This is a genomic window from Salipiger sp. D13 (assembly GCF_003703915.1).
GTDB lineage: Bacteria > Pseudomonadota > Alphaproteobacteria > Rhodobacterales > Rhodobacteraceae > Salipiger > Salipiger profundus.
Map to the genome: position 1 here is coordinate 284,272 of NZ_ML112590.1, position 54,668 is coordinate 338,939.

The following is a 54,668-nucleotide window of genomic DNA, read 5'->3' on the forward strand; positions in this document are numbered from 1 at the left end:
TCGCATCGGGCAAGCTCGACCGCGCGGGTCTCGACCGCGCGATGCGGCTGCTCGAGCGCAGCGGCGGGCGCAACCTGCCCGACGTGCTCACCCGGCTCGGGCTCGTGCAGGAGCGCGACCTCGCGGCGGAACTTGCCGGCCTGCTCGGGCTGCGACAGGTCTCCGTCGCCGACCTTCCCACGGATCCGCTGGGGCTCGAGCACATGAGCGCGCGTTTCCTGCGCGCGCGACGGATGCTGCCGATGGCCGAGACCGACGCAGGCTACCTCGTGGCCATGGCCGACCCGCTCGACCGGTTCGCGATCGAGGCCTTCGAACTGGCCGCCGGGCGCCCGGTGACCGTGGCGGTCGCCGAGCCCGCGCTGATCGAGAACGCCATCGACCGGCTCTATGCCGCGCCGCAGGATGTGGCCAACGGCACCGCCCCCGATGCCGAGACCGCCGAGGTCGACGTCGAGCGGCTCAAGGATCTCGCCAGCGAGGCGCCGGTGGTCCAGTTGGTGAACGGGCTGATCGCGCGCGCGGTCGAGGCGCGCGCCTCGGACATCCACATCGAGCCGCACGAGCACACACTGCGCGTGCGCTACCGTATCGACGGGGTTCTGCAGGAAGAGGCCCGCCTGCCCGACCGCCAGCGCGCCGCCGTGGTGTCGCGGCTCAAGATCATGGCCCGGCTCGACATCGCCGAGCACCGGTTGCCGCAGGACGGTCGCATCAAGACCGTGGTGCGCGGCAAGTCCATCGACATCCGGGTCTCGACCCTGCCCGTCATGCACGGCGAGTCGATGGTGCTGCGCCTGCTCGACCGCGACGCGGTGGCGCTCGACTTCGACGCGCTCGGGGTTCAGGCGCCGGCGCGCGGCATGCTCGACACCATCCTGACGGCGCCGCACGGCATCTTCGTGGTCACCGGCCCCACCGGCAGCGGCAAGACCACCACGCTCTACGCCGCGCTCAGTGCGATCAACAGCGAAGGGCGCAAGCTCGTCACCGTCGAGGACCCGGTGGAATACCAGCTCGAGGGCGTGAACCAGGTGCAGGTGAAACCCTCGGTCGGGCTGACCTTCGCCGCGGTGCTGCGCTCGATCCTGCGGCAGGATCCGGACATCATCATGGTGGGCGAGATCCGCGACGCCGAGACCGCCCGCATCGCGGCGCAGGCGGCGCTGACCGGCCACCTCGTGCTGTCGACGCTGCACACCAACGACGCCGCGAGCGCCATCACCCGCTTTCTCGAAATGGGCGTCGAGGACTACCTGCTGACCTCGACGCTCGAGGGGCTGGCCGCGCAGCGGCTGGTGCGCCGGCTCTGTCCGCACTGCCGCGCGCCCTACACCGCGCTGCCGGAGATCGTCGAGCAGTTCGGGCTCGACCGGTACACACCCGACGCCGGTCGCGACGGCATCACCCTCTATCGCGCCTGCGGCTGCGAGGCCTGTCGCGGCAAGGGCTACCTCGGTCGCACCATGCTGGTCGAGGTGCTGCCGATGACCGACCCGATCCGCAGCCTGATCCTGCGCCACGCCGAGGCGCAGGAGCTGCACCAGGCCGCCGTTGCCGAGGGCATGCGCACCATGTTCGAGGACGGTCTCGCCAAGGTCGTGCAGGGCGTGACGACCCTCGAGGAAGTCATGCGCACGACGCGGGAGGGCTAGGCCATGGCGCGGTTCCAGTACAAGGCACTGGTGCGGGGCGGCGAGGTGGTCGTGGGCCAGGTCGACAGCGACAGCCGCGCCGGCGCCATCGGGGTGCTGCGTGGCCAGGGCATGGTGCCGCTGCAGGTCCAACCGGGGCGTGAGGCTGCCGCGCGCCGCACGCTCTTCGGCGGGTTGTTCCGCCGGCGCCGCGTCTCGGACAAGGACCTGATGCTGTTCACCCGCGAGTTCGCCATCCTGCTCGGTGCCGGGCTGCCGGTGGACCGGGCGCTGTCGATGCTCGACCGCATCCTCGACGACGGGCCCTTGCGCGGCGTTGCCGGCGGGCTGCTCGAGGCGATCCGGGGCGGCAGCCCGCTCGCGCAGGCGATGGAGGCACGGCCCACGATCTTTCCCGCCTTCTACATCGGCATGATCCGCGCCGGCGAGTCCGGTGGCGTCATGGTCGACGTGCTCACCCGGCTCGGCACCATGCTCGAGCGGCGCGAGGCGCTGAAGGCCAGCGTCCGCTCGGCGCTCACCTACCCGATGCTGGTGCTCGCGCTGACCGGCCTCTCGCTCGTGGTGCTGCTGGTCTACGTGGTGCCCGAGTTCCAGCCGATGTTCGAGGAAAGCGGCATCGAACCACCGCTCTCGACCCGTATCGTCTTTGCCGCCTCCGAGACCGTGAGCCGCTGGGGCTGGCTGCTGGCGGCGGGCCTGCTGGTCCTGCTGCTGGCGCTCCGGGGCATCGGCCTCGGCGAGCGCAACCGGCGCCGGCTCGATGGCTGGATGCTGCGGGCGCCGGTGATCGGCGGGCTGCTGCGGCGGATCGAGACCGCCCGCTTCTGCCGCAGTCTCGGCACGCTGCGGGCCAATGGCGTCGTGCTGATCGAGGCCATCGGCGTTGCCGCCGGCACCCTGTCGAACCGCGCCGTGGCCGAGGCCGCGCGCCGGCTCGCGGGGCCGCTTGCGCGCGGCGAGGGGCTGGCCAGGCCGATGCGCCGCAGCGGGTTGTTCCCGCCGCTGGCGCTGCAGCTGATCGAGGTTGGCGAGGAAAGCGGCGAGCTGCACCCGATGCTGCTGCAGGTCGCCGACATCTACGACACCGAGGTCGAGCGCGCGCTGCAACGCGCGCTGGCCCTGCTCGCGCCGGGGGTGACCATCCTGCTCGGCGCGGTGATTGCCTTCATCGTGGGCTCGATGCTGGGGGCCATCCTCGGCTCCTACGATCTCGCGATGTGACCACCGGAGGACAAGACGATGACAGACACGGCTCTTACGCCCCGCAGCACCACGCCCCGCAAGGGCGAGCGCGGCATGACGCTGGTCGAGCTGCTGGTGGTGCTGCTCATCCTGTCGCTGATCGCGGCCTTCGCAGTGCCGCAGGCGATCAAGTACCTCGGCGGCGCACGGGCCGACGCGGCCGGGGTGCAGGTGAACCGGCTGACCTCGATCCTCGATCTCTACGCGCTGGACGTCGGGCACTACCCCTCGACCGACGAGGGGCTCGCAGCCCTGATGGAGGCGCCACGCGGCGGGGCGGCGGGCTGGAACGGCCCCTACCTGCGCAAGGCCGACGCGCTGACCGACCCCTGGGGGCGCGCCTACGAGTATCGCGCGCCGGGGGACCACGGCCCCTTCGACCTCTGGAGCCTCGGCGCGGACGGTGCCGAGGGCGGCGATGGAGAGAACGCGGATGTCACGAGCTGGTAACGGCAGATGCGTCGGGACCGGCACGGCCGGTGGCTTCACGCTGGTCGAGCTGCTGGTCGTGATGACGGTGATGGCGGCGGTGGCGGCACTGGCCACGCCGATGCTCGACCGCGTCGCGCCACGGCTCGAACTGCGCGCGGCAGCGCAGGATCTCGGGACCGCGCTGCGTGCGGCCCGCAGCGCCGCCCTGCGCGACAACCGCGAGACGGTGGTGCTGATCGATGTCGAGCGGCGGCTCTTCCGCACCGGCAGCGCCGGTCCGGCCAGCTTCCTGCCCGAGGGCACGGCACTCACCCTGCTCACTGCCACGCGCGAGCGGCTCGACGAAGCACGGGGTCGCGTGCGGTTCTACCCCGACGGCACCTCGACCGGCGGCGAGGTCCGGCTCCGGCGCGGGTCCGCGGATTACACGGTCGGGATCGACTGGTTCGACGGCACGGTGAGGGTCCATGACACGGAGAGCTGACAGCGGGTTCACCCTGATCGAGGTGCTGGTCGCCTTCGCCATCCTCGCGGTGACGCTGACAAGCGTTTCCGGCGCGCTTTCGAGTGGCATGATGCAGGAACGCGCCGCGGACCGGGCCACCGCGCGGGTGCTTGAGGCGCGCTCGATCCTCGACCGCATCGGCGCCGACCTGTCCCTGCGCGAGCCGCTCTGGACCGGGACGCTCGCCACCGGCGAGCCGTGGTCGGCAACGGTGCGCCCGCTCTCGGAGACCGGCGACACGCCCTTTGCCGCCTATGACGTGGTGCTCACGGTCGCGGGCGGCAACGGCCCGGCGCTGACGCTGCGCACGCTGAAGCTCGGAGGCTGGCATGGACGCTGACCGCCACGATGCCGGTTTCACGCTGGTCGAGTTGCTGGTGGCACTGACGCTGCTGGCGCTGCTCGGCACGCTGATGCTCGGCGGCTTCCAGTTCGGCGCGCGCAGCTGGGAGCGCGTGGCCGAGGTTTCGGACCATCGCGACCGGGTGGCGCTCACGCAGTCCTTCCTGCGGCGCAGGCTGGGCGACCTCTCGGCACCGGCCGGGCTCTACCGGGACGCGGACACCGCCGCGCTGCCGCTGCAGGGCGAGGCCCACGCGATGCGCTTCGTCTCCGAGTGGCAGGCAGGCCCGGCGGTCTCGGGTCTTTACCTGTTCCGACTGTGGCACGACGCCGAGGGTGCCGAGGTCCGGCTTGGCTGGCAGCAGGTGAGCGGCAGCGCCACGGCCACCGGCGGCGAGGCCGCACAGGGCGAGCGCGTGCTGCTCGAGGGCGTGAGCGGGCTCGACATCGGCTATTACGGTGCGCGGCCCGATGCCTCGCAGCGCGGCTGGTCCGACCGCTGGGAGAGCCGCGAAGGGGCGCTGTCGCTGGTGACCCTCGAGGTCGCCTTTACCGACCCGCAGCGGCTGTGGCCGCCCTTCGCCGTGGCGCCGGGCATGTGAGGCCGGGGAAAGGAGTGTGAACGAGATGTCGACCCTTCAGACCATCGGCCAGGGCTTCCTGTCGTGGTGGGGCCGCGAGTTGCGCGGCTGCCTCCCGACGCGCGTCGCGACCGTGCTGTTCGGAACCACGGACACGCTCGAACTGGCGCTCTCCGGCAACGACGTGGCGGTCGGCCTGCGCGGGGCCGACGGCCTGCGTCCGCTCGGCCATGTGGAATACGACCCCGAAGATCCGCGCGCCGCCACCGCGGGGCTTCGGAACCTGCTCGGCCGGCGCACCATGCGGCGGGTGACCCTGCGCCTGCCCCGTGCCCGCGCGCTGGAGACCGAGGTCGATCTGCCGGTCGAGGCCGCCGACAACCTGCACGAGGCGCTGGCCTTCGAACTCGACGCCTTCACGCCGTTTCCCGCCGGAGAGGCCGCCTTTGACTACGCCGTCACCGACAGCGATGCCGATCTCGAAAGGCTGCGGGTGCGGCTGCTGGTTGCCCGCCGAGAGGACGTGACCGAGGCCATGCAGCGCGCCCGGTCGCTGGAGCTTCGGCCCGACCGTGTCACCGGCCCCGCCGACTCGGACAGCGCGCCCGACGGGTTCAACCTGCTCGCCGAGGCCGAGCGACCGCACCCGAGCCGGATCGTGCCGCGCGCCACCGCCGCGCTGACGATGACGGCCCTCGCGCTCGCCGCCGTCACGCTGGTCATGTGGATCGACCGGCAGACCGACGAGATCGCCCGGCTGGACGCGCGCGCCACCGCGCTGCGCACCGAGGCCGGCGCGGCCAATGCCCTGCGCGACCGCGCCGAGCGGCTCGCCGCCCTCGCCACCGAAGTGGCCACGAGGAAGCAGCGCGAGCCGATGACCATTGCCGTGCTCGACGAGCTGTCCCGGGTGCTGCCCGAAACCGACTGGCTGACCGGCTGGTCGATCCGCGACGACCGGCTCGAGCTCTCTGGCTACTCCGCCGACCCCTCGGCCATGCTGCGGCGCGTCGAAGGCTCGGACCTTCTGGACGGGGCGAGGTTCACCTCGCCGCTGACCATGGACCGACAGCAGGGCAAGGAACGTTTCAGCCTGGAGGCGACAGTGGTCGCCGCGCCGGTGTCGCAATGAAACACGCCTCGCCGCTCCTGAGCCGTCTTCTCGCACTTGCCCTGCTTGCCGGGGCGATCGCCGTGCTGGCCCTCGTGATCGTCCTGCCGGTGATGGCCAAGGTCCGCGACACCCGCGATCAACTTGCCCACTCGCGCGACATGGTTCAGCGCCTGAGTTTGCGCAGCCCCGACCGGCTGGTCTACGAGGAACGGATCGCGGCGCTTGCCGACCGGATCGCGGACAGCGACCTCTACATCCGCGGCGAAACCGGCCCCCTCGCCGCTGCCGCCGTGCAGCAGCACGTGAAGGAGACCGTCGCCGGCCATGGTGGCGGCCTGCGCAGCGTGCAGAGCCTCGAAACCGTCGAGGAGGACGGGCTCACCCGCATCGGCGTGAAGGTGGTGCTGAACACCGCGCATGACGATTTCGTCGAGGTGCTCCACGCGCTCGAGACCGGCAAGCCCTATCTCTTCGTGGACCGGCTCGACATCTCGACCGCCGCCGGCGGACGGGCGGCGGCGCGCGACGGCGCCGAGCTGGCGCTCGCGGTCGAGCTCGAGGTCCACGGCTACCTGTCGCCGGAGGTGTCGCCATGATGATCGCGCTGCGCAGTCTCGTGCCCTTGGTGCTGGCGTTGCTTGCGACCGGCGCCGCCGGCTGGACCCTTCACCGCGAGATGACCCGCGTGCCGCAGGAATGGCAGGCCGTGGTCCGCAGGCAGGCCGCCGAGGATGCCGACCGGCTTGCCGCCCTGCCCGCGCAGCCCCTGCCGCCGCTCGCCCGGTTCACCGCGGTGCGCGACAAGCCGCTGTTCTCGCCGCTGCGCCGCCCGCCCGGCGCCACCGTCGAAGAGGTCGCCGCGCCGGAGGACTCGCCCCGCAGCGCACCGGCCCCGACGCGTCCGCTGCGCGCCACCCTGCGTGGCATCGTGGGCGTGGGCGAGGCGCGCAAGGCGATCCTGCAGGCAGGTCCCGGCGGCCCGGTCTACATCGCTCCCGGCGAGGAGTTGGACGGCTGGACGCTGATGGAAATCCATCCGAACGCGGTCGACTTCGCGCGCGACGGCCGGAGGACGACGCTCACGCTCTCATACAAGCCGTGAACAAGGTGCATCTGAAATCCATCATAAGATGTAATTCGAAAATTCGCCGGCCGTGGCGTTGACTTCCGCGAGAATGGACAGGTGCCCCACGGTCATGTTACCGTTCTTGAATAGGTCCGACGTGCCGGAGAGCGCGCGGCACCGAGAGGCAGTCGAGTAGAACACATGCACATCAGCCAAGCGTGGGCGGTATTTGCGCGCAGGTCGCTGCGTACCGCGATGATCTGGAGTCTCGCGGGGGTGGCCCTCATCGGCTGCTCCGAGGTCCAGGAGAAATACGGCTTCCGGACCCTGGGTGTGCCGCGACCTGTCTCCGTGTCGGAGCCGGACAACCCGCAGGCCGGGCTGCGCTCGGTCGGGTTCGCCCGCATGGGCGCGCAGGGCCGCGACGCGCTCACCCGCGATGTCTACGACTACGGCGGCGGCAGCCGGACCTGGGGCGGCGGGCCGATGCTGCGGGTCGACACCGACGCCGCCGGCCGCAACATGACGCTGAACTTCGTCGAAGCCAGCATCCGCGAGGTCGTCGACGCAGTGCTCGGAGAGACGCTCGAGGTGCCCTATGTCTTCGACGAGCGCGTCAGCGGCACCGTGACCGCCCGCACCACCGATGCGATCCCGCGTGCGACCGTGATCCCGATGCTCGAGAACATTCTCGCGCTGCACGGCGCCGCCATGATCGAGGACCAGGGCGTCTACCACATCGTGCCGCGCGATGCGGTCAGGAATCTGCCCAAGACCGTGGTCACGCCGGGCAGCCACCCGATCGGACGCGGCGCGGGGGTTTATGTCATCCCGCTGTCGCATGCCTCGGCTGCCTCGGTCTCGGAGGTGGTCACCGGCCAGGTCGGCGAAGGCAGCCAGCTTGCCGTCGACACCACCCGCAACATCATGATCTTCACCGGTCCCGAAACCGAGGCGCGGGCGATCATGGAGCTTGCCTCGGTGCTCGATGTGGACGTGCTCGCGGACAAGTCCTTTGCCCTCTTCCCGGTGCAGCGCGCCAGTGCCGAGAGCATCGTGGGCGAGCTTCAGACCATGTTCGAAAGCGAAGGAGAGGCCGTGCGCTTCCTGCCCGTCAACCGGCTGAACGCGGTGCTGGTGGTCTCGCGGCAGCGGTCGACGCTGGCCCGTGTCGGGCGCTGGGTCGACCGGCTCGACAAGGCCGACACCCGCGCCGGGATGCAGACCTTCGTCTATTACGCCAAGAACAGCCGCGCGGTCGAGCTGGCCTCGGTGCTGTCGCAGGCCTTCGGCGCGACCACCGTCAGCAGTGCCGGCGCCGACGCAGGCCGCGTGGCCCCGGGACTGGAGCCTGCGTTGCTGCAGACCTCGGCAAGTGTCGAGGGCAACGAGGCGGCCACCGCCGAAATCGTCGCCGAAGCGGCCCCCGCGCTCGCCGCGGCAGAGGCGCGCGGGTCGGGCGGCACCTCGACCTCGGGCATCCGCGTCGTGGCCGACGACCGCCACAACGCGCTGGTCATCATGGCCACCTCCGAGCAGATCCGGCTGGTGCGCGACGTGCTCGACCGGATCGACGTGATGCCGCTGCAGGTTCTGATCGAGGCGACCATCGCCGAGGTCACGCTGAACGACGACCTGAAATACGGGGTCCAGTGGGCGCTGTCGCAGGGCAACTACAACATCAACTGGGCCAACACCGCGACCGGCGCCATCGGCGCGGCCTATCCCGGTTCGAACCTCAGCTACCGCAACCCCGACGCGCAGGCGGTGCTGAGCGCCCTGTCGGAGATCACCGAGGTGCAGGTGGTCTCGTCGCCGCAGCTGATGGTGCTCGACAACCAGTCGGCACGGCTGCAGATCGGTGACCAGGTGCCGGTGCTGACCCAGAGCGCGACCTCGACCAACAACGCCGACGCGGTGGTTGTGAACTCGGTTCAATACGTCGACACCGGCGTGATCTTCGAGGTCACCCCGCGCGTCAACGCCAGCGGGCTCGTCACGCTCGACATCCTTCAGGAAGTCAGCGACCCGTCGGGCACCTCGGCCTCGACGATCCAGTCGCCGACCATCCAGCAGCGCCGCATCCAGAGCACCGTCGCGGTGCAGAGCGGCGCCACGGTGGGGCTCGGCGGGTTGATCCGAGACCGGTCCTCGCGCGGGGAAAGTGGCGTGCCGGTGCTCAAGGACGTGCCGGGGCTCGGCAACCTGTTCAAGACCAACTCGCGCAGCGGCGACCGGACCGAGCTTCTGGTGCTCATCACGCCGCGGGTGATCCGCAATCCCGCGCAGGCCTGGGAAGTGGCACAGGAGTTGCGGCAGCGCGTGCGGTTGCTGCGCTGAGCGTCACGACAGCCCCAGCGGTCCGTAGAGCCAGGTGAGCCAGAGACCGGCGGCAAGGAACGGCCCAAAGCCCAACGGCTCGTGCGGCGCCCTGCCCCGTCCGACGGCCACGGCGGCAATCGCCCAGAGCAGCCCGCCCACGGCCCCGATCAGCAGCACCGAGGCAAGCCCCTGCCAGCCGACCCAGGCGCCGGCGGCAGCAAAGAGCTTGGCATCGCCGAGCCCCAGCCCCTCGCGACCGCGCAGCCGCCGGTAGAGCGTCGCTACCAGCCAGAGGACGAGGAAGCCCGCGACCGCGCCGACAAGGTGATCCGCAAGCTGCATCTGCGGCGTGAAAGCGGCAAGCACCAGCCCCGCGAGCATCAGCGGCAGTGTCAGGACATCGGGCAGGATCAGGTGGCGGAGGTCGATCTCGGCGAGCGCCAGAAGCACCCATCCCAGGCCCGCCGTGGCAGCGGCAAGCGGCCACGGCACGACGACCAGCGCCCATGCCGCCACGAGCGAGGCGGCAAGCTCGATCATCGGGTAGAAGAGCGACAACCGCGCCCCGCAATGGCGGCACCGCCGTCGCGACAGCAGCCAGCTCACCACCGGCAGCAGCTCCAGCGGCCCCAGCGCGTGTCCGCAGGCATCGCAGTGCGACCGTCCCATCACCACCGGCCGGCCCACGGGCAGACGCTCGACAAGCACGCCGAGGAAGCTGCCCACGAAGGGAGCTGCGACAAGCAGGAAGATTGAGCCGCCCATGTCCATGGAGTATCCTCGGGTCGCACACCGGGCAAGAGACCTGCCCGGTCCATCGGGCATCGAGGATCATGGCCGGGACAGACCACAGGCACCGCTTCTGGCGCCCGACGCGCGCGGGCCAGCGCGGGCTTGCGCTTGTCATGGTGCTCTGGACCGCGGTGATCCTCGCGCTGGTCGCGGGCAGCGTCACGCGTCTTTCACGCGGCGACCTGCAGCTGGTTCGCAACGTCACCGACGCGACTCATGCCGAGCTTGCGGCCGACGCAGGGCTTCGCCGCGCGCTCTACGAAATCGCCGCCGCGCCCGGAACGTGGCGCACCGACGGCGGGATCTACGGCTGGCGCTTCGGAGACGCCGAGTTGCGCGTCGAGGTCTCGGACGAGCTTGGACGCATCGATATCAACCAGGCATCGGAGGCGTTGCTCGCAGGCCTCTTCGACGCCGCCGGCGCGGCCGACCCCGAGCGTATTGCCGCCGCCACGACCGCCTACCGCGAGGCGCGCCGGACCGAGGCCGCCCGCGTCGGCGGCACGGGGCTGCGTCCGGCCTCCGCTTTTTCCGGCGTGGGCGACCTCGGCAACGTGCCGGGCATCGCGCCCGAGCTTCTGGAGCAGATCGCACCGGTGGTTACGGTCTACACCGGACGCGCGAGACCCGTGCTCGCATCGGCGCCACCGCTGGTCCGCCTTGCGATGGATGCCACCGCCTCCACCCTGCAGACACCATTTTCCGCTCCCGGCAGAGCCATGTCGCAACTGACCGAAACGCCTGCGCTGCTCGTGACGCCCCCCGGCGCCCCGGTGCGCGGCTCGGGTCTCTACCGCATCCACGCCGAGGCGCTTGCGTCCGGCGGCGCGCATTTCACCCGTGAGGCCGTGGTCGCCCTGAAGAGCCGCGCAGCCCCCGTTCCCTTCGAAGTAAGGCTCTGGCGCCCCGGCCCCCGCCGGCTGTTCGACTTGCCCAAGTAAGACGTGCCAACCCGGGGCGTCCAGTCTTGGCAGGCAGAGCTCCCGCGAGCCGGCCCACTGCAGACGAGACGACGAAGCTGTAACCGAGCGTCGGATGCCAACAACATGAAAGCGCCTCAACGTGGCTGGACGCGTTTCGGCGCAAGGTCCGCCCGGTTTCGCGCGCAGAGCCGATCCATGATCGATCAATTCCGAACCACCACGGCACACCGTAAAACGGTCCGGACCTCAGGCCAACGTTAGCGAGGAAAATGGCGGAGACGAAGGGATTCGAACCCTCGAGACCCTTCCGGGCCTACTCCCTTAGCAGGGGAGCGCCTTCGACCACTCGGCCACGTCTCCGCCGGCGTGTCTATGCGGTCAGCCGGAGAGTGACAAGCACTTTTCTTCAGGAATTTTCGACGCCGTGCAGGGCGGTCGGATGCACCGCTCTCGAGGGGTGTGAAGATGCGCGCTCAGGCGCTGGAGCGAAGCGCCCCCAGGGTCTCGTGGTCTTCCGCCGGCCGCAGCCTCGGGCCCCGCACGAACCGGTCGCCCCGACCGGCTGCGGCCACGCGGCCGTCGGGCGCGGGCCTCCCCCGAAAAGTTGAGCTCCGAAGCCCGCCGGGACCGGCCCGACACGGCAAGCGTTGCCCGAAGGCACCGGCTCGGCGGCAAGCGGGTAGCCCGGCTTGCCCCCCTGCACCACTTTGCCTATGCAGAGCCAAACACGGGGGTCTTCATGCGCATTCTCATCACCAACGACGACGGGATCAACGCGCCCGGGCTCGCCGTTCTGGAGACCATCGCCGCAGAGATCGCCGGCCCGGATGGCGAGGTCTGGACCGTCGCCCCCGCCTTCGAGCAGTCAGGGGTCGCGCATTGCATCAGCTACACCCACCCGATGATGATCGTCGAGATGGGCCCCCGCCGCTGGGCGGCCGAGGGCAGCCCCGCCGATTGCGTGCTCGCGGGCGTGCATGACGTGATGAAGGACGCGCGCCCGGACCTCGTGCTGTCGGGTGTGAACCGCGGAAACAACTCGGCCGAGAACGTGCTCTACTCGGGCACGCTCGGCGGCGCGCTCGAGGGCTCGCTGCAGGGTCTGCCGGCGATCGCGCTGTCGCAGTATCTCGGACCCGCCACGCGCGATCTCGAGAACCCCTTCGAGGCCGCCGCCACGCATGGCGCGGCGGTCATCCGGCAGATTCTCGCCGCGCCCGCCGCGCAGGTTCAGGACTACCCGATGTTCTGGAACGTGAACTTCCCGCCCTGCAGCGCCGATGCCGTGAAGGGCGTGCGCCTCACCAGGCAGGGCAAGCGGCACGGCACATCGTTCTCGACCGAGCCGCACCTGTCGCCCTCGGGGCGCCGCTTCCTGTGGATCCGGGGCGGCGACCAGCGGGCCGCGGCGACGCCCGACAGCGATGCCGACGCCAACCTCGGGGGCTATGTCTCGGTCACACCGATGCGGGCGGATTTCACTGCGCATGACGCCTTCGACGGGCTGAAGGACGCCTTCGCATGAGTTTCGACGCCGAGGCCAAGATGCAGTTCGTCTTCGCGCTGCGCTCGCAGGGGGTGACCGAGCAAAGCGTGCTGCAGGCGATGGAAAAGATCGACCGGGGTGCCTTTGTCACCGGCTATTTCACCGAGCGCGCCTACGAGGACATGCCGCTGCCGATCCCCTGCGGCCAGACCATTTCGCAGCCGTCGGTCGTCGGGCTGATGACCCAGGCGCTGCAACTGTCGGGGCGCGAGAAGGTGCTCGAGGTCGGCACGGGCTCCGGCTACCAGGCGGCGATCCTCAGCCAGCTCGCGCGCAGGGTCTACACGGTCGACCGGCATCGGCGGCTCGTGGCCGAGGCGCGGCGGGTGTTCGACACGCTCGACCTCTCCAACATCACCGCCTTTACCGCCGACGGCAGCTTCGGACTGCCGGACCAGGCGCCGTTCGACCGCATTCTCGTCACGGCAGCCGCCGAAGATCCGCCCGGCCCGCTCTTGGCCCAGCTGCGCATCGGCGGTATCATGGTCCTGCCGGTGGGGCAGTCCGACGCCGTCCAGCGCCTGATCCGCGTAACGCGGACCGAACAGGGCTACGACTACGACGAGCTGCGCCCCGTGCGCTTCGTACCGCTGGTTGAGGGGCTGGCCAAGGACAGCTGACCTCTCCGGCGTTTTGACATGACTAGACGTGACGCCCCGGGACAAGGGGCGCATCCGAGGACATCGAGATGGACAGCATTTTTCGCCCCCTTCCCCTTCGTCTCGGCGCCCCCCTGGCGTTGGTCGCAGCTCTCGGTGCCTGCTCGGGGCCGATCGACTATGACATGCGCGGCCGCATGGGCGGCCCGGTCGACACCAGCGAGGCCGCGCTCTCGGCGATGGGGGACCGGCCGCAGCCCGACAATCGCGGCGTGATCTCCTATCCGAACTACCAGGTTGCCGTGGCCCGTCGTAACGACACGATCAGCGACGTCGCCGGCCGCGTCGGCCTGCCGGCGGGCGAGCTGGCGCGCTACAACGGCGTGCAGCCCTCCGACACGCTGCGCGACGGCGAGATCGTCGCCCTGCCCCGCCGGGTGTCCGAGCCGTCGCCCGCGACGGGCGCCACGACCACCGGTCCGATCCGGCCCGCCGCCGACGTCGACATCACCACGCTCGCAAGCAATGCCATCGACAGCGCACCGGCGACGCAGACGCAGCGGTCGAACCAGCCCGCCGCGCAGGCCGGGGTCGAACCGGTCCGCCACAAGGTGGCCCGGGGCGAGACCGCCTATACCATCGCGCGGCTCTACAACGTCACCCCGCGTTCGCTGGCCGAATGGAACGGCCTCGACAGCGGCTACACCCTGCGCGAGGGCCAGTATCTCCTGATCCCGGTGGTCGAGCAGACCGCCAGCGCGCCGCGCAGCACCCCGGAACCGACGACGGCCCCCGGCGCGGGCTCGCCGACGCCGCAACCGCCCTCGGCCTCGCAGCCGCTGCCCAGCAACCAGCCCTCGGTCGCCGAAACTGCGGCAAAGGCCGAGCAGGAGGTCGCGGCAAAACCCGTTGCCGAAATCGGTCAGGAGGAGGCCGCTCAGGAAAGCAGCGCCAACGCGTCGATGTCGATGCCGGTAAGCGGCAGCATCATCCGCGAGTACAGCAAGGGCAGGAACGACGGCATCGACATCTCGGCGCCGGCAGGCACCGCGGTGAAGGCGGCGGCCAGCGGCAAGGTCGCGGCGATCACCACCAACACCGAGAACGTGCAGATCGTGGTCATCCGCCACCCTGACGACGTGCTGTCGATCTACACCCACGTCGACAACCTGAGCGTGCAGAAGGGCGACGCGGTCAGCCGCGGCCAGAGCATCGGCAAGGTCCGCGCGGGCGACCCGAGCTTCCTGCACTTCGAGGTCCGCAAGGGCTTCGACAGCGTCGATCCGATGACATTCCTGCGGTGATCGCAGAACGCCGTCGGGCGGCTCCGGGTCAAGGAGCGTGCCCGACAGGCGCGACCGCCGGAGGCGGCGCCGCAAGGCGTCCTTGAGGCGGAGCGGCCCGCCCCCACACTCGAAAAGGCGCCTCGAGGGCAGACCTGCCCCTCAGGCGCCTCTTTGCAGTTTTCAAACCAGATTGGACAAGCCGACCCTCTCCATGCCGGGACGCGCGCGCCTCCGGGTGCGGGGTCGGGTGGGCGGGAGCGCCCGGAGGCGCGCGCCTCTCAGCCCGCCAGGCCCAGCGAGACGCCCTTGCGACCAGCGAGATCGGTGAAGAACTGCCAGGCCACCCGGCCCGAGCGCGCCCCACGCGTCGCCTGCCACTCGATCGCCTCGGCCCGCAACTCGTCCTCGGCGACCGCGACGCCGTAGGCGGCGCAATAGCCCCGGATCATGTCGAGATACTCGTCCTGCGAACAGGGGTGGAACCCCAGCCACAGGCCGAAGCGGTCCGAAAGCGAGACCTTTTCCTCGGTCGATTCCGACGGGTTGATCGCCGAGCCGCGCTCGTTCTCGATCATGTCCCGCGGCATCAGGTGCCGCCGGTTCGAGGTGGCGTAGAACAGCACGTTGTCCGGCCGGCCCTCGATGCCGCCATCGAGCACCGCCTTGAGGCTCTTGTAATGCTGGTCGTCATGGCTGAACGACAGGTCGTCGCAGAACAGCACGAAGCGTTTGTCCGAGCGCCTCAGCAGGTTCAGCAGCCGCGACACGGAGCCAAGATCCTCGCGCTGCAGCTCGACAAGCTTCAGGTCATCGCCCTTCGCCCGGATCTCGGCGCAGACCGCCTTGACCAGGCTCGACTTGCCCATCCCCCGCGCCCCCCAGAGCAGCGCGTTGTTGGCCGGCAGGCCGCGCGCGAACTGGGCGGTGTTCTGGAACAGCGTGTCACGAGTGCGGTCGATGCCCAGCAGCAGCTCGAGCGGCACGCGGTTGACCTGCGCCACCGGCTCCAGCCGGTCCGGATCGACGTGCCAGACAAAGGCCTCGGCCGCGTCGAAGTCGGGGGCCGCGAGCGGCGCTGGAGCCATACGCTCCAGCGCCGCCGCGATACGTTTCAGGGTCGGTTTGCTCACTTGGACCGGTCCTCGTCATCTTCCGGTTCGTCGTCGTCCTCGTCGAACTCCTTGAACATCGGATCGTTCTCGGTGTCCGGCTCGTCCTCGAACCAGAGGCCCTGCTCGCGCAGCTCGGCCTCGCGCTTGCGTTCGACCATGCGCACCAGGAAGATCGACACCTCGTAGAGCCCGTAGACCACCACGAAGAGAATGCCCTGCGTGGTCACGTCCGGCGGCGTCACCAGCGCAGCGAGCACCAGGATCGCCACCACGGCGTACTTGCGCACCGATCCGAGCCCCTCGGCCGAGACCAGCCCGGCCTTGCCCATAAGCGTCAGCAGCACCGGCAGCTGGAAGCACAGCCCGAAGGCGATGATAAACTTCAGCGTGATGTCGAGGCTCTCGTTCACCTTGCCGAAGAAGGTGATCTTGATGCCCTCGACAGTTTCGGGAACCATCGCCGGTTCCGAGGTCGCGGGCACGCCCGACACGCCGTCGGCCACCCGGTCGGCCGCGGTCGAGACGAGGTTCGCGAAGATCGACGAGACGTCCGCGAAGCCGAGGAAGAAGGCCATCGCCAGCGGGGTCACCACGAAATGCGCGAAGCTCGCGCCCAGCAGGAACATCACCGGAGAGGCCACGAGGAAGGGCAGGAAGGCGCCCTTCTCGGACTTGTAGAGCCCCGGCGCCACGAAGCGCCAGAGCTGGTAGGAAATCACCGGGAAGGCCAGCGCGAAGCCGAACACCATCGAGATGCGGAACAGCGTGAACAGGTATTCCTGCGGGCTGGTGTATTGCATCGTCGGCGACGGGTCGCCCAAGGTGCGCAGGGTTTCCTCGATCGGTCCCAGCAGGAACTGCAGGATCGGCTCCGCCACGGTAAAGGCCAGCACGATCCCGATGATGAAGGCGATCACCGAGCGGATGAGCCGCGTTCGCAGCTCCGCAAGATGCTCGATCAGCGGCGCCGAGCTGTCCTCGATCTCGTCATGGTCTGCCTGGCTCATGCCTCACCATCTTTTTTCAGCGACTCTTCCAGTTCGGCCGCCTTGGCCGCCGATTCCTCGGCCCGCTTCGCGGCGGCCTCGGCCTCGCGCCGCTGCCGGTCCGCAGCGCTGCGTGCGGCGCTCGCCTCGATCCGGCGCTTCGCCGCTTCGCGCTCGGGATCGGGCGCCGCGGCTTCCTTCGCGCCGGGATCTTCCTTGAGCCCGGCGGTCTTCGACGGCGGCCTCGGGTCGGTCATGCCCCGCGCCGCATCCTTCACGCTGTCCATCGCCGAACCCATCGGGTTCGTCGCGCTCTTGAAGGTCTTCGCAACGTCGCGCACGCCGCTCTCGTCCGCGGCGTCGTTCATCGCGCGCGAGAATTCGCGCGCCATGCCGCGGGCCTTGCCCATGAACCGGCCGAGGTTGCGGAACAGCACCGGCAGGTCCTTGGGGCCGACGACGATCAGCGCGACGATGCCGATGACCAGAAGCTCGGACCATCCAAGATCCAGCATCCGGGCTTACACCTTGTCTTTTTCGTCTTCCGCGGGCGTCACGTCACGGGCGCCCTCGGCCTTGTCGTCCTCGAGCTCCTTGGAGCCCTCGCTCACGCCCTTCTTGAAGGCGGTGATGCCCTTGCCGACCTCACCCATGAGGTTGGAAATCTTGCCGCGGCCGAACAGAACCAGCACCACGACGGCGATCAGCAGAAGGCCGGGAAGGCCGATGTTGTTGAGCATGTTGTCTTCTCCTCTCGCGGGCAGCTCTGCGATGCCCTGTCCAGATCCTGTCCTGATCCCTAGGCCCTCGCGCGCGCCCCGAAAAGCGCGAAAGCCACGCGAGACCCGCGCAAGACCCGCTTTCCCACCCGCTCTTTGACACTATTCTGTCAGGAGCGCAGACTGCGCACCGTGCCCCCTGTCACGGACCGACTCGCGATGAAGAAATCCGACCGCCTCGCCGGCCTCATGCAGCGCCTCAAGGACGGGCGCCTCCATACCGCCGAGGCGCTCGCAGACGCGTTCGGTGTCTCGGTGCGCACCATCTACCGCGACATGGACACGCTCGCCGCCTCCGGCATTCCGATCGACGGGACGCGGGGGCAAGGTTACCGCGCGCGCGAAAGCCTCACCCTGCCGCCGCTGAACCTCACCGAAACCGAGCTCGAGGTGCTCCACCTCGGCCTCGCCGCCGTCGGTGCGGGCTCGGCCGAGCTGCCCGAACTGGCCGAAGCGGCGCGCAGCCTGTCGCAGAAGATCGACGCCGTGCTGCCCGAGGACGGCGCCGCCCCCGGCGCCTTCGGTTTCGCCAGCTACCCGTTCGAGGGCGCGGCGCAGGGCTTTCGCCACATGCCCGCGGTGCGCGCCGCCATCCGGGCCCGCCAGAAGCTGCGCCTCACCCTTGCTGATCGGCCGGCTCCGCAGGACATCCGGCCGCTGCACCTCGATTACTGGGGCCGGATCTGGATCTGCATCGCCTGGAACGAGACCTCGGGCGGCTTCGAGAGCCTCCGCCTCGACCGGATCGAGACGCTCACCCCCCTGCCCGGCCTCTTCGTCGATGAGCCCGGAAAGCGGCTCTCGGACTACCGCGCCACGCAGCCCGACCGCTGACCGCCGCCCGGGCCTTCTTCTGGCAGGAAATATCCCGGGGGAGTCCGCGGCACGCGGACGGGGGCAGCGCCCCCAAAGCAGCGCCCATTCAACGAAAAACCCCGGAGGCTCGAAAGCACTCCGGGGCACACGGGAAAACGGGTCAAACGATCACTCATTAAAGGCTCACCGCCGGGTCGGGCGGTTCACGGACGAGGGTCTTACTCGGCCTTCATGGCCTCGAGCGAGATCTCGACCTCGACCTCGTCGCTCACGTAGGGCGCGTAGGCGCCGACGTTGTAATCCGACCGCAGCAGGGTCGTGGTCGCGTTGAAACCGAGCCAGGGCTTGCCTTCCATCGGGTGCTCGCCGGCCTGCATCAGCGTCGTGTCGAGAACGACTTCCTTGGTCACGCCGTTGAGGGTCAGTTCGCCGGTGATCTCGGCGGTCTTCTCGCCGGTCACTTCGATCGAGGTCGAGGTGAAGGTCACCATGTCATCGTCGCTGGCACCGAAGAAATCGTCGCTCATGAAGTGCTCGAAGCGCGGCTCCCAGCCGGTGATCATCGAGTTCACCGGGAAGGACACTTCCACCGAGGACGCCGCCGGCTCTTCCGCGTCATATTCGATGGTGCCTTCGAAACCCGAGTACATGCCGTAGCCGGTCGAGTAGCCGAGGTGGTTGTAGCTGAACACGATCTGGCTGTGGCCGGAGTCGAGCGTGTAGGTCTCGGAGGCGGCTGCGGCGGCAAGCGGTGTTGCGGCGATCAGGCCGGCGAGAACGATGGATTTCATGCAAGGGCTCCGTTCGATTTGGATGCGTTGTTTCGATGATCCAAACATGGGGCATTGCCGCGTTGCCGCAATTCGCGTCAGATCCACAGACCCTGTTGAAAATCGAACAGATACCTGTGCGCGGCGTTCAGGCGTCCCGGTAAGGTCCGACCCGCCGCCCCCATCCACCGACCAGCGCGCAGATCCCGAGCGCGGACAGGAAACCGGAAAGCCCGAGCTTCATCACCACGAGCTCGCCCGCGGCAGTCGCGCCCGGTGCGAGCCACAAAGCGAGCGACGCGACCAGCAGCCCCGCCCCGAGGATCACGAGCGCGAGACGTCCCACCAAGGGAAGCGTCTCCTCGGAAATGATGGACGGGCACGGAATTTCGGTGGTTTCGGCGGTCATGGCGGCCTCCTCCTCCTCAGGTCTTGTTAAGTTCTTGTTCACCATTTTCGCGAAACCGGGCAGGATCTTGGCGCTCAGGCGAAAAATCGCGGGCAGAACGGCGAATGCACGACGCTGCACCTCGACGCTTGATCCTGTCGCTCAGAGGTGTATAGGGGCGCATCCCTCCGCGAGATACGTGAACCGCGCAGTCTCTCGTGGGCAGGAGCGGAGAGGACGCCTGCCCTATGAAATGCGCCTTTGATAGAAATGGAGCACACATGCCGCTTTACGAGCATGTCTTTATCGCGCGTCAGGACCTGTCCAACGCGCAGGCCGAGGGCCTCGTCGAACATTTCAGCACCGTGCTTTCGGACAACGGCGGCAGCGTCGTCAACTCCGAGTACTGGGGCGTCAAGACGATGGCCTACAAGATCAACAAGAACCGCAAGGGTCACTACGCCTTCCTCCGCACGGACGCACCCGCGACCGCCGTGCAGGAGATGGAGCGTCTGATGCGCCTGCACGACGACGTCATGCGCGTTCTGACCATCAAGGTTGACGAGCACGATGACGGCCCGTCGATCCAGATGCAGAAGCGTGACGAGCGCGACAACCGTCGCGGCCGCAACTGATCACCTGAGGAAGAGGACGTAACCCATGGCTGCAAAACCGTTTTTCCGCCGCCGCAAGGTCTGCCCCTTCTCGGGCGACAATGCACCCAAGATCGACTACAAGGACACCAAGCTGCTGCAGCGCTACATCTCTGAGCGCGGCAAGATCGTGCCGTCGCGCATCACCGCAGTGTCCTCCAAGAAGCAGCGTGAGCTGGCCCGTGCGATCAAGCGCGCCCGGTTCCTCGCTCTCCTGCCCTACGTCGTGAAATAAGGAGGCCCGACCCATGCAAGTTATCCTTCTGGAACGCGTGGCCAAGCTCGGCCAGATGGGCGACGTCGTCGACGTTCGTCCCGGCTATGCCCGCAACTACCTGCTGCTGCAGGGCAAGGCGCTGACCGCCTCGAAAGAGAACGTCGAGCAGTTCGAAGCCCAGAAAGCCCAGCTCGAAGCGCGCAACCTCGAGACCCGCAAGGAAGCCGAGGCGCTCGCCGAGAAGCTCGAGGGCGAGCAGTTCGTCGTGATTCGCCAGGCCTCCGACGGCGGCAACCTCTACGGCTCCGTCACCACCCGTGACGCCGCCGAGACCGCATCGGAAGCCGGCTTCTCGGTGGACCGCAAGCAGGTCATCATCCGTCAGCCCATCAAGGAGCTGGGCCTTCACGAGGTCGAGGTGCACCTGCACCCCGAGGTGATGGTCACCATCGAGCTCAACGTCGCGCGTTCGCCCGAAGAGGCCGAGCTGCAGGCGTCGGGCAAGTCGATCCAGGAACTCGCTGCCGAGGAAGAAGCCCAGGCGGAATTCGAGATCTCCGAGCTCTTCGACGACATCGGTGGCGCAACCTCCGAAGATTCCGACCTTGTCGAGACCCCCGAGGGTCAGGCCGAGGAAGAGCGCGAAAGCTGAGCCCTCGCTCACATCGCCAGAAACAAGAGAACCGCGCCGGTCTTCGGCGCGGTTTTTTTGTACCTCGTGAGCGCGTCTCGCATCGACGTGCCCACGACCTGCCGTGACGGGATTCAGCCCTGCTGCGCAGATTTATACTTTTCCTAAAGCCGGTTCGATCTAAGTTAGGCTCATTGACCAAAAAATTTTCACAACCTTCTGTTTTTGCTGACCATTCCGCCGTGATTAGATAAAGACGATAGTAATGAGGACGACGAATGACTTCGGAAGAACGCATCTCCAGAAAGATGCGCACACTCCGCCACGAGATGGGACTAACCCAGGCGGACCTGGCCAAACGGGTCGGGGCACATCCCCAGCAGATCTATCGATATGAAACCGGAACCGGTCGCGTTCCTGCGGCGCATCTCGCCGCCATCGCGCAGGTGTTCTCGGTTCCGATGGAGACATTCTTCGACGATCCGGAGAGGCCGAAACACGCCTGCGCCGAGACGAGAGACCCGGCCCTTCAACAGGATGTCCGGACCGTTGCCGCGCTCGTGCGCGGTCTCATGCCGGACCGCCGGCGCGCAGTGATCGACCTGCTGCGGTCGATGTCCGAGGACAGCCTCAAGACCGATTGATCATCAGTCTCTCAGACACAAATAGGGCCGCCTCCGGATCAGGAGACGGCCCTTTTCTTGTCACTGGCGGCGCAACACGCGCGCCGGCCGAAGGCTTACTCGTCGTCGAGTTCCTCGACGGCGGTCTGCAGCTCTTCCTTCGAGACTTCCTTCTCGGTCACCTGCGCCTGCTCGGCGATGTGGTCGATGACCTTGTCCTCGAAGATCGGCGCGCGCAGCTGCTGCTGCATCTGCTGGTTCTGGCGCACGAAGTCGAAGAAGGCGCGCTCCTGGCCCGGATACTGGCGAGCCTGGTTCATGATCGCCTGGGTCATCTCGGCATCGGTGACCTCGACTTCAGCCTTCTGGCCGATCTCGGCGAGCAGCAGGCCAAGGCGCACGCGGCGCTCGGCGAGCTTGACGTGCTCGTCGGTCGGCTCGATCTCGCCGTGATCGTGACCGTGATCTTCCGGGTGCTCTTCGTGGTAGAGCTGGTGGGCGATCTGCTTGGCTTCCGCGTCCACGAGGCTCGGCGGCAGGTCGAAGCTCACGAGCGCGTCGAGCTTGTCGAGCATCTCGCGCTTCATCACCTGGCGCGCGGCGCCGGCATATTCGGCTTCCAGGCGCTCACGGATCTGGCCCTTCAGCGCCTCGAGATCCTCGGCACCGAACTTCTTGGCCATCTCGTCGTCGATCTCGGCGGCGACGGGCTCCTTGACGGCCTTCACGGTCACGTCGAAGACGGCTGCCTTGCCGGCGAGGTTCTCTGCGCCGTATTCCTCGGGGAAGGAAACCTCGACGGCCTTCTCGTCACCGGCCTTCACGCCGACGAGCTGCTCTTCGAAGCCCGGGATGAAGGAGTTCGAGCCCAGCACCAGCGGGTAGTCTTCGGCAGCACCGCCCTCGAAGGGCTCGCCGTCGACCTTGCCGACGAAATCGATGACGACCTGATCGCCGTCGACGGCTTCCGCGCCCTCGTCGCGGTCCTTGTAGTCCTGCGCGGTCTCGGCGAGCGAGGCGAGAGCCTCGTCGACGGCCCCATCATCGGCCTTGGCCACGAGCTTCTCGACCTCGATGGCCGACATGTCGACCTCGGGCACCTCGGGGAGCTTCTCGTAGGACATCTCGACATTGACGTCGTCGCCCTCTTTCCAGTCCTCGTTCTTCATCTCGATCTTGGGCTGGAGCGCCGGACGGTCGCCGCTGTCCTCGAAATGCTTCGACATCGCCTCGTCGACGGCTTCCTGCATGGATTCGCCGATCAGGCGCTGGCCGAACTGCTTCTTGAGCAGCGGCATCGGCACCTTGCCCTTGCGGAAGCCCTTCATCTCGATCTCGGGCTGCGCTTCCTTGAGCTTGGCGTTGACCTTCGCGTCCAGCTCCTCGGCGGTGAGGATAAGCTCGTAGGCGCGCTTGAGCCCTTCGTTCAGCGTCTCGGTGACCTGCATACCATCTTCCTTGGTTCTCTTGCGGCCGCTTTTGCAGTGCCGCCTTTCCTCTGTCGAATTTGCGGTCTTCTATGCGTCCGCGCCCTTGTGTGCAAGGCGCATTTGCCCGCCGCGGCGCGGCATCGGCGGGTCGTCTCGCGCACCGCCGAAACAACCGCTTGTCAGCCACGCGCGGCTGAAGTAATCACGGGTTCAAGGCGGGTGTAGCTCAATGGTAGAGCAGAAGCTTCCCAAGCTTACGACGAGGGTTCGATTCCCTTCACCCGCTCCAATACCCCCCACAATACTTTGTTATTCCCTCAGAGCATGTCTGATGCAGCAGTGCGCTAGCCGGGCTGGAAGTGAACCGCGCCAAATTTTCCGGAGACTCCGCCTCCCGAGTAAGGTTGAGCCTCATGAGCGAGACAACGGGCAAGTTTTCCCCCTGAGGTCCGCGAGCGCGCGGTGCGTAAAAGGCAGTGAGGGAAACGTACCGGAGCTCCGTCGCATCACAGCCCCCTCGAGCGAGGATCAAAAAGCCTCGGGCGCGGATCGTCCGGACGCCTGAGGTTACCCAGAATTGACAATCGCAACCGGTCCGAACCGGCATGCTGACTGTGGCCACTCGCTTCTTGTGAGAATATCCAGCTGTGTTTCCCTCATCCGCAGGGGCGCGTCTTCGAGAGTAAAGGTCACGCACCAAGGCGCGTCAGGATGACGAGGGCAGGCACACGGCCATTCGGCGAGCCAATTACGGCCCGCCGTTTGTATTTGGACTCTCGAAGCCGGGAACACCCAACTCATATGCGTAGGTAAACCGACGAAAATTGCCATTTCCGCCATGGTGCGCAAGGAAGTCGCGCTGCCCCACGCGTCGCGCTCATGACAGTCCTCAAAGCGTCAGACCGGCCGTGCTTGCCCTGCGCCGCCTCGGGAAATTTCGAAGCGGCCTTCTGGTGGAGCTCGCCCGGCCGGTCTGGCCGGGGGCGATCAGGCGAACCGGATCCCGTGCGCTTCGAGCGGCAGCGCCGACAGAGACGCATCCGGCATCAGCGCGGCAATGGCGTTCGCCAGTGCCGGACCGGACGGCGGGACCGCCGGCTCGCCAACGCCGGTCGGAGCCTCCTCCGAGGGCACGATGACCACGTCGATCTCGCCTATGTCGGACACCCGCAGCGGCTCGTAGTCGGGGAAGTTGCGCTGCTCCACAGCGCCATCCGCAAAGGTGATCGCGTCGCGCATGACATGGCCGAGCCCGTAGCCGATGCCGCTTTCCATCTGGGCCCTGATGATGTCGGGGTTCACCGCCACGCCGCAATCCACCGCGCAGGTGACTTTCTCAATCCGGATGGCGCCGTTTGCTTGCGAAACCTCGACGACCTCGGCCACATAAGAATTGAAGGACTTGTGTACTGCAACACCGCGCGCCCGGCCTTCCGGGGCCGGCGTATCCCAGCCGGAGGCCTCTGCCGCCGCCTTCAGAACGCCTGACAAGCGCTTTTGGTCCGCACCGTCACCGGCCAGATGCCTGAGGCGGAAGGCGACCGGGTCCGCACCAACGGCGCGGGCGGCCTTGTCCATCATGGTTTCCATCGCGTAGGCGGTGTGGCTGTGTCCGACCGACCGCCACCAGAGGACCTTGGACAGCGGTTCTTCATCCGTCAGACCGACGAACATGTCGCCAACGGCATAGCCGGTATCGCGGACCCCTTCGACCGATAGCGCATCGACACCGCCTTGCGCGAGCGCCTCTTCGAACGGTGTTCCCTTGATGATCGACTGGCCGGCCAACTGGTGATCCCATCCGACGATCCGGCCTTCGGCGTCCAGGCCGACCTGCACCCGGTGCGCAAAGGCAGGACGGTAGTAGCCGCCGGTAATGTCATCCTCGCGCGAATGGACCAGCTTGACCGGCCTGTCCCCGCCGCTCAGCTGGAACGCTTCGGCGGCCTCGACCTGGTAATCGGCATCCGTGTTGGCGCGGCGACCGAAGGATCCTCCGGCATAGTAGGTCTTGATCGCAACCTTTGCGGGATCGAGCCCGAGCGTCGCCGCCACCAGCGCCTGAGCCTGGGTGGGGAACTGGCATCCGTCGTGCAGCACAACGCCCCCTTTGCCATCCGGCTCGACCGTGCAGTTGATCGGCTCCATCGGCGCATGGGCCAGCGAAGGAAAGAAATACTCGCCTTCGACCATATTCGCAGCGCCGTCGATTGTCGCGGCGACTTCATGGCGGGGCTTGTCGGCTCGAGCCTCGAATTCCGGTGTCGTCCGGACCTTGTTCAGCATGTCCGCGCGAATTGCGTCCTGGCTGCGGCCGTCGGTGCCGGAGAAATCCCATTCGGTGGTGATTGCCGCACGCGCCTGAAACGCTGCCCAGGTATCCTCGGCCAAGACCACGACCCCGTTTCCGCCATCGCGCGGCCTTGCCCCGATGAAGCCCCTGACCGCTTCCGCACCCGACGCGTCAAAGCTTGTCAGTCTCGCGCCAAGACGAGGTGGGCGGATCATCACGGCAATGATCTGATCCGCCAGTTGCACATCCATGCCGAACTTGGCGCTGCCGTTCACCTTGGAGGGCGTATCCTTGCGCCGCGCGCTGGCATTGCCGATCAGCCGGAATTGCGACGGATCCTTGAGCACCGGCTCCTGCGGCAAGTCCAGGCGCGCGGCGGCTTCGACGAATTCACCGATCTCGCCCGACCTGCCCGCACCCCGGATTGTTCCATCGTCGAGCGCGAGACCTTGGGCCGCGACGCCCCACTCCTGTGCGGCGGCCTCGAGCAGAACATCGCGCGCGGCGGCGGCGGCCTTGCGGTATTGCATGTAGCTGTTCGCCATGGCGGTGGAGCCGCCCGTCAACTGCGCCCCCATCAAGAGGTTGTTGTAGGCCGGATCGACCGGCGCGAACTCGACGATGATGGCACCGAGATCGGCGTTCAACTCCTCGGCCACCAGTGCCGGAAGGCCGGTCGAGGTGCCCTGCCCCATCTCGAAATGCTTGACGATCACGGTGATCCGGTTGTCGCTGTCGATGCGGATGAAGGGTGTGAACCCGGCGACCTTGGGCGGGGCACCGAAGGCCAGCGCCCCATTCGGAGCGGCCCCGATCACGAAAGCGCCGGCGGTAGCGGATGCCAGGAAGCGGCGGCGGGAAAGTGTCACGGTCATTTCAGGCCTCCAGGATGTCAGACGCGCGCGCCACGGCTGCACGGATGCGTTGATACGTGGCGCAGCGACAAACATTGCCCCACATGCCGTCTTCGATTTCCTGCGCGGTCGGACGCGGGTTCTCGGTCAGAAGCCCAACCGCCTGCATGATCTGGCCAGACTGACAGTAGCCGCATTGCACCACGTCCATTTCGGCCCAAGCCTGTTGCACCGCCGCCCCGGTCTTGCCCGAGACCGCCTCGATCGTGGTAATCTTGCCGTCACCCACATCGCCGACGGGTGTCTGGCAGGATCTGACCGCAACGCCGTCGATATGGACCGTGCAGGCACCGCAGGCACCAACGCCGCAGCCGAACTTGGTGCCCGTCAGGCCAAGCTTGTCACGAATGGCCCACAGAAGGGGCATGTCCGGGTCGGCATCGACGGTCACGTTGGAAAAATTTATGCTGAGCTTGATCGACATTCCGAAACGCCTTTTCTGAGGTCAGTGGAAAGCTGTGAGTTGCGCAAGGCTCACGGACGGCAGCATGGCCGGTTCCTTTGGCGCGATGTAGTGAAGCTGGTCGAGCGCGGCGAGATCCGCCGCAACCCCCGACTGCACGAGATCGGCAAGCGCATCGTCCACGGCCGCACGCAGGTCATTCTGTTCGGCGAGCATGGCATAGCCCACGTTGATCCCGAAGCCATGGCGCCAGCTGCCAAGCCGCAGCTTTGAGATGGCATTCTGGCGGAGCATGAAGTCATAGGCGCTGACCTCGACCAGCGCGGCATCGATCTCGCCCGTTTCCAGGCGCCACAGGAAGGCGGCTCCGGCTGGGTATGAGCGGGATGCATCCCGCACGTCATCCTGCGCGCCGAGGCGGATGATGACCTCGGCCACCGTATCGCCCTGATAGCCCACGGTGAGACCGCCCAGGTCATTCAACGACGCGTCGTCGGCAACCTTGGCGGACGGCGCGAAAACCAGTCCGAGCTCTTCGCGCCGAAAAGGCGAACTGACGGCGAGCGTTTCGAGGTCGACCGTTATCCGGCGCGGGTCCGTCTTGTCCGGACGGCCCATCCATTCAGGCATACGACCGCGTGCGACACTTGGCGCCCCCACGGCGCTGGAAATCAACGGATGCCCTGCCACCAGGTCGCACAAATCCGCAGACAACAGCGCCGAGGGTTCAAGAATGGGGTTGCCGCCGCCGTCGGCCTCATACCAGAGCGGCCGAAAGTCCAGGTCGAGCGCCTCGGCCAGTGCGACGGACATGCGGTAATCCAGACCGACGCCGCTCTCGTGCCGCCAGCCGGACATGGCGCTGCCATTGCGTGAAACGCAAACGGTCAGGGTGTCAGCCCTGACCGTGTCGAATGTGGTGCCTGACGGATCCTCCGTCAGGCCACTGTGCTCTTCATCCTCGAAAGGGGCCATGGCCTCCTGGGGGATGTCCTGAGTGCCGGCGTGGGTGGCAACATACGCCCAGAGCGCCTTGATGTCCTCGTCCGACAGGATATCGCCCCAAGGCGGCATGCGCCGCTTGCCATTCTTGACCGAGTCCTCGAAGCGGGTGAACTGCTCGGCCGGAAACTTGCGCAGGTCGAAGGACTGGTTGCCCGAGTTCCGAAGGTTGGCGCCATGACAGCGGATGCAGGTACGCTGATACACGCTCTTTCCCGCCGTCACCCGGTCGTCGATCGTGTCGGCCATCGCTGGCGCTACGGGAAGTGCCAGCATGAGCAGGATCGCGATATATCTGATCATCCGTCCTGCCCTCCTTCGGGCAGGGCAAAGGTCCATATGCTCGCTCCGGGCGGAACGTTCGCGATCCGGTCGTCACCGGAAACAAGGTCATAAGTCGCCCCGCCCCCGTTTCCGACCGTCACGAACTGGCGCCCGTCCTTTTCCCAGACCACCGGCTGACCGCTGACCGCCGAGCCTGTCTGGTAGGACCACAGGACCTCGCCGGTGGCCGCATCGAGCGCACTGAATTCGCCGGTCAGTTCACCAGTAAAGACAACGCCCCCGGCTGTGCTGGCGATGCCCCCCCATCGCGGCACGCCCAGTTCCTGACGCCAGGCGACCTCGCCCGTCATCGGGTTGATCGCGACGGTATCGCCTGCATGACCGTCTTCCGGCACGCCGAACGACATATCGACACCGACGTACATCACGCCCTGAGTATAGACCGGTTCCGCGTTCTTGTGGTTGAACGGCAGGATCAGGGTATTGATGTAAACGTTGCCGGTGCTCTGGTCGTAGGACATCGGCGCGTAGTTCTTGCCGCCGAGATATCCGGGCTGAACCGTCACCTGCTCACCCGAAACGGCCTTATGGTAGACTTCGGTGTGATTGGGGCGCCCGGTCTCCAGATCGATGCCGTCCGCCCAGTTGATCTGCCCTTCGCCCATGAAGGGATTGGCGGCGATCAGCTCTCCGGTCTCGCGGTCGAGCGTGTAAAGGAAGCCGTTCTTGTTGGCATGCATCAGCACCTTGCGGCCGTCGATATCGGCAAGCACGTTCTCGTTCATGCTGTCGTAATCGAAGGCATCATGTGGGGAGGTCTGGTAGTGCCACTTGATTTCGCCGGTCTTCGGCTCGATGGCCAGGATCGACGAAGTATGCAGATTGTCCCCCGGCCGCACGGACGCATTGAACGGCGAGGCATTGGCGGTGCCCATGTAGATCAGGTTCAGTTCCGGATCGTACGAGGTGGTGATCCAGCCGCCAGCGCCGCCGTGCTGCCAGGCATCGCCGCCGCCTTCCCAGGTCTCGTGCCCCTGCTCGCCCGGCCCGGGAATGGTGTAGGTCCGCCACAGTTTTTCGCCGGTTTCGGGATCGTATCCCTCGATATAGCCGCGAATGCCATAGTCGCTGCCGGCCACCGGCAGGATGATTACGCCATCGGCGATCTGCGGCGCTGCGGTGAAGTTATGGCCCAGCTTGTAGTCGTCGGAACGGGTACGCCAGAGCTCCTCGCCGGTTTCAGCATCCAGCGCGATCACATGCGCATCGGGCGTGCCGCGGAACAGTTTGCCCTCGTAGATGGCAACGCCACGGTTGTGCACACCGCAGCAGAGGATGCGCTTGGCGTCGGACGGATAGTCGGAATAAGTCTTCCACTTCTGTTTGCCGGTCATGGCATCGATCGCCACGGTCGCGTCATGCGTCGTGACATAGAAGGTGCCGTCATGCAGAATTGGGAACGTCTCGTTCGAATTCGTATCCGCAAGGCTGAGCGTCCAGACCGGCGCCAGCGACGACACGTTGTCTGCGTTGATCTGGTCAAGCGAGCTGTAACGCTGCTGCCCGTACCCCATGCCGTATGTGATGATCTCGTCGGTGGTCTGCGCGTCGGCCGCAAGATCCGACGCGCTTTGCGCATGCGCTGCGCCGGTCAGTGCCACAGCCGACACTGACAACGCCAAAAGCGTTTTCTTCATGATGTCCTCCCTTTTGTTCCGAAGGCTGATGCGGATGCAGCGGCCTGATCGCGCAAGACGGTCATCCGCCTGCGCCGGAACATCGATCTCCTCCTTTGCGCAAATCCGGTCGTGGTGCGGCCGCGTCCCCCGCCTGACATGCAGGGAGACACAACTATTGCGGCAGTGACTCCTCCAATAACACTGCAACTTCCCCACCCAAAAACGACCGGGATTGCTTTGAAAAAGCTAGGAAACGGCACATTGACGAGTCAACGAAGCTGTTCGCAGGCCCACCCTCTGGCAACCATAGGAAGATTTTGAAGAACCTCTCTGTGGGCCGAGCGCGCGACCGGACGCTTGATCGCAACCTGCGCTTTGCCAATACTTGACGCGGAGGAAACTGAAGGGGTGCGCCAGCCGTCATCCATGTCGCGCAAACGCACCGGCCAAGCAATGGCGTCCAGACGCCGCCAGGGAGGAACACGCATGGTACGACTTACGGTCAATGGAGAAACAAGACAGATCGACGCATCGGGGGATACACCCCTTCTCTGGGTGCTGCGCGATGATCTTAGCCTCACCGGGGCCAAGTATGGCTGCGGCGCCGGCCTATGTGGCTCGTGCACGGTGCATTTGAACGGGAAGGCCGAACGTTCGTGCCAGAAGACGCTTGATGATGCCGCCGACGGGGAGGTCACGACCATCGAGGGCCTGCACCCCGAAGGCAACCATCCTATCCAGGTGGCCTGGCGCGATCTGAGCGTTCCGCAATGCGGCTTCTGTCAGTCAGGTCAGATCATGCAGGCCGCTGCGCTTCTCAAAGAAAACCCGAAGCCGAGCGATCATGAAATTCTGGAGGCCATGGCCGGCAACGTCTGCCGTTGTGGCTGCTATCAACGCATCGTCGAGGCCGTGCGCCTCGCCAGCGCGGGGATCTGAGCCGTGTTACAGTATCTGAAGGATTTCACCCCCGCCGTCGCCGAAACGCTCACCGTCCGCCCGATGTCTCGCCGCGCCTTCCTCGGCGGCACTGCCGCCTTTGCGCTGGGCGTCTTCGCGACCCGCGGGGAAGCCTTCCCGACATGGGAAACCGGCGCTGTGGGCATGCCCAACGGAGTCGTGGACGATCCGCTCGTGTTCGTCGCGATCGACGCCGACGGAACCGTGACGCTGACAGCACATCGCTCCGAGATGGGCACCGGCAGCCGGACGTCGCTCCCAATGGTCATGGCCGACGAGATGGAGGCCGACTGGTCGCGCGTGAAGATCGTGCAGGCGCCCGGCGATGAGCCGAAATACGGCAACCAGGACACCGACGGATCGCGTTCGATGCGCCACCATATCCAGGCGGCGCGCAAGATCGGCGGCTCGGTGCGCACGATGCTGCAGCGTGCGGCGGCTGCGGAATGGAACGTCGACCCGTCGCAGGTAACGGTCGAAATGCATGCGATCACCGGCCCCGACGGACAGTCCGCAGACTTCGGCGAGTTCGCGGAGGCGGCCATGGCCCAGCCCGTACCGGCGCATGAGGAGATCGCGTACAAGACCGAGAGCGAGTTCCGCTATATCGGCAAGGGCGAGGTGCAGATCACCGACCTGCACGACATCACCACTGGAAAGGCGGTCTATGGTGCCGACGTGACCCTTCCGGGCGCAAAGGTGGCGATGGCCATCCGTCCGCCGGTGGTCGGAGGCAGGCTTGTCTCCTATGACGCCGCGGACGCGCTGGCGATGCCAGGCGTGGTTGGCGTCTACGAGTTGCCGGAATGGAAGGCTCCGGCCAAGTTCGCGCCGCTCGGCGGTCTGGCCGTGGTTGCCAAGAACACCTTCACGGCGATCAAGGCGCGCGAGATGATCAAGGTCGAGTGGGACGATGGCCCGAACGGCAGCTATTCGACCGGCCCCTACATGGAGGAAATGAAGGCCACGGCGCTTGGCCGTGGAAAAGTTCTGCGGGACAAGGGCGATACCCAAGCGGCGCTGTCCGCTGCTGCGAAGACCTTTGGCCAGACCTACACACAGGACCACATCGCTCACATCCCGATGGAACCGCCCGCCGCTTTGGCCAGCTACGCCTCTGGCAAGCTGGAAATCTGGGCCCCGGTGCAGAGCCCCTACACCACCCGCACCGATACGGCAGCGGCACTCGGCATCGAACCGGCGGACGTCACGGTCAACGTGACGCTTCTCGGGGGCGGTTTCGGGCGCAAGTCCAAGGCAGACTACGTGATCGAAGCGGCGCTGCTGTCGCGCGAAGTGGGCGCGCCAGTGCGGATGCAGTGGACTCGCGAGGACGACGTGCGACATTCGTTCTACCACACCGCCTCCGCCGAACGGATCGAGGTCGGAATGGACGAGGTCGGCAAGGTCACCGCGTGGCGGCACAATTCCGTCGCGCCGACGATCCTGTCGACCTTTGCGCCGGATCCCGGCTACCAGTTTCCGGTTGAAGCGGGCATGGGCCATGTGGACATGCCCTTCGACATCGCCAATGTCAGCTGTGAGAACGGGCAGGCCGCGGCCCACACCCGGATCGGCTGGTTCCGCGCCGTGTCGAACGTGCCGCGCGCCTGGGCCATCGGATCTTTCGTCGGGGAGCTGGCGGCAGAGACCGGGCAGGACCAACTCGCCACGTGGCTGCAACTGATCGGCGCGCCGCGCACCTTCGACCCGGCCTCCGAAGGCTTGCCCGAAGGGTTCTGGAACTACGGCGAACCGTATGACGGCTTTCCGATTCAGACCGGCAAGCTGGCCGCTGTGCTCCAGACCGCCGCAGATGGCATCGGCTACGGCAAGGACCTGCCTGAAGGCGAAGGCATCGGGCTTTCCGTGCATCGGAGCTTTGTCAGCTACGTCGCCTGCGCCGCGCATGTGAAGGTCGTGGATGGACGGATCACCGTCCCGGAGTTGCATCTGGCCATCGACTGCGGCTTTGCGGCCAACCCCGAGCGCATCCGCAGCCAGATGGAGGGCGCGGCCGTGATGGGCATGACGGTGGCGCTGTATTCGGGCATCACCCACGAAGACGGCGCGGTCCAGCAGTCGAACTTCTACGACTACGATGTGGTCCGCGCCAACAACTTCCCGCGCAAGGTGGTGACGCATATCATGCCGAACAGCTTTGCCGATCACGCGACCGGGGTGGGCGAGCCCGGTGTTCCGCCGGTCCCACCGGCCATTGCCAATGGCTTGTTCGTGGCAACAGGCGTGCGCAAGCGCCACCTGCCCATGGGAACGACAGTCTGAGAGGTATCTTCATGCGGGGCGCGGGCTTGCCCGCCTCCGTGAACGAAGTCCACACAACAAAAAAGCGCCGGGATTTGGATCACGGCGCTTTTCCCTTCACCGAAACAGGACGTCAGTTTCGCTCGTAGGTTTTCAGATCCTGATCGTCATGGATGTCCGCCATGGCCTCCCGAGGCCGTCGCGCAATGACAAGGAATGGATGCACCAGCTTCGGAACCAGCGTAAGCGTTGCATCTCCCCCTGATTGCCCTCTGAACCGGCCACTTCTCGAAAGATAGGCGGTATCCGAACGATGATCGGAGTCGACTACGGCGGAACGTGAAGTCTGGGGTTTCAAGATCCGGACCATCCCCGACAGGGGCAGACCAGCCCGGCCGAAAGACTCGCAACGAAACCTGATTGAACACATGGCACTGCGCGATGTCCCGCGTCCCATGCAGCCGCCAGATGTCACGACCGGCTTGTCGCGGCCATCGAGTAGGACGCTCGCCTTCCTCGGTCACCCCTCTTCTTCAGCCCGATCGAAGTGCCGTGAGCCAGTCGACGCAATCCCGGCCGGTTCGCTCGTCCATCCAGTGTCCGAGCCCGGCATGGGAGCGGAAGCCTGCACGTGGCAACGCTGCCGCCAGCTGGCGGGCCGACACCGCGTCGATGCATGGGTCGCGATCCCCATGAAGGAAAAGCATCGGGGTCTGGCTGCCCAGAAGCTCGGGCCTCCATGGCCGTGTGGTCGTGATCGCGAGCGCCTGCCGGAGATAGCCGCCGCCGTCCGCGGCGCGCCAGACAAGCGCCGCAGCGAGTTGATGGTTCTCAGGGCTGTCCTCTGGCATCAGCCCCAGCGAGAAATGGGCGTTGCTTCGCCGAATTGCACACGCGGCCTCTGTCTCCGAGGCGAAGGGAAGAAAGAACCGCTCCATCAGCCGCAGGGACTCGGGCGTCGCGGTGATCGAGGCATCGCCTCCCGTGCTTGACAGGGAGACGACGCCGCGAACCCGTCGGGGCGCCATGACCGCCAGGATCTGCGCGATCATTCCGCCCATCGAAAACCCGACGCAGGCAAAGCGGTCAATTCCGAGGTGATCCGCGAGGTCCAACACGTCCCGCGCCATGTCGCGCAGGTCGTAGGCGGCGAGGCCGGGCGCGCTCTCCGACCAGGAAAACCCTGCCGGAACCCGCGTGAAGCTGCCGCCGAAGCGGCCCGACCGACCGCTGTCGCGGTTGTCGAGCCGGATCACCCGGAACTCCCGGGCCAGCGCCGTCACAAGGGCTTCCGGCCATTCGATAAGCTGCATCCCGAGCCCAGCGACAAGCACCACCGCCGGCGCGTCGGAGCGGCCATCCTGCCGATAGCAGATCCGCCCGCTGCCGAGATCCGCGAAGCTGTCCTCGGCCGGAAGGCTGGTCACAGGCCGAGATCCGACTTCACTGCCGCGAGCGCCGGTGCGCCGTCCACGGTCTCGACCCCGTCCAGCCAGCCTTGCAGCCTGTCCGGATAGGCGGCGATCAGGGTGCGAGCGGCCTCCTTGGGGGGCATGCCGTCTTCGAGAATGTAGCCCATGCCTTCGCTCTCCATGTCCACGTCGAAGGTGAGCTGGGTCAGCAGCTTGCCGACCTCGGGACACTCGGACACGTAGCCCTCGCGCACCTGGGTGGAGACGGTCGCCCCGCCGAAGTCGGGACCATACCAGGCATCGCCACCTTCGAGGTAGGCGATGTCGAAGTTGGTGTTCATCGGGTGCGGCGCCCAAGCAAGAAAGACGATCCAGTCTTCCGACCGGACCTCGCGCGCGACCTGCGCCAGCATCCCCTGCTCGGAGCTTTCCACCACGTCCCAGTCGCCAAGGCCGAATTCGTCCTTCTCGACGATCTCGAGCATGATGTCGTTCGATCCCGGCTCGATGCCGTAGAGCTTGCCACCGAACTTGTCCTCCTGCGCGGCGAGATCGGCGAAGGAGGTCACACCGGCCTCGTGCACGTAGGACGGCACCGCCCAGGTGAACTTGGCGCCCTCGAGGTTGGTGTGGATGGTCTCGATCTCGCCGGTGTCGCGGTAGGCGTTGAAATAGGTTTCCATCGCCGGATCCCAGTAGCCCATGAAGACATCGAGATCGCCGGCCTTCATGGCCTCGTAGATGACCGGGATGCCTAGGATCTCGGTTTCGGTCTCATGCCCCATGCCTTCGAGCAGCACCTGAGTGACGGCCGTCGTCAGCGCGAGATCGGTCCAGCCCGGCTCCGCGAGACGGACCGTCGAGCAGTCTGCAAGGGCGGGCATGGCGGTGGTCGTGACGGCGAGAAGTCCGGCGACGGGAAGGCAGGCTTTCATCGTTCGTGATCCTTATGGAATATAGATGGACCGATTGGTTCATAAACGTGAAGCTCGAATAGATTGAACGAAGAGTCAATCTAATTTAGCAGCGGTCATCGGATGGATCGGACAGATTGGGTGCCAGCATGGGCCGCAGAGACATTTCCCGGATCAGGCGGGCGGAATACGCCGCGGCGGCATATCGGGCGCTGATGCGGCACGGTAACGAGGGCACCTCGCTGGCGCGTGTGGCGGAAGAAGCCGGTGCCTCCAAGGCCAACGTCCTGCACTACTTCAAGACCAAGGAAGCGCTGCTGGCCGCCGCCCTGCGCCACGCCAATGCCGAGCTGCTGCGCGAGGCGGTGCTGCTGCTGGGCGAGGCCCGCACACCGTGGGAGCGCGTCTACGCGGTGATCGAGACCAACCTGTCGCCCACCTCCTTCCGCCCCGAGGTGGCCCACGCCTGGATCGCGCTTTGCGCGGGCGTGCCGCATGTGCCGGTCTACCAACGCATCCAGACGGTGATCTACGCGCGGATGCGGTCGAACCTGATCGGCCCTTTGCGCAGCCTGTTGCCGGCGTCCGACGCCGCGCTGGTTACGGATCTGATGACCACGGCCATCGACGGCATCTGGCTTCGTTGCGGATTGAGCCTGGACGGCGTGACGCAGCAACAGGCGCGGGCACAGCTCGACGCGGTGCTCGACGCCCGCCTGCCGGACAGCGACACGCGACGTGCCGCCCGGGCCCGCATGGCCGAGGTGGCGCGGCTGTTGACCAAGGCCCGAGTGAGGGCGAAGAACTAACCGCTCCTCGGGGGCCGCAGGAGCTGGTGACGAAGATTCGACAGGCGCGCGAGCCCGGCTGGGCTCCCCTGCGTGATGCCAGGCGGTGGTTCCGTGACCCCACCCGGGTCAGCGCTCTTCGCCCACCGTGCGCCGGATCATGTCGGCCTCTTCGCGCAGCACCCGGTTCACCCGTTCCTCGATCTGGCGCCGGACGCGCCGGCCGCGCAGCTGCGTCGAGGTCACGCTGCTGTGGGTGACGTAGAGGCCGCCCTGCCCGTCCGGCGTCACCGCGAACTCCTGCTCGGCTGCGGCGAGCTGCTTGCTGAACCCCGAGGTCATGACGACGAGGATCTTGATGTTCTCGATCCTGTCCTTCAGCTGCTCGATCTCGCAAAAATCCATCATGCGGCTCACGAGGTCCTTGAAGGACCCCACGTCGCGGCTCTTGCCGCTCTCAAGCGGGCCTTCGGTGGTCTTCTCCGCGAGGTCGGTGAGCTTGTCCTGCGTGATTTCCCGCCGCTGCGTCGCCGCAGCCGTGTAGCGTTCGCCGTCCGCAACCACGTCGACGATCACGCTTTTGATGTAGACCGGTTCGGCGCCCATGTTGCTCACGAGGCACTTCGCGTCCTCGCCGGGCTCGCCGGCGCGGGTGATCTCGACATTGGTGCGGCGCTGTCGCCGCATGCTGCTCACCAGCAGCTGCAGGTAGATCACCCAGATCACCGCCGTCACGGCACTGACCGCAACCCCCAGAAGTTGCGCGTGGTTGGACATCCATTCGATCATCTCTGGTTCCTTGCGCTCAGACGTCACCCTCGGATTCCGCGATGAACTGCTGGCGGCAGGTCGCGTAGAGGAAGCTCGCCGACCATGTCAGCACCATGAAGCCCGCCAGCGCCTGCATCATCGCCACGATGCGCATAGGACCCACGATGCTCATGCCGGTCTGGCCGAGCGTGGTGAAGTTCATCCCCGAAAAATAGAAGTAGTCGTTCCACTTGCCCTAAAAGCTCCCGCCGAACGCATCGGTCCACAGACCGTGGTGCAGGGCGATGAACAGGAGCGCCCCGGCCGCGATCTGAAGGGTGTGGATCACCGCAAGCAGGCTGAACACCACGATTGGCAGAAGCCTGCTGTGGCGCAGACGCTCCGGCACCACCGAGGTCGCAACCATGAGCATGGCGTGATGCATGCAGGCGGTGGCGATAAGGAAGGCGATGCCGATTATCGTGGACATTTGGTGCTCCCGGTTGCTTTGCCGAGAGTTTACGCCCGCCTCATGGCTCTGGTTCCCTGCGCTCGTCAAATCCCGACGAAACGCGCGCAAGCGCTGTCGGAGGGGCCTCGTCGCGCCGGCCTCGGAGCGCGGCATCGATCACACGGCCAAGGCGCCTCGGGCGGCGTCAGTAGATCCGTTTGCCCCGCACCAGCAGCGCCAGCATTCCATTGGGCGCGGGCAGGAAGCAGCAGGACAGGACGAAACGGACAGGGTCGATGATCAGCATGGCAGAACCCCCGGCTCGGGCATGAAAGGCTTCGGGCGAGCATCGCTCGCGCCGGACTTCACGCGCAAGTTACCGAGGGTTCGAATCGATTCCGTGACGTTTCCGAGACGTCTTCGCGACGTGGGGCGGCGCCTGACCCGGCACCGCCCCAAGGGGTCAGAGGTAGTCCGAGCGCTGAAGCCCGTATTTCGCCATCTTCTCGTTGAGGGTCCGGCGCGGCAGGCAAAGCTCGTCCATGACCGACGAGATCGATCCCTTGTGCCGCCGCATGGTGTTGTCGATCAGCATCCGCTCGAACGCCTCGACATATTCCTTGAGCGGCTTGCCCTCCGTGGTCATTACCGGCTGCATGTCCTCGTGGTCGTTCATCAGCAGCGAGGCGATGGTGCCCTGCCCGCGCCGCGACTGGAGCACCGCACGTTCGGCAAGGTTGATGAGCTGGCGCACGTTGCCCGGCCACGGCGCCTGCAGCAGCTGCGCCGCCTCCTGCGCGCTGACCTTGGGGGCATCGCAGCCGTATTCGTCGGCGAACTGCTCCGACAGGCGCGTGAACAGCGTGAGAATGTCCTCGCCGCGCGCCCGCAGCGGCGGCACGGTGATCTTGAGCGCCGCGAGCCGGTAGAAGAGATCCGGGCGCAGCGCGCTTTCACAGGTGCGGCCCTCGTCCTGAAGGTTGCAGATGGCGACGATGCGGGTCTCGGGCGGCGTGCCCTGGTCGTTGATGACCGACAGCAGGCGGGCCTGCGCGCTGTCCGAAAGCGATTCAACATCTTCGAGCACCAGCGTGCCGCCGCGCGCCTCCTCGATGGCGGGCAGCCGCGTGTCGTCGGGCTGCATCGGGCCGAACAGGCGCTGCATCAGCGCGTCCTCGTCCATCGCCGCGCAGGAGATCAGCACGAACTTCTTGCCTGCCCGGCTGCCGACCGCGTGCAGCGCGTGGGCGATCAGGGTCTTGCCGGTGCCGGTCTCGCCCTCGATCAGCACGTGACCGTCGGCCTGACCGAGGTCGAGCACGTCTTCGCGCAGCCGCTCCATCGCCGGGCTCTGGCCGATGAGCTTGCTCATGAGCTGGCCACCGTCGGAAAGCTCGCGCCGCAGCGCGCGGTTGTCGAGCGTCAGACGGCGCGCGTTGGTCGCCTTCTTGGCAAGCTCCGACATGCGGTCGGGGTTGAAGGGCTTCTCGAGGAAATCGAAGGCCCCGATGCGCATCGCCTCGACCGCCATGGGCACGTCGCCGTGCCCGGTGATCATGATGACCGGAAGCGCGCTGTCGCTGCCCATCAGCTTCTTGAGAAACTGGATGCCATCCATGCCCGGCATCTTGATGTCCGAGATCACGATGCCCGGGTAATCGCTGCCGAGCGCCCCGAGCGCCTCTTCGGCGCTGGAGAAGGTCTCGGTGTCATAGCCGGAGAGCGCCAGCCACTGGCTGATCGACTGGCGCATGTCCTTCTCGTCGTCGACGATGGCGATCTTCATGGCTTTTGTCATTCTCGTCTTTCGCCTTTTCTGCCTTCGGTCTCGGCCCGGTCGCGCGCTCACTCGGCGGCGGCGGGCCTGTCATTCAAGATAGGAAGCTGCATCTCGAAAACAGCCCCACCCTCGGCGCCGTTCCGTGCTGTCAGCCGGCCGCCGAGCTCGGCGACGATGCCGGAGCTGATCGCCAGCCCCAGCCCCGTGCCGTCGCCGGGCTGCTTGGTGGTGTAGAACGGCTCGAAGAGCGCGTCGAAATCCTCGATGCCGTGGCCGTTGTCGCGCACCGACAGCACCGCCGTCTCGCCGCTGGCGAGGATGATCTCGATCTCGGGGTGCGCCTCGGACTTGGTCGCGTCGATGGCGTTGCGCAGCAGGTTCACGAGAACCTGCTCGATCCGCATCCGGTCGCCCATCACGCGCACCTGCTCGTCGGGCAGGATCTTGGTGATGCGGACGCGGCGCGCCTTGAGCTGCGGCTCCATCATGCTCAGAGCCGAGGCCAGCGCCTCGCCCATGTCCACCGGGCTCAGCGCGTCCTGCCCCTTGCGGGCGTAGGACTTCAGCTGGCGGGTGATGGCCCCCATCCGCTCGATCAGGTCGTCGATGCGGTGGAAGGCGGTCATCGCCTCTTCGGGCCGATTGCGGCGCAGCAGCAGCCGGGCGCCGGCCAGATAGGTCTTCATGGCGGCGAGCGGCTGGTTCAGCTCGTGGCTGACTGCGGCCGACATCTCGCCGAGGGCGGCCAGCTTCGAGCTCTGCTCGAGCGTCTGCTCGGCCGAGGCGAGGTCTTTCTGCACCTTCTCGCGCTCCGCGATTTCGCGCTGGAGCCGCGCGTTAAGGCGGCGCAGCTCGGCGGATTCCCGCTGGAACAGAGCCATGCGCAGCGCCGTGCGGCGGCTCAGCGCGTAGAAGGCCAGCGCCGCGAGCAGCGCGAATCCCATGATCTCGAGCGCCAGCACCGCGTTCACCTTCTCGCGCACGCTGGCGTAGGTAGTGAAGGTCGCCATGGTCCAGCCCCGGAACGGGATGCGCCCGTCGACCCGCATCACCGCCTCGCCCGACAGGTAGGCGTCGGGCGGCAGCGCGGTCCAGTCGGCGGTGGCCTTGATGGCACGCTCGATGGCACTTTCCGGGGACTGGCGCACCAGCGCCTCCTCGATGGTGCGCCCCCGCCAGCGCGGCTCGGTGGCAAGCACGATTGTGCCTTCCGAGTTCAGCACCGCCACGGCATCGGTGATCCCGGCCCAGGCGCGCTCGAACTTGGCGAGGTCGACCTCGACCACGATCACGCCGATGGCCGAGTTCTGGCTTTCCACCCGGCGCGAGTAGGTAAAGGAATACCCTCCCGCCTCGCGTGCCTGCGTCGTGAAGACGGTGGTGTTCGAGCGCAGCGCGTCGACGAAATACTGCGCGTTGCGGTGCTGCTCGCCCAGCCGGTTGCGGTCGGTCGCGGCGACGGTGCGCCCGTCGCGGTCCAGCAGCATGAGCGAGGCGGCGCCGATTTCGTCGACGTAGGAAATGAGCCGCTGCGACGACTGGCTGAAGTCGTTCGAGTTCAGCGCGCCGATCAGCGCCGGATCCCGCGCCAGCAGCTGCGGCACGATGGCGTTGCGGCGCAGTTCCGAAAGCAGGTTGCCGGAATAGAGCGCAAGCCGCAGCTCGGCCCGGTTGCGGGTGCTCTCGGTGAAACGGTCGGTCAGGAGGACGTTGGTGACCCAGACGGTCGCCACAGCCAACGCCAGCAGCACGCCGAGCGCGACCCGCACCCGCCAACTGAGCGGACCCGAGCGCCGCGTGCGTCGTGTCTTGTCTCTGGTCTCTTCCGACATGGACGCCAGACTACGCGCGCGCGCTCAGGCCCTCAAGTCAGGCCTCCGCGAGGGCAGCCGTCAGATTGGCGAAAAGACGCGCACCGTCCTCGTTGCCCTGCGCCGGGTCGCAGGCGCGCTCGGGGTGCGGCATCATGCCGAGCACCCGGCGGTTTTCCGACAGGATGCCGGCGATGTCGCGGTCCGAGCCGTTGGGGTTGTCGGTGTAGCGGAAGGCCACCCGGCCCTCGGCCTCGAGCGCGTCGAGCGTCGCGGCGTCGGCGGTGTAGTTGCCGTCGTGATGCGCGATCGGGATGCGGATCGTCTCGCCGGCGCTGTAGCCACGGGTGAAGATCGACTGGCTTTCCTCGACAGTGAGCCCGATGGTGCGGCAGATGTATTTCAGGTTGCCGTTGCGCAGAAGCGCACCGGGCAGGATCTTGGTCTCGGTCAGCACCTGGAAGCCGTTGCAGACGCCGAAGACGTAGCCGCCGCGGTCGGCGTGGGCCTTGACCTCGTTGCAGATCGGCGAGTTGGCGGCGATGGCGCCGCAGCGCAGGTAGTCGCCGAAGGAGAAGCCGCCCGGAATGCCAACGATGTCGATGCCCTCGGGCAGCGCGGTGTCCTTGTGCCAGACCATCTGCACGTTAAGGCCCGCCCGGCGGAACCCCTCGGCAAGATCGCGGTCGCAGTTCGATCCGGGGAAGACGATGACGGCGGCTTTCATGGGCGCTCTCCCTGACCCGCGGTCAGCGGGTGAAATCGGTGATGACGGCCACGCCCGGCGGCGTCGGCCCGTTGAAGGCGGCCAGTTCCGCCCCGGCCTGGCCGAGCGGAATCTCGCGCGCGATGAGAGGGCTCATATCCACCTTTCCCCGCGTGATCAATCCAAGCAGCGACGGATATCTGTGCGCGGGCATCCCGCGAGTGCCGTAAAGGGCGAGGTTGCCCTGGTAGACGGCGGACATGTCGACATCCATGCGCGCCGTGTGGCCGACAGGCATGCCCACCTGCACGTGACGGCCGAGCGGGCGCAGGCAGCGGATCGAGGCGTTGACGGTCTCGGGAATCCCCAGCGCCTCGATGCTCACATGTGCGCCGCCGCCGGTGATCTCGCGGATCTGCTCGGCGGCATCGCCGTCGCGGGCGTTGACACCGGCATCCATGCCGAGCGCGACCGCGTGGTCGAGCTTTTCCTGCACCACGTCGACCACGATCACATGCGCCCCGAGCGCCCGTCCCAGAAGCGCCGCCGACAGCCCGACGCCACCGGTGCCATGCACCGCGAGCCACTCGCCGCCCTGCAGCCCGGCGCGCCCGGTGAGCGCGTGCCAGGCGGTGGTCACCCGGCAGCCGAGTCCGGCGGCAAGCGTCGGCGACATGCCCTCGGGCAGACGCGCGAGGTTGAAGTCGCGCGGCACCGCCACGTATTCGGCAAAGGCGCCCGGCTCGACGAAGCCCGGCAGGCGCTGGTCCTCGCAGACGGTGGAGTTTCCGGCCCGGCAGTGAGGGCAGCTTCCGCAGGAGAGGATGAACGGCGCGACGAGCTTGTCGCCCACCGCCCATTGCGAGCGCGGGCCGGCCTCGATGACCTCGCCGCAATACTCGTGGCCCTGGATCTGGCCGGGCTTCACCCGCGGGTGCTCGCCGGTCCAGCCGTGCCAGTCCGAGCGGCAGACGCCGCAGGCCAGCACCTTGAGGACGACGCCATCCTCGGGGCACTCCGGCTGCGGCACGTCCTCCATGGACAGGTCTTCGTTGTAGGCTCGCAGAACCGCTGCACGCATGGTGTTTCTCCTCCCGATAATCGCGCACAGGGGAGGTCAGCCGGGCTGCGGTGTCAAGCGCGCCGGTGGAGACGGCGTTGCACCTGCGTCCGCGATCGCGTGCCTATATCCACTTCCCTCACGCCGGCGCCTCTGCCCTGCCCCGGACACACGGAAACGCCCGCGTGGGACAATTCCCGCGCGGGCGTTCAAATTCCTGGAAGGCGCCGAAAGAGGCGACCGGAGCCACGACCTCAGGCGGAGCCCCTGCCCGCGTGACGCGGCGCTCAGACCATCTCGATGGCGTAGCTCTCGATCACCGTGTTGGCGAGCAGCTTCTCGCACATCTCGCGCACGTCGTCCTCGCCTGTGCCCTCGGCCAGATCGAGCTCGATGACCTTGCCCTGACGGACGCCCCCGACGCCGTCGAAGCCCAGTCCGTGCAGCGCGTGCTTCACCGCCTCGCCCTGCGGATCGAGCACGCCGTCCTTCAGCATCACATGAACCCGTGCCTTCATGGCGTCCACTCCGTTCGCTTGCGAAAGGCCGCGGCCTTTCCTCTTTCCGTTCAAATGTCCGGCACGCCCCGAGGGCGCGCCGATACCTCAGTTGATGAGCTTGGGCTTGGCCACATGCGTGGCCTGCTTCGGCATCACGCCAAGACGCTGCGCCACCTCGGTGTAGGCGTCGGTCAGGTTGCCGAGATCGCGGCGGAACACGTCCTTGTCGAGCTTCTGCCCGGTCTCGATGTCCCACAGGCGCATGCTGTCGGGCGAGATCTCGTCGGCCACGATCAGGCGCTGGAAGTCGCCGTCGTAGACCCGACCGATCTCGATCTTGAAGTCGACGAGGCGGATGCCGACGCCGTACATCAGGCCCGACAGGTAGTCGTTCACCCGCAGCGCGAGGCTCAGGATGTCGTCCATGTCCTGCTGGCTGGCCCAGCCGAAGGCCGCGATGTGCTCTTCGGTGACGAGCGGGTCACCCAGCTTGTCGTCCTTGTAGCAGTACTCGACGACCGGGCGCGGCAGCGGCGTGCCTTCCTCGAGTCCGAGACGCTTGGCAAGCGAGCCGGCGGCGAAGTTGCGCACGATGACCTCGAGCGGGATGATCTCGCACGAGCGGCACAGTTGCTCGCGCATGTTCAGCCGCTTGATGAAATGGGTCGGCACACCAATGGTGTTCAGCCCGTTCATGAAGAACTCGGACAGGCGGTTGTTCAACACGCCCTTGCCCTCGATCACGTCCTTCTTCTGGGCGTTGAACGCGGTCGCGTCGTCCTTGAAGTACTGCACGATGGTCCCGGGCTCGGGGCCTTCGTAGAGAATCTTCGCCTTGCCTTCGTAGATCTTCTTGCGGCGTGCCATGGGAATCCTTTCACAGCGGCCCGCGGGTGCGGCCCGCGTCCTTGAGAGGCCTATAAATCAAGCCTTGCGTCGTCGCAAGCGGACGCTTCAGCCTTGCGCGGGAAGCCCGCGTGGAATATCCAGTATAGCGATTATTTTATCGGGGGGAGCCAGACCGATGACCGCCTTTGACGACCGCGAAAAAGCATTCGAATCCAAGTTCGCGCATGACGAGGAAATGAGCTTCCGCGCGGAAGCGCGCTGCAACAAGCTTCTCGGTCTCTGGGCGGCGGAAATGCTCGGAAAGTCCGGCACCGATGCAGAGGCCTACGCGCGCGAGGTCATCAAGGCCGATTTCGAAGAGGCCGTCCATGAGGACGTTGTGCGAAAGGTGGCGGCAGACCTCGGCGACAAGGCCGGCGCCGACGAGATTCGCGTGAAGCGGCAGGAGCTTCTGGTCGAGGCCAAGGGGCAGATCCTGCTCGAGGGCTAAATCCGCGGGAGGGGATCTCCCCCGGGGTCTTCATGCGTCGGGTGGTACGGCGGAACCGCGCCGTCCCCCCTGTCCTGTCACCGGGCGATGACGATGTCGGCGCGCAGACCGCCAAGCGTATCGCTCTCGCCCAGCCGCAGGACACCGCCGTGCGCGCGCGCGATGTCGGCCGCGATGGCGAGCCCCAGCCCCACGCCCGACCCCTTGTCCTGGTTGCGCGAGGGATCGAGCCGAACGAAGGGCTTCAGCGCATCCTCGCGCTGCTCTGGCGGGATGCCGGGGCCGTCGTCCTCAACCCGGATGCGCAGGCTACGCTCGGAAAGCCGCACCGACACCTCGCAGCGCGTGCCGTAGCGCACGGCGTTGCCGACGAGGTTCTCGACCGCCCTCCGCATCGCCGCTGGCCGTAGCGCCACCTCGCCCTCGCCCGCGCATTCTCCGAGTGTCACCGGGCGCCCCGAGCGCTGCGCATCCTCCACTACCGTGCGGACAAGATCGAGCGCATCGGTCGGCTCCGCCTGCCCCGCCTGGCTGTCACTGCGCGCGAAGTCGAGAAAGGCGTCGATGAGCTGCTGCATGTCGTCGACGTCGCGCTCCATCGGTACGCGGTCCTCGTCGTCGAGCATCGACAGGCTCAGGCGCAAACGCGTCAACGGCGTGCGCAGATCATGGCTCACGCCCGACAGCATCATCGTGCGCTGCTCGATCTGCCGTTCGATCCGGTTCCGCATGTCGAGAAAGGCATTGCCCGCCGCGCGCACCTCGACCGCGCCCGACGGCGAATAGGGAACATGGCGCCCACGCCCGAAGGCTTCCGCCGCCTCGGCGAGCCTCGTGATGGGACGCAGCTGGTTGCGCAGGTAGAGAAAGGCGATCAGCGTCATCACCACGCCGAAGATCATCATGTTCACGAACAGCTGGTGCGCATTCGTCGGCGAAGCACGGCTGCGTGCAAAACGAACCTCGCGCAGGCCGTCGGCCCGGCGCACAAGAAGCCGGACATCGTAATCGTCGGGCAACGCGACCTGCTCCAGCCCGGGGATGTGGCGCCGCAGCGTCCGCGTCACCACGAGCCCCGAAAAATCGTACCAGCGCCGGCTGTCCGCGGCGCCGGGGGTCATCTTCGACGGGTCTGACAACTCGATCTCGAGCGCCGGCGCCAGCACCGGCTGCGACAGCGCGAGGTTGACCTCGCGCGCCATCTCGCGACTCATCTGGCTCGAGACGTCCTCGAAATGGCGCTGCACGAAGACCACCGAGACCACGAGCTGCAGGGTGACCACCGGCAGGATCAGGATCAGCGCGGCGCGCCCGTAGAGCCCGCGCGGCATATAGCGTTTGAGCCACTGGAACATGTTGCGCTACCTCTGGCTAAGACGTTGTCCAGAAAGGCCCGAAACATGCAGGACCCGCAACCGGATTTTCGCCCCCGCCCGGGAGAGGCCGAAACGCTGGCCCCCGACCTGCGCCGCATCGTTGCGCCGAACCCTTCGCCGATGACCTTCCGCGGCACCAACACCTATCTCCTGGGCACACGCGGGCTGGCGGTGATCGACCCGGGTCCGGATGATCTTGGGCATCTCGACGCGATCCTCTCCGCGCTGACGCCGGGCCAGCGGATCACGCATGTTCTCGTGACGCACGCGCATCTGGACCATTCGCCGCTCGCCCGGCCGCTCGCTCAGGCGACTGGTGCGCAGGTCCATGCCTTCGGCGACGCAGGCGCCGGCCGCTCCGGGGTCATGCGCAAGCTCGCGCGCGACGGTCTGCTCGGTGGCGGCGAAGGCGTGGATGCCGGGTTCGCGCCGGACGTCTGCCTGCGCGACAAGGACTGCGTGACCGGCGACGGATGGCAGATCGAGGCCCTGCACACGCCGGGCCATTTCGGCAACCACCTGAGTTTCGCCTGGGGCGACGCCCTGTTCTCCGGGGATCTCGTGATGGGCTGGGCGAGCTCTCTCGTCTCGCCGCCCGACGGCGACCTGACGGATTTCATGGCCTCGCTCGACCGCATCGCCGCGCGCTCTTGGTCTGTGCTGCATCCCGGCCACGGCGCCCCGATCGAGACCCCTGGCGCGCGCATCGCGGAACTCCGCGTGCACCGCCTGAACCGGGAGGCACAGATCCTCGCCGCACTTGAAGATGGCGCCGCCGACGCGGCAACGCTCGCCGCGCGTATCTACACCGACACGCCCCCCGCCCTCCTGCCCGCGGCGACCCGCAACGTGCTGTCCCACCTGCTGCACATGGCTCGTGAAGGTCGCGTCACCGCGCCCGCAGGACTTACAGAAAACGCCATCTTTCAAGTGACTTAACGGCAACTTGAGAAAAGCTGCAATTTTTTGACAAAACCCTCTGGACGGGGTGAATCCTGATTGCTATACGCCCCGCATGTTCCGGCGTAGCTCAGCGGTAGAGCAGTTGACTGTTAATCAATTGGTCGTAGGTTCGATCCCTACCGCCGGAGCCAATTCACCTACTAAACCCTTGACAATCAAGGCATAGGCTGAATTTGGCAAGTACAGTGTCACACAGCACTGTAGCACAAGTTCCTGAAATGCGGGTCGCTCGTCTCCAATTCTGGAGGCCGCATCTTGGCGACCACCCCTTACCTCCTGCAACGCGGCTCCACCTGGAGCTGGCGTCGGCGTGTGCCTGAGTTTTCCACAAAAACCCGACATTGGCAGCTGTCTCTACGCACCACGGACCGGTCGATCGCATGTATCATCGCACGCAGATTGAACTACGAGTGCGACCGGATGCTGGATGCAATCACTGATGGAAGGCTGACCCCCGCCCAGGCCAAGTGAACGCTGTCAGTGCGGCGCGTCAGGCGTTTGAAGAGTGATTGCAGAATAGTCACTTGCGGGTGCGACGCATCTGGCGCGCCGGTCGATCCGAAATCGGTGCGCCAGATGCGCGATGCGGAGCGCGCAGGGCTTGACGCTGCACGACACTTCCTGCGCTTCTCCCCTCCGACCGCTACCGCAGCCCATGGCCGTTTCGCGCCCAGAGTGCCTCAGGACATCGCAACGGCCATATTCGGCAGAGATGCAAAGCTGTGATTGATGCTTCATACGCCATTAATGCGTTTGATCTTGGCTCAACTGGCTCCGTTGCAAGCAGCCGTGGATGTCGGGTTCGGGAAAGCTCCACCGCAGCGTCTCTTCTCGGGCCAATGTCCGGCGCGGCGGTCAGTCGAGGCTCGAAGCAGACCTGCGGTGGCGCGGCAGGCCCCTGCACAACGCGGTGGGCAGTGACGGCGCAGAGCCGAACTTCAGCCCTGGATCAGAATTCTGCAGCGCAGCCCGTCGAACCTGTCGTTCGCCGCGCTTGCAAACCCACGCGACCGTCGGAGGTCTGCTAGGGATGAAGCTTCTCGATTTCGCCCTCCTTCTCGGCGTCCTTCGACTCGGCCTCGCCCGAGAACAGCCCGGTCGTCCCCTCGATCCCCTGGCGTTTCCAGGTGTTGATCACCGTCTAATGCACGCCGGGTTTCGCCACCAGCCCGGCGACCGTCATCTCGCCCCCTGATCACCTCCAGCGCCACCTTCGCCTTGAACTTGGCGCTGTAGTTCTTCCGTTTGCCGGCCACACTGTCGGTCCTTGTACTCGTTGGCGGCAAGCTTAGCCCGGTGTCCCGATTTTGGGGACCTCCATTCTGCTCCATTGACCGCCGGGCTGCACCGCCTCGCCCACAGGCACGTGGTTGAACCGGGAGGCTCTCCAGCCGATAACTCCGCCAAGGGCCAGAAGGAGAATGTCTCTATGGATCAGAATGTTGCTCAAGGTGTCTACCTGTCCGCCACGCATGACCTCGCGCGGGACTACGGCCCTGCGTTTGCGGCCCATCCTGACCCATTGATCGAGATGCGCACGCCCGACCGGGTCACCGAACCCGAGGCCGTCGAGGTCGCGCTCTGCTGGCAGCCGGGTCCACGGGATTTTACCGCTTATCCCAACCTGAAACTCATCATGGCAGTGAGCGCCGGGGTTGATCGGCTTCTGGCGCATCCGGGGCGCCCGTACGGGGTCCCGGTCTGCCGTGTGCGCGATCCCGAACAGGCGCTGCAGATGGCCGGCTTCGCCACCCATGAACTCATGCATGTGGAGCGGCAGTTCGACGTCATGGCGCGCAATGCCAAGGATGGCCTGTGGCAGGACGTGCCACTGCGCAGCCCCTCCGCGATCCGCGTCGCGATCCTTGGGAGGCAGCATGGGGCGGGCCATCGCGCAGACCATGGCGACGCTGGGCGTCGACCTCACCGTGGCCGTGCGCCCCCCCCCCCCGGCGGACCCTCTGCCGGGGGGTACGTTACGCACAGGGGACGGCAGCCTCGGCGCCGCGACCCAGGCGCGGACTATGTCATCAACGTCCTCCCCATCACCGCACAGATCCGGGACGTGCTGAACCGGGAACTTCTGGAGCGCATGCGGCGGGGCGGCGGGCTGATCCAGATGGGCCGGGGCGAGCACCTGGTAGAGGAAGACCTCATGGCCCTGATCGACGAAGGCCACCTTGCCGGGGCCAGCTTCGACGTACTGCGGCAGGAACCTCTGCCTGCGGATCACCCCTACTGGCAGCATCCGAAGCTGCGCATCACGCCGCACGTGGCAAGCGGGGCGACCCCGCACGCCGTGGCCGCGCAGCTCGTGCAATCTGTGCAGGAACTGCGCGACGGGCAGCCCCTGAGCTTCGAGGTCGATCCGGGCACGGGGTATTGACCCGCGCCCGGACGGCTCAGCCACGGTAGTCGGTGCCCAGCCCTTCGATGGAACGCAGGTGCGCGTCCCATTCCAGCGCAAGGTCGCCGTCTTCCTCGTTCATCTGAACGTATTGCCCATGCACCCGCGCGGCGATGTCCTCGGCAACCGGGCGCAGCGGCAGGCCCGTCGAGGTCGCCGCGACCTGAATCTCGCAGGCGCGCTCGAGGTAGAACATGTTCGAGAACATCTCGGCCGCCGAGCGCCCCGTGGCAATAAGCCCGTGATTGCGCAGGATCATCACCGGCTGATCCCCGAAATCGGCCACGATGCGGTCGCGTTCCTCGAGGTCGAGCGCGATGCCCTCGAAATCATGGTAGGCGACGCGGTTGTGGAACTGCAGCGAGATCTGGTTGAGCGGCAACAGCCCCTCTTCCATGCAGGATACGGCCACGCCCGCACGGGTGTGGGTGTGCATGATCCACGCGGCATCGTGGCGGTGCATGTGAACGGCGGAATGGATGGTGAAGCCCGCCGGATTCACCCGGTGCGGGCTGTCGTCCACCTTGTTGCCATCGGTGTCGATCTTGACCAGCGACGAGGCGGTGATCTCTTCCCAGCGCCAGCCGTAGGGGTTGATGAGGAAGTGATCTTCGCTTCCCGGCACCCGCGCGGTGATGTGGGTGTAGATGAGATCGGTAAAGCGGTGCATGGCCGCCAGCCGGTAGCAGGCCGCCAGCTGTTCACGGGTTGTCTGTTCTGCAGGCGTCATCCGGATCTCCTGTTCTCAATGTCTCTGGCCGACAGCGCCGCCGGCGCCCACGGCCTCGCGCCCTTGGTGCGCCTGTGCAAGCTCTGCCAGTCTCGATGCGACCACCGGCTCGGGCGCGCAGGCGCGGCGGGTCGTCAGGTCGGTGTGCAGCAGCAGCGTCTCGAGCGTTGCGGCCAATGTGCCGTCCGCCTTCAGCACCCGGTGGAAGAGCTTCATCTTCTTGCCCTCCCCTTCGAGCACCTGCGTCGTCACGGTCAGTACCGCACCCCGCGCCACCTCGTCGAGGTAGCGGATGCGGGTGTCCACGGTGAAGAAGCTCTTGCCCGATGCGACGTAGTCGGCATCGGCCCCGACCAGCTGCATCAGCCCGTCCGTGGCCCATGTGCCAAGCTCGAGGTAGGCGGCTTCGTTCATGTGACCGTTGTAGTCGGTCCATGTCACCGGCACCGACCGGCGCAGGGTCACGGGCAGGCCGTCGATCTCGCCGCCCTCGGGCAGCGTCTGCTCATGGCCGAGGATCACGCCCCCCGCCCCGGACCCGGTCCGCCGCAGCCCGCGCAGGATCGCGACGAGATTGTCGTCGCGCAGGGTCTCCATCTCGGCGATGCCAAGATGTCCGGACTGGGCGTCGGACTGATCGCTGATCTGCTGGACCAGTGCGGCGTCGAGCTCCGGCACATCCGTGAGCCGCGACCACGGCCAGTGCAGCGAGGGGCCGAACTGGTCCATGTAGCTGGCCATGCCCGCCTCGCCACCGGCAAGCCGGTAGGTGTCGAACAGGCCCATTTGCGCCAGACGCAGACCAAAGCCCATGCGCATGGCGTCGTCGATCTGCGCCGTGGTGGCGATGCCGTCCTTCAGCATCCACAGCGCCTCGCGCCACATGGCCTCCTGGAAGCGGTTGCCGATGAAGGCGTCGATTTCGGTCTGCATCTCGAGAGGATGCATGCCGATGCCGCGCATCACCGGGATCGCTTTGGCCCGCAGGTCCGCGGCCCCGGAGACCTCGACCAGAGGCAGCAGGTAGACCGGGTTGAACGGATGTACCACAACCACCGGCGCACCGCCGGCAGCCAGGTCCGACGCCTTGAAGCCCGAGGTCGAGGAGGCGATGAAGCCTCCTTCGGGCAGAACGGCGCTGATCTGGTCATAGACCTCATGCTTGAGGGCCAGCCGTTCCGACACGCTTTCCTGGACCCAGTCGGCACCGGACACGGCCTCGGGCAGCGTTTCGCAGAAGGTGACGCGGCCTTCGGGCGGCAGCGCCCGGTCATAGAGCGCGGGCAGCGAAGCGCGGGCGCGGTCCAGCACCTCGCCGACCTTGCGCGTGGCCTCGGGGTCCGGGTCGAACACCGCCACGTTCCAGCCGTTCAGCGCGAAGCGCGCCGCCCAGCCGCCACCGATGACACCGCCGCCGATGATGGCGGCCGTCTTCGCCCGGTCGGTCATGTGGCCACCGGCATGTCTTGCTTGACGAGGCCCAGCTGCGCGCGGACCTCGGCGGGTGTCAGGGGCGCAGCGCCCATGCCGTCGAGGATCGTCACGGCCTTTTCGACCAGTTGCGCGTTGGTCGCCATGACGCCGCGCTCGAGGTAGAGATTGTCCTCGAGGCCAACCCGTACGTTGCCGCCCGCAAGCGCCGCTGCCGCGACGAAGGGCATCTCTTCGCGCCCCAGCGCAAAGGCCGACCACGTCCAGTTCGACGGCACGTTGTTCACCATCGCCATGAAAGTGTTCATGTCGCTCGGTGCGCCCCAAGGAATGCCCATGCACAGCTGCACCAGTGCCGGATCGTCCAGCACGCCCTCGGCGACCAGCTGCTTGGCAAACCACAGATGCCCGGTGTCGAAGGCCTCGATCTCGGGCTTCACGCCAAGCTCGGTCATCTGGCGGCCCATCGCGCGCAGCATCGAGGTGGTGTTGGTCATGACATAGGTGCCGTCGCCGAAGTTCATCGAGCCGCAATCAAGGGTGCAGATCTCGGGCAGGCAGTCGCGGATATGGGCCATACGCTCGGTGGCGCCGATCATGTCCGTGTTGGGCGCATCGAGCTGCATGGGCGTCTCGACGTCGCCGAAGGTAAGATCGCCCCCGGTTCCGGCGGTGAGGTTCAGCACCACGTCGGTGTCGGACGACCGGATGCGGTCGGTCAGCTCGCGGAACAGCGCCCGGTCGCGGCAGGGCGCACCGGTTTCGGGGTCGCGCACGTGGCAATGGACGATGGCCGCCCCCGCCTTGGCGGCGTCGATCGCGGCCTCGGCGATCTCGGCGGGCGAGCGCGGAACCAGGCGGCTCTTGTCCTGCGTTGCACCGGCCCCGGTGATGGCGGCGGTGATGAAGGGTTTGCGGTTCATAGCAAGAGGCATGATCGTCTCCTTACCGGCCGGTCCAGACCGGGTCGCGTTTCTCTGCGAAGGCGCGCGCGCCTTCCTTCTGATCCTCCGAACGGTAAAGCCGCTCGACGGTTTCGAACTGGCTGCCGTTGATGCGGTTCAGCGCGTCCTGGAATTTCATGTTCTCGGCCTCCCGGGCGATCTCCTTGATCGCGGCAAAGACCAGCGGCGGCCCGGCGGCCAGATCATCGGCCATCTTGCGCGCCTCTGCCATCAGGTCGGCGGCGGGCAGGATACGGTTCACGAGACCCCAGCGATGCGCCTCCTCCGCGTCGAACCAGCGCCCGGTGAAGAGCAGCTCCATCGCGATGTGGTAGGGGATGCGCTTTGGCAGCTTTATGGTCGCCGCATCCGCCACGGTGCCCGAGTTGATCTCGGGCAGCGCGAAGTTGGCATGATCGGCGGCAAGGATGATGTCCGCGCCAAGCGCCAGTTCCAGCCCGCCGCCACAGGCGATGCCGTTGACGGCGGCGATCACCGGCTTGTTGAGCCCACGCAGCTCCTGAAGCCCGCCGAAGCCGCCGACGCCGTAGTCGGCATCCGCTGCCTCACCCTCGGCAGCGGCCTTGAGATCCCAGCCGGGGCAGAAGAACTTCTCGCCCTGCGCGGTTAGGATCGCCACGCGCAGCTCGGGGTCGTCGCGGAACTCGGTGAAGATTTCGCCAAGGCGGCGCGAGGTCGCCATGTCGATGGCGTTGGCCTTGGGCCGGTTCAGGGTGACTTCAAGCACCGCGCCACGGCGCTGCGTCAAGACGTTGTCGGTCATTCTTCCATCCTGATGAGGGCATCCGCGGCCACGGCGCCATCGGCGCGGCAGATCAGCGGATTGATTTCGATTTCATGCAAGGCATCTGCGTGATCCTGCACGAGGGACTGAAGCGCCATGACGGTGTCGAGCACCGCCTCGATGTTGGCGGAGGGGCGGCCGCGATAGCCGCTCAGCAGCGGCGCGGTGCGCAAGCTGTCGAGTGCCTCACGCACCTCGCCGCGCGACGCGGGCACGAGGACCGAGGCGGTGTCGCGGATCAGCTCCGTGAGGATGCCCCCCAGCCCGAGGGTCAGCACGAAACCATGCGCCGGGTCGCGGGTGACGCCGAGGATCAGTTCGGCAACGCTGCCGGTGATCATTTCCTCGACGAGGAAGCTGGAGGCGGGCATGGCGCCCGCGGCCTCGACGACGGCGGCGGCATCGGCCAGGTTCAGCACCACGGCGCCAGCCTCAGTCTTGTGGGCGATACCCTCGCCCTTCAGCACCACCGGGAAGCCGATCTGCGCTGCCGAACTTGCCGCGTCGGCGGCGGTGGAGGCCCGGGCGGCACCGGGAACGCGCACGCCGACGGCGGACAGCAGCGCCTTGGCCTCGGCCTCGGAGAACACGCGCGGAGCGCCCTGCCCGTTCAGCGGCAGCGCGACCGGCGCCGGGCGCGTGTTGCCCCCACCCGACCGGCCCGCCTGCGCGGCGGCCCGTATCGCGGTCAGCGCGTCCCCCATGCCGCACAAGGGCACGATCCCCATTGCGAGCGCGCGACGCGCCACAGCCTCGGACAAGCCTTCGGACATGAGCGAGACCATCGCCATCGGCGTGCCGGTCGCGGCCCTGGTTGCGGCCACGGCGCGCATCACCTGATCGTAGTCGGGCGCGTCGAACCGGTCATCACGCGGGTAGTCGACCACGACGCAGCCCATGCCGAGGTTCGCCCCGGCATCGCAAAGTGCAGTGAAGGTCGCGGACAGGGCGTCTTCGTCCCCCCAGATGTAGGTGTTGTAATCCAACGGGTTGGCCAGCGCGACCTTGGGGCCGAGCGCGGCGCGCAACCCGGTCTTCTGCGTCTCGTTCAGCGGCGGATAGGCGACCCCCGCCCCTTCGCCCATGTCCGCCATCAGCGACGCCTCGCCGCCTGAGCAGGAGGCCGAAGCGATCCGCGTCGAGCGCAGCCCGCCGGTGACATGCAGGATTTTCAGCGTTTCGACCAGCTCGGCCGGGGTGTCCACCTGCGCGATCCCGAGCCGCTTCAGCAAGGCCACGGCACCGGCGTTGCTGCCGGTGAGCGAGGCGGTATGCGACACCGCCGCCGCCTGCGCCTGCTCCGACGCGCCGACGCGCAGGGCCACGATCGGCTTGCCCAGATCGGCCGCCCGTGCAGCCAGCGCCTCGAAGGCAGGCAGGTCGCTGATCCCCTCGATATGCAGGCCAAGCGCGGTGATGCGCGGATCCTCGAGCAGCGCGATGCCAAGATCGGACATCGAGGTCTGTGCCTGGTTGCCCGCCGCCACCACAGCGGCCAGCGGCAGGCCCCGCCGCTGCATGGTCAGGTTGATGAGCACGTTCGAAGACTGGCCGATGACCGCCACGCCGCTGTCCACCGGGTCCATCCCGTGCCGGTCCGGCCAGAGCGCGACCCCGTCAAGCGTATTGACGATGCCGTAGCAATTTGGCCCCAGCACGCGCATGTCGCCGGCGGCCTCGACCAGCCGCGCCTGCAACGCGTCGCCGTCGGCAAGCTCGGCCACCGCTTCGGAGAAACCGGCGGCGAAGCAGACAGCACCGGCGCAGCCCATGGCCGACAGCTGGCCCGCGACCTGAACCGTGAGCTCGCGGTTCACCCCGATGAACGCGGCGTCGGGCACACCCGGCAACGCGTCGAGGCTGGCATAGGCCGGCAACCCGCCGATC

At 66.9% G+C, this 54,668-nt stretch carries 54 protein-coding genes, 3 tRNA genes and 2 pseudogenes (2 of these 59 only partly in view); 28 read left to right on the top strand and 31 right to left on the bottom strand.

Translation table 11 applies throughout. The annotated features are described in order from the left end of the window. The 10 genes from D6860_RS01290 to gspD form a co-directional block, all read left to right on the top strand. Positions 1-1,655: the 3' portion of a GspE/PulE family protein gene (locus D6860_RS01290; protein ID WP_076624514.1), read on the top strand. The gene continues 58 nt to the left of window position 1, outside the view; 1,655 of the gene's 1,713 nt are visible here — the last part of the coding sequence; the start codon falls outside the window, past its left edge; it ends in the stop codon at positions 1,653-1,655. Positions 1,656-1,658: 3 nt separating this feature from the next. Continuing rightward, complete coding sequence (locus tag D6860_RS01295) at positions 1,659-2,879, top strand: type II secretion system F family protein (RefSeq protein ID WP_076624513.1); 1,221 nt, start codon at positions 1,659-1,661, stop codon at positions 2,877-2,879. An 18-nt stretch (positions 2,880-2,897) separates the two neighbouring features. Continuing rightward, the gene (gspG, locus tag D6860_RS01300; RefSeq protein WP_076624512.1) at positions 2,898-3,350 is read left to right on the top strand and encodes a type II secretion system major pseudopilin GspG; all 453 of its coding nucleotides are present in this window, start codon (positions 2,898-2,900) and stop codon (positions 3,348-3,350) included. Then, a complete protein-coding gene (locus tag D6860_RS01305; protein ID WP_076624511.1) occupies positions 3,334-3,816 on the top strand; it encodes a GspH/FimT family pseudopilin in 483 nt (160 codons plus the stop codon). The genes gspG and D6860_RS01305 overlap by 17 nt, the downstream gene beginning before the upstream one ends. Then, entirely contained in the window at positions 3,800-4,177 is a 378-nt protein-coding gene (locus D6860_RS01310) for a PulJ/GspJ family protein (protein ID WP_076624510.1), read from the top strand. Before D6860_RS01305 ends, D6860_RS01310 begins: the two co-directional genes overlap by 17 nt. Beyond that, positions 4,167-4,781, top strand: coding sequence for a prepilin-type N-terminal cleavage/methylation domain-containing protein (locus D6860_RS01315; protein WP_076624509.1), 615 nt, complete (start codon positions 4,167-4,169; stop codon positions 4,779-4,781). The genes D6860_RS01310 and D6860_RS01315 overlap by 11 nt, the downstream gene beginning before the upstream one ends. 25 nt (positions 4,782-4,806) lie before the next feature. Next, positions 4,807-5,892 carry a PilN domain-containing protein gene (locus D6860_RS01320; protein WP_076624508.1) on the top strand — a complete coding sequence of 362 codons (1,086 nt, stop codon included), beginning with the start codon at positions 4,807-4,809 and terminating at the stop codon, positions 5,890-5,892. Then, the gene (gspM, locus tag D6860_RS01325; RefSeq protein WP_076624507.1) at positions 5,889-6,470 is read left to right on the top strand and encodes a type II secretion system protein GspM; all 582 of its coding nucleotides are present in this window, start codon (positions 5,889-5,891) and stop codon (positions 6,468-6,470) included. The genes D6860_RS01320 and gspM overlap by 4 nt, the downstream gene beginning before the upstream one ends. Beyond that, positions 6,467-6,976 carry a hypothetical protein gene (locus tag D6860_RS01330; RefSeq protein WP_076624506.1) on the top strand — a complete coding sequence of 170 codons (510 nt, stop codon included), beginning with the start codon at positions 6,467-6,469 and terminating at the stop codon, positions 6,974-6,976. The genes gspM and D6860_RS01330 overlap by 4 nt, the downstream gene beginning before the upstream one ends. 219 nt (positions 6,977-7,195) lie before the next feature. Next, entirely contained in the window at positions 7,196-9,280 is a 2,085-nt protein-coding gene (gene gspD, locus D6860_RS01335) for a type II secretion system secretin GspD (protein ID WP_076624505.1), read from the top strand. A 3-nt stretch (positions 9,281-9,283) separates the two neighbouring features. Here gspD and D6860_RS01340 read toward each other — a convergent pair whose 3' ends face one another. After that, positions 9,284-10,033, bottom strand: a complete 750-nt coding sequence (locus D6860_RS01340; protein WP_206512187.1) for a prepilin peptidase — start codon at positions 10,031-10,033, stop codon at positions 9,284-9,286. A 62-nt stretch (positions 10,034-10,095) separates the two neighbouring features. Here D6860_RS01340 and D6860_RS01345 point away from each other — a divergent pair, with 62 nt between their 5' ends. Continuing rightward, on the top strand, positions 10,096-10,995 hold the full coding sequence (locus tag D6860_RS01345; protein ID WP_076624504.1) for a type II secretion system minor pseudopilin: 900 nt from the start codon (positions 10,096-10,098) through the stop codon (positions 10,993-10,995). Between the two features lie 252 nt (positions 10,996-11,247). On the opposite strand, the gene D6860_RS01350 is transcribed toward D6860_RS01345, so the two are convergent. Beyond that, positions 11,248-11,337, bottom strand: a tRNA-Ser gene (locus tag D6860_RS01350). A 379-nt stretch (positions 11,338-11,716) separates the two neighbouring features. Here D6860_RS01350 and surE point away from each other — a divergent pair. The 3 genes from surE (at position 11,717) to D6860_RS01365 (ending at position 14,426) form a co-directional block, all read left to right on the top strand. Continuing rightward, a complete protein-coding gene (gene surE, locus D6860_RS01355) occupies positions 11,717-12,502 on the top strand; it encodes a 5'/3'-nucleotidase SurE (protein WP_076624503.1) in 786 nt (261 codons plus the stop codon). Next, entirely contained in the window at positions 12,499-13,143 is a 645-nt protein-coding gene (locus tag D6860_RS01360) for a protein-L-isoaspartate(D-aspartate) O-methyltransferase (RefSeq protein WP_076624502.1), read from the top strand. The genes surE and D6860_RS01360 overlap by 4 nt, the downstream gene beginning before the upstream one ends. Positions 13,144-13,211: 68 nt before the next feature. After that, a complete protein-coding gene (locus D6860_RS01365; protein WP_076624501.1) occupies positions 13,212-14,426 on the top strand; it encodes a peptidoglycan DD-metalloendopeptidase family protein in 1,215 nt (404 codons plus the stop codon). 260 nt (positions 14,427-14,686) lie between these two features. On the opposite strand, the gene D6860_RS01370 is transcribed toward D6860_RS01365, so the two are convergent. From D6860_RS01370 to D6860_RS01385, 4 genes are read right to left on the bottom strand one after another with little or no spacing between them, the layout of a single operon-like run. Then, positions 14,687-15,493 (bottom strand): ATP-binding protein, encoded by an 807-nt coding sequence (locus D6860_RS01370; protein WP_093411950.1) that lies wholly within the window; start codon positions 15,491-15,493, stop codon positions 14,687-14,689. A gap of 41 nt (positions 15,494-15,534) precedes the next feature. Further along, complete coding sequence (locus D6860_RS01375) at positions 15,535-16,527, bottom strand: twin-arginine translocase subunit TatC (protein ID WP_076624499.1); 993 nt, start codon at positions 16,525-16,527, stop codon at positions 15,535-15,537. Further along, positions 16,524-17,021 (bottom strand): Sec-independent protein translocase protein TatB, encoded by a 498-nt coding sequence (gene tatB, locus D6860_RS01380; protein WP_076624498.1) that lies wholly within the window; start codon positions 17,019-17,021, stop codon positions 16,524-16,526. Before tatB ends, D6860_RS01375 begins: the two co-directional genes overlap by 4 nt. Positions 17,022-17,027: 6 nt before the next feature. Further along, positions 17,028-17,246: a twin-arginine translocase TatA/TatE family subunit gene (locus D6860_RS01385; protein WP_076624497.1), complete on the bottom strand. Its 219-nt coding sequence runs from the start codon at positions 17,244-17,246 to the stop codon at positions 17,028-17,030. A 198-nt stretch (positions 17,247-17,444) separates the two neighbouring features. On the opposite strand from D6860_RS01385, the gene D6860_RS01390 reads away from it, so the two are divergent. Next, positions 17,445-18,119, top strand: coding sequence for a helix-turn-helix transcriptional regulator (locus tag D6860_RS01390; RefSeq protein ID WP_017468197.1), 675 nt, complete (start codon positions 17,445-17,447; stop codon positions 18,117-18,119). 200 nt (positions 18,120-18,319) lie between these two features. Here D6860_RS01390 and D6860_RS01395 read toward each other — a convergent pair whose 3' ends face one another. Together D6860_RS01395 and D6860_RS01400 are read right to left on the bottom strand one after the other, a co-directional pair. After that, on the bottom strand, positions 18,320-18,892 hold the full coding sequence (locus tag D6860_RS01395; RefSeq protein WP_076624496.1) for a YceI family protein: 573 nt from the start codon (positions 18,890-18,892) through the stop codon (positions 18,320-18,322). A gap of 127 nt (positions 18,893-19,019) precedes the next feature. After that, entirely contained in the window at positions 19,020-19,280 is a 261-nt protein-coding gene (locus tag D6860_RS01400) for a hypothetical protein (protein ID WP_128549209.1), read from the bottom strand. A 260-nt stretch (positions 19,281-19,540) separates the two neighbouring features. Here D6860_RS01400 and rpsF point away from each other — a divergent pair, with 260 nt between their 5' ends. The 4 genes from rpsF to D6860_RS01420 all read left to right on the top strand — a co-directional run bounded on the left by rpsF (position 19,541) and on the right by D6860_RS01420 (position 21,404). Continuing rightward, positions 19,541-19,894 (top strand): 30S ribosomal protein S6, encoded by a 354-nt coding sequence (gene rpsF, locus D6860_RS01405; protein ID WP_017467745.1) that lies wholly within the window; start codon positions 19,541-19,543, stop codon positions 19,892-19,894. A gap of 25 nt (positions 19,895-19,919) precedes the next feature. Further along, a complete protein-coding gene (rpsR, locus tag D6860_RS01410) occupies positions 19,920-20,147 on the top strand; it encodes a 30S ribosomal protein S18 (protein WP_017467744.1) in 228 nt (75 codons plus the stop codon). A 13-nt stretch (positions 20,148-20,160) separates the two neighbouring features. Continuing rightward, positions 20,161-20,781 carry a 50S ribosomal protein L9 gene (rplI, locus tag D6860_RS01415; protein ID WP_017467743.1) on the top strand — a complete coding sequence of 207 codons (621 nt, stop codon included), beginning with the start codon at positions 20,161-20,163 and terminating at the stop codon, positions 20,779-20,781. 257 nt (positions 20,782-21,038) lie between these two features. Beyond that, positions 21,039-21,404: a helix-turn-helix domain-containing protein gene (locus D6860_RS01420; RefSeq protein WP_017467742.1), complete on the top strand. Its 366-nt coding sequence runs from the start codon at positions 21,039-21,041 to the stop codon at positions 21,402-21,404. A gap of 95 nt (positions 21,405-21,499) precedes the next feature. Here D6860_RS01420 and tig read toward each other — a convergent pair whose 3' ends face one another. Further along, a complete protein-coding gene (gene tig / locus D6860_RS01425; RefSeq protein ID WP_076624494.1) occupies positions 21,500-22,831 on the bottom strand; it encodes a trigger factor in 1,332 nt (443 codons plus the stop codon). A 197-nt stretch (positions 22,832-23,028) separates the two neighbouring features. Between tig and D6860_RS01430 the strand changes: the two genes are divergently transcribed. Continuing rightward, positions 23,029-23,102 (top strand) — tRNA-Gly (locus tag D6860_RS01430). 698 nt (positions 23,103-23,800) lie between these two features. Here D6860_RS01430 and D6860_RS01435 read toward each other — a convergent pair. The 4 genes from D6860_RS01435 to D6860_RS01450 are packed head-to-tail and all read right to left on the bottom strand — an operon-like array spanning position 23,801 to position 29,407. After that, entirely contained in the window at positions 23,801-25,981 is a 2,181-nt protein-coding gene (locus D6860_RS01435; protein WP_076624493.1) for a xanthine dehydrogenase family protein molybdopterin-binding subunit, read from the bottom strand. Between the two features lies 1 nt (position 25,982). Further along, positions 25,983-26,444, bottom strand: coding sequence for a (2Fe-2S)-binding protein (locus tag D6860_RS01440; protein WP_076624492.1), 462 nt, complete (start codon positions 26,442-26,444; stop codon positions 25,983-25,985). Between the two features lie 21 nt (positions 26,445-26,465). Further along, on the bottom strand, positions 26,466-27,728 hold the full coding sequence (locus D6860_RS01445) for a c-type cytochrome (RefSeq protein WP_076624491.1): 1,263 nt from the start codon (positions 27,726-27,728) through the stop codon (positions 26,466-26,468). Further along, positions 27,725-29,407: a PQQ-dependent dehydrogenase, methanol/ethanol family gene (locus tag D6860_RS01450; RefSeq protein WP_076624490.1), complete on the bottom strand. Its 1,683-nt coding sequence runs from the start codon at positions 29,405-29,407 to the stop codon at positions 27,725-27,727. The genes D6860_RS01445 and D6860_RS01450 overlap by 4 nt, the downstream gene beginning before the upstream one ends. Before the next feature lie 468 nt (positions 29,408-29,875). Between D6860_RS01450 and D6860_RS01455 the strand changes: the two genes are divergently transcribed. Next, positions 29,876-30,328 (top strand): (2Fe-2S)-binding protein, encoded by a 453-nt coding sequence (locus D6860_RS01455; protein ID WP_076624489.1) that lies wholly within the window; start codon positions 29,876-29,878, stop codon positions 30,326-30,328. Between the two features lie 3 nt (positions 30,329-30,331). Continuing rightward, positions 30,332-32,635, top strand: a complete 2,304-nt coding sequence (locus D6860_RS01460; protein WP_076624488.1) for a xanthine dehydrogenase family protein molybdopterin-binding subunit — start codon at positions 30,332-30,334, stop codon at positions 32,633-32,635. 512 nt (positions 32,636-33,147) lie between these two features. Here the strand turns inward: D6860_RS01460 and D6860_RS01465 are convergent. Together D6860_RS01465 and choX are read right to left on the bottom strand one after the other, a co-directional pair. Further along, positions 33,148-34,041 (bottom strand): alpha/beta fold hydrolase, encoded by an 894-nt coding sequence (locus tag D6860_RS01465; protein WP_076624487.1) that lies wholly within the window; start codon positions 34,039-34,041, stop codon positions 33,148-33,150. Further along, the gene (choX, locus tag D6860_RS01470) at positions 34,038-34,961 is read right to left on the bottom strand and encodes a choline ABC transporter substrate-binding protein (RefSeq protein ID WP_076624486.1); all 924 of its coding nucleotides are present in this window, start codon (positions 34,959-34,961) and stop codon (positions 34,038-34,040) included. Before choX ends, D6860_RS01465 begins: the two co-directional genes overlap by 4 nt. 128 nt (positions 34,962-35,089) lie before the next feature. Between choX and betI the strand changes: the two genes are divergently transcribed. Next, complete coding sequence (betI, locus tag D6860_RS01475) at positions 35,090-35,749, top strand: transcriptional regulator BetI (RefSeq protein WP_076624485.1); 660 nt, start codon at positions 35,090-35,092, stop codon at positions 35,747-35,749. Positions 35,750-35,857: 108 nt separating this feature from the next. Here betI and D6860_RS01480 read toward each other — a convergent pair whose 3' ends face one another. The 9 genes and pseudogenes from D6860_RS01480 to purC form a co-directional block, all read right to left on the bottom strand. Further along, positions 35,858-36,517, bottom strand: coding sequence for a hypothetical protein (locus D6860_RS01480; protein ID WP_017468105.1), 660 nt, complete (start codon positions 36,515-36,517; stop codon positions 35,858-35,860). A gap of 16 nt (positions 36,518-36,533) precedes the next feature. Continuing rightward, positions 36,534-36,716 (bottom strand): annotated as a pseudogene (locus tag D6860_RS25135) (hypothetical protein); the annotation flags it as partial. 18 nt (positions 36,717-36,734) lie between these two features. Next, a complete protein-coding gene (locus D6860_RS01485) occupies positions 36,735-36,968 on the bottom strand; it encodes a hypothetical protein (RefSeq protein ID WP_076624484.1) in 234 nt (77 codons plus the stop codon). A gap of 424 nt (positions 36,969-37,392) precedes the next feature. Then, positions 37,393-38,727, bottom strand: a complete 1,335-nt coding sequence (locus tag D6860_RS01490; RefSeq protein ID WP_076624483.1) for a sigma-54-dependent transcriptional regulator — start codon at positions 38,725-38,727, stop codon at positions 37,393-37,395. 47 nt (positions 38,728-38,774) lie between these two features. Further along, positions 38,775-40,541, bottom strand: coding sequence for a sensor histidine kinase (locus D6860_RS01495; protein WP_076624482.1), 1,767 nt, complete (start codon positions 40,539-40,541; stop codon positions 38,775-38,777). Positions 40,542-40,578: 37 nt separating this feature from the next. Next, positions 40,579-41,247 (bottom strand): phosphoribosylformylglycinamidine synthase subunit PurQ, encoded by a 669-nt coding sequence (purQ, locus tag D6860_RS01500; RefSeq protein WP_017469698.1) that lies wholly within the window; start codon positions 41,245-41,247, stop codon positions 40,579-40,581. Between the two features lie 22 nt (positions 41,248-41,269). Further along, positions 41,270-42,307, bottom strand: a complete 1,038-nt coding sequence (locus D6860_RS01505) for a zinc-dependent alcohol dehydrogenase family protein (RefSeq protein ID WP_076624481.1) — start codon at positions 42,305-42,307, stop codon at positions 41,270-41,272. A 266-nt stretch (positions 42,308-42,573) separates the two neighbouring features. Then, positions 42,574-42,804 (bottom strand): phosphoribosylformylglycinamidine synthase subunit PurS, encoded by a 231-nt coding sequence (purS, locus tag D6860_RS01510; RefSeq protein WP_017468404.1) that lies wholly within the window; start codon positions 42,802-42,804, stop codon positions 42,574-42,576. Positions 42,805-42,891: 87 nt separating this feature from the next. Next, complete coding sequence (gene purC, locus D6860_RS01515) at positions 42,892-43,653, bottom strand: phosphoribosylaminoimidazolesuccinocarboxamide synthase (protein WP_076624480.1); 762 nt, start codon at positions 43,651-43,653, stop codon at positions 42,892-42,894. A 157-nt stretch (positions 43,654-43,810) separates the two neighbouring features. Between purC and D6860_RS01520 the strand changes: the two genes are divergently transcribed. Then, the gene (locus D6860_RS01520) at positions 43,811-44,125 is read left to right on the top strand and encodes a DUF1476 domain-containing protein (protein WP_076624479.1); all 315 of its coding nucleotides are present in this window, start codon (positions 43,811-43,813) and stop codon (positions 44,123-44,125) included. Positions 44,126-44,202: 77 nt separating this feature from the next. Here the strand turns inward: D6860_RS01520 and D6860_RS01525 are convergent, their stop codons facing one another. Next, positions 44,203-45,480 (bottom strand): ATP-binding protein, encoded by a 1,278-nt coding sequence (locus D6860_RS01525; RefSeq protein ID WP_076624478.1) that lies wholly within the window; start codon positions 45,478-45,480, stop codon positions 44,203-44,205. A 45-nt stretch (positions 45,481-45,525) separates the two neighbouring features. Here D6860_RS01525 and D6860_RS01530 point away from each other — a divergent pair, with 45 nt between their 5' ends. From D6860_RS01530 to D6860_RS25945, 3 genes are all read left to right on the top strand, one after another. Then, positions 45,526-46,440, top strand: a complete 915-nt coding sequence (locus D6860_RS01530; protein ID WP_017467285.1) for an MBL fold metallo-hydrolase — start codon at positions 45,526-45,528, stop codon at positions 46,438-46,440. Positions 46,441-46,520: 80 nt separating this feature from the next. Further along, positions 46,521-46,595, top strand: a tRNA-Asn gene (locus D6860_RS01535). Positions 46,596-46,719: 124 nt separating this feature from the next. Further along, positions 46,720-46,935, top strand: a complete 216-nt coding sequence (locus D6860_RS25945) for a DUF6538 domain-containing protein (RefSeq protein WP_371683183.1) — start codon at positions 46,720-46,722, stop codon at positions 46,933-46,935. A gap of 559 nt (positions 46,936-47,494) precedes the next feature. On the opposite strand, the pseudogene D6860_RS25575 reads toward D6860_RS25945, so the two are convergent. After that, a pseudogene (locus D6860_RS25575) lies at positions 47,495-47,720 on the bottom strand (transposase); the annotation flags it as partial. Positions 47,721-47,893: 173 nt separating this feature from the next. Here D6860_RS25575 and D6860_RS01540 point away from each other — a divergent pair. After that, a complete protein-coding gene (locus D6860_RS01540; protein ID WP_128549210.1) occupies positions 47,894-48,850 on the top strand; it encodes an NAD(P)-dependent oxidoreductase in 957 nt (318 codons plus the stop codon). Positions 48,851-48,866: 16 nt separating this feature from the next. On the opposite strand, the gene D6860_RS01545 is transcribed toward D6860_RS01540, so the two are convergent. The 5 genes in view from D6860_RS01545 to D6860_RS01565 are tightly spaced (at most 15 nt apart) and all read right to left on the bottom strand, a layout consistent with a single transcriptional unit that may run on beyond the window. Continuing rightward, positions 48,867-49,601, bottom strand: a complete 735-nt coding sequence (locus tag D6860_RS01545) for a class II aldolase/adducin family protein (protein WP_076624477.1) — start codon at positions 49,599-49,601, stop codon at positions 48,867-48,869. Positions 49,602-49,616: 15 nt separating this feature from the next. Next, positions 49,617-51,050, bottom strand: coding sequence for a carnitine 3-dehydrogenase (locus tag D6860_RS01550; RefSeq protein ID WP_076624476.1), 1,434 nt, complete (start codon positions 51,048-51,050; stop codon positions 49,617-49,619). Then, positions 51,047-51,967, bottom strand: coding sequence for a 3-dehydrocarnitine:acetyl-CoA trimethylamine transferase BcoG (locus D6860_RS01555; RefSeq protein WP_076624475.1), 921 nt, complete (start codon positions 51,965-51,967; stop codon positions 51,047-51,049). The genes D6860_RS01550 and D6860_RS01555 overlap by 4 nt, the downstream gene beginning before the upstream one ends. A 10-nt stretch (positions 51,968-51,977) precedes the next feature. Next, a complete protein-coding gene (locus D6860_RS01560) occupies positions 51,978-52,760 on the bottom strand; it encodes a carnitinyl-CoA dehydratase (protein ID WP_076624474.1) in 783 nt (260 codons plus the stop codon). Beyond that, positions 52,757-54,668, bottom strand: the 3' portion of a protein-coding gene (locus D6860_RS01565; RefSeq protein ID WP_076624473.1) for an acetate--CoA ligase family protein. 140 nt of this gene lie beyond the right edge of the window; the window shows 1,912 of its 2,052 coding nt (coding positions 141-2,052); the start codon falls outside the window, past its right edge; it ends in the stop codon at positions 52,757-52,759. Before D6860_RS01565 ends, D6860_RS01560 begins: the two co-directional genes overlap by 4 nt.

Excerpts from the sequence above, each read along its gene's own strand:
- choX (WP_076624486.1), bottom strand. The coding sequence starts at position 34,961 with ATGAAAGCCTGCCTTCCCGTCGCCGGACTTCTCGCCGTCACGACCACC.
- surE (WP_076624503.1), top strand. The coding sequence starts at position 11,717 with ATGCGCATTCTCATCACCAACGACGACGGGATCAACGCGCCCGGGCTC.
- D6860_RS01520 (WP_076624479.1), top strand. The coding sequence starts at position 43,811 with ATGACCGCCTTTGACGACCGCGAAAAAGCATTCGAATCCAAGTTCGCG.
- D6860_RS01540 (WP_128549210.1), top strand. The coding sequence starts at position 47,894 with ATGGATCAGAATGTTGCTCAAGGTGTCTACCTGTCCGCCACGCATGAC.
- gspM (WP_076624507.1), top strand. The coding sequence starts at position 5,889 with ATGAAACACGCCTCGCCGCTCCTGAGCCGTCTTCTCGCACTTGCCCTG.
- D6860_RS01525 (WP_076624478.1), bottom strand. The coding sequence starts at position 45,480 with ATGTTCCAGTGGCTCAAACGCTATATGCCGCGCGGGCTCTACGGGCGC.
- gspG (WP_076624512.1), top strand. The coding sequence starts at position 2,898 with ATGACAGACACGGCTCTTACGCCCCGCAGCACCACGCCCCGCAAGGGC.
- gspD (WP_076624505.1), top strand. The coding sequence starts at position 7,196 with ATGATCTGGAGTCTCGCGGGGGTGGCCCTCATCGGCTGCTCCGAGGTC.
- D6860_RS01485 (WP_076624484.1), bottom strand. The coding sequence starts at position 36,968 with ATGTCCACGATAATCGGCATCGCCTTCCTTATCGCCACCGCCTGCATG.
- D6860_RS01400 (WP_128549209.1), bottom strand. The coding sequence starts at position 19,280 with ATGACCGCCGAAACCACCGAAATTCCGTGCCCGTCCATCATTTCCGAG.
- tig (WP_076624494.1), bottom strand. The coding sequence starts at position 22,831 with ATGCAGGTCACCGAGACGCTGAACGAAGGGCTCAAGCGCGCCTACGAG.
- D6860_RS01305 (WP_076624511.1), top strand. The coding sequence starts at position 3,334 with ATGTCACGAGCTGGTAACGGCAGATGCGTCGGGACCGGCACGGCCGGT.
- purC (WP_076624480.1), bottom strand. The coding sequence starts at position 43,653 with ATGGCACGCCGCAAGAAGATCTACGAAGGCAAGGCGAAGATTCTCTAC.
- D6860_RS01440 (WP_076624492.1), bottom strand. The coding sequence starts at position 26,444 with ATGTCGATCAAGCTCAGCATAAATTTTTCCAACGTGACCGTCGATGCC.
- D6860_RS01420 (WP_017467742.1), top strand. The coding sequence starts at position 21,039 with ATGACTTCGGAAGAACGCATCTCCAGAAAGATGCGCACACTCCGCCAC.
- D6860_RS01480 (WP_017468105.1), bottom strand. The coding sequence starts at position 36,517 with ATGATCGAATGGATGTCCAACCACGCGCAACTTCTGGGGGTTGCGGTC.
- D6860_RS01490 (WP_076624483.1), bottom strand. The coding sequence starts at position 38,727 with ATGACAAAAGCCATGAAGATCGCCATCGTCGACGACGAGAAGGACATG.
- D6860_RS01495 (WP_076624482.1), bottom strand. The coding sequence starts at position 40,541 with ATGTCGGAAGAGACCAGAGACAAGACACGACGCACGCGGCGCTCGGGT.
- D6860_RS01360 (WP_076624502.1), top strand. The coding sequence starts at position 12,499 with ATGAGTTTCGACGCCGAGGCCAAGATGCAGTTCGTCTTCGCGCTGCGC.
- D6860_RS01445 (WP_076624491.1), bottom strand. The coding sequence starts at position 27,728 with ATGATCAGATATATCGCGATCCTGCTCATGCTGGCACTTCCCGTAGCG.
- D6860_RS01330 (WP_076624506.1), top strand. The coding sequence starts at position 6,467 with ATGATGATCGCGCTGCGCAGTCTCGTGCCCTTGGTGCTGGCGTTGCTT.
- D6860_RS01530 (WP_017467285.1), top strand. The coding sequence starts at position 45,526 with ATGCAGGACCCGCAACCGGATTTTCGCCCCCGCCCGGGAGAGGCCGAA.
- D6860_RS01550 (WP_076624476.1), bottom strand. The coding sequence starts at position 51,050 with ATGACCGACCGGGCGAAGACGGCCGCCATCATCGGCGGCGGTGTCATC.
- D6860_RS01315 (WP_076624509.1), top strand. The coding sequence starts at position 4,167 with ATGGACGCTGACCGCCACGATGCCGGTTTCACGCTGGTCGAGTTGCTG.
- D6860_RS01505 (WP_076624481.1), bottom strand. The coding sequence starts at position 42,307 with ATGCGTGCAGCGGTTCTGCGAGCCTACAACGAAGACCTGTCCATGGAG.
- D6860_RS01375 (WP_076624499.1), bottom strand. The coding sequence starts at position 16,527 with ATGAGCCAGGCAGACCATGACGAGATCGAGGACAGCTCGGCGCCGCTG.
- D6860_RS01385 (WP_076624497.1), bottom strand. The coding sequence starts at position 17,246 with ATGCTCAACAACATCGGCCTTCCCGGCCTTCTGCTGATCGCCGTCGTG.
- D6860_RS01345 (WP_076624504.1), top strand. The coding sequence starts at position 10,096 with ATGGCCGGGACAGACCACAGGCACCGCTTCTGGCGCCCGACGCGCGCG.
- purS (WP_017468404.1), bottom strand. The coding sequence starts at position 42,804 with ATGAAGGCACGGGTTCATGTGATGCTGAAGGACGGCGTGCTCGATCCG.
- D6860_RS01295 (WP_076624513.1), top strand. The coding sequence starts at position 1,659 with ATGGCGCGGTTCCAGTACAAGGCACTGGTGCGGGGCGGCGAGGTGGTC.
- tatB (WP_076624498.1), bottom strand. The coding sequence starts at position 17,021 with ATGCTGGATCTTGGATGGTCCGAGCTTCTGGTCATCGGCATCGTCGCG.
- D6860_RS01560 (WP_076624474.1), bottom strand. The coding sequence starts at position 52,760 with ATGACCGACAACGTCTTGACGCAGCGCCGTGGCGCGGTGCTTGAAGTC.
- D6860_RS01365 (WP_076624501.1), top strand. The coding sequence starts at position 13,212 with ATGGACAGCATTTTTCGCCCCCTTCCCCTTCGTCTCGGCGCCCCCCTG.
- D6860_RS01435 (WP_076624493.1), bottom strand. The coding sequence starts at position 25,981 with ATGACCGTGACACTTTCCCGCCGCCGCTTCCTGGCATCCGCTACCGCC.
- D6860_RS01310 (WP_076624510.1), top strand. The coding sequence starts at position 3,800 with ATGACACGGAGAGCTGACAGCGGGTTCACCCTGATCGAGGTGCTGGTC.
- rpsF (WP_017467745.1), top strand. The coding sequence starts at position 19,541 with ATGCCGCTTTACGAGCATGTCTTTATCGCGCGTCAGGACCTGTCCAAC.
- D6860_RS01545 (WP_076624477.1), bottom strand. The coding sequence starts at position 49,601 with ATGACGCCTGCAGAACAGACAACCCGTGAACAGCTGGCGGCCTGCTAC.
- D6860_RS01555 (WP_076624475.1), bottom strand. The coding sequence starts at position 51,967 with ATGCCTCTTGCTATGAACCGCAAACCCTTCATCACCGCCGCCATCACC.
- D6860_RS01450 (WP_076624490.1), bottom strand. The coding sequence starts at position 29,407 with ATGAAGAAAACGCTTTTGGCGTTGTCAGTGTCGGCTGTGGCACTGACC.
- D6860_RS01390 (WP_017468197.1), top strand. The coding sequence starts at position 17,445 with ATGAAGAAATCCGACCGCCTCGCCGGCCTCATGCAGCGCCTCAAGGAC.
- D6860_RS01455 (WP_076624489.1), top strand. The coding sequence starts at position 29,876 with ATGGTACGACTTACGGTCAATGGAGAAACAAGACAGATCGACGCATCG.
- betI (WP_076624485.1), top strand. The coding sequence starts at position 35,090 with ATGGGCCGCAGAGACATTTCCCGGATCAGGCGGGCGGAATACGCCGCG.
- D6860_RS01395 (WP_076624496.1), bottom strand. The coding sequence starts at position 18,892 with ATGAAATCCATCGTTCTCGCCGGCCTGATCGCCGCAACACCGCTTGCC.
- D6860_RS01340 (WP_206512187.1), bottom strand. The coding sequence starts at position 10,033 with ATGGACATGGGCGGCTCAATCTTCCTGCTTGTCGCAGCTCCCTTCGTG.
- D6860_RS01370 (WP_093411950.1), bottom strand. The coding sequence starts at position 15,493 with ATGGCTCCAGCGCCGCTCGCGGCCCCCGACTTCGACGCGGCCGAGGCC.
- rplI (WP_017467743.1), top strand. The coding sequence starts at position 20,161 with ATGCAAGTTATCCTTCTGGAACGCGTGGCCAAGCTCGGCCAGATGGGC.
- rpsR (WP_017467744.1), top strand. The coding sequence starts at position 19,920 with ATGGCTGCAAAACCGTTTTTCCGCCGCCGCAAGGTCTGCCCCTTCTCG.
- purQ (WP_017469698.1), bottom strand. The coding sequence starts at position 41,247 with ATGAAAGCCGCCGTCATCGTCTTCCCCGGATCGAACTGCGACCGCGAT.
- D6860_RS01320 (WP_076624508.1), top strand. The coding sequence starts at position 4,807 with ATGTCGACCCTTCAGACCATCGGCCAGGGCTTCCTGTCGTGGTGGGGC.